At 71.0% G+C, this 56852-nt stretch carries 49 protein-coding genes, 1 tRNA gene and 1 pseudogene (1 of these 51 running past the window's edge); 28 read left to right on the top strand and 23 right to left on the bottom strand.

Annotated features, from left to right (window positions below; genetic code table 11):
* Positions 1-195: 195 nt before the first annotated feature.
* Positions 196-921: a hypothetical protein gene (locus tag ACWDX7_RS16140; RefSeq protein ID WP_451488768.1), complete on the top strand. Its 726-nt coding sequence runs from the start codon at positions 196-198 to the stop codon at positions 919-921.
* Between the two features lie 41 nt (positions 922-962).
* Here ACWDX7_RS16140 and ACWDX7_RS16145 read toward each other — a convergent pair whose 3' ends face one another.
* The 3 genes from ACWDX7_RS16145 to ACWDX7_RS16155 form a co-directional block, all read right to left on the bottom strand.
* Positions 963-1778: a hypothetical protein gene (locus ACWDX7_RS16145; RefSeq protein WP_451488767.1), complete on the bottom strand. Its 816-nt coding sequence runs from the start codon at positions 1776-1778 to the stop codon at positions 963-965.
* 149 nt (positions 1779-1927) lie between these two features.
* Entirely contained in the window at positions 1928-3214 is a 1287-nt protein-coding gene (locus ACWDX7_RS16150) for a metallophosphoesterase (RefSeq protein WP_451488766.1), read from the bottom strand.
* A gap of 230 nt (positions 3215-3444) precedes the next feature.
* Positions 3445-4560 (bottom strand): LacI family DNA-binding transcriptional regulator, encoded by a 1116-nt coding sequence (locus ACWDX7_RS16155; RefSeq protein ID WP_451488765.1) that lies wholly within the window; start codon positions 4558-4560, stop codon positions 3445-3447.
* Between the two features lie 362 nt (positions 4561-4922).
* Between ACWDX7_RS16155 and hisC the strand changes: the two genes are divergently transcribed.
* The gene (gene hisC / locus ACWDX7_RS16160; protein WP_451488764.1) at positions 4923-6005 is read left to right on the top strand and encodes a histidinol-phosphate transaminase; all 1083 of its coding nucleotides are present in this window, start codon (positions 4923-4925) and stop codon (positions 6003-6005) included.
* Between the two features lie 29 nt (positions 6006-6034).
* Here hisC and ACWDX7_RS16165 read toward each other — a convergent pair whose 3' ends face one another.
* Positions 6035-6403 carry a cyclophilin-like fold protein gene (locus ACWDX7_RS16165; RefSeq protein WP_451488763.1) on the bottom strand — a complete coding sequence of 123 codons (369 nt, stop codon included), beginning with the start codon at positions 6401-6403 and terminating at the stop codon, positions 6035-6037.
* A 190-nt stretch (positions 6404-6593) separates the two neighbouring features.
* On the opposite strand from ACWDX7_RS16165, the gene ACWDX7_RS16170 reads away from it, so the two are divergent.
* From ACWDX7_RS16170 to ACWDX7_RS16185, 4 genes are all read left to right on the top strand, one after another.
* Complete coding sequence (locus tag ACWDX7_RS16170) at positions 6594-8099, top strand: cytochrome ubiquinol oxidase subunit I (protein ID WP_451488762.1); 1506 nt, start codon at positions 6594-6596, stop codon at positions 8097-8099.
* Positions 8100-8117: 18 nt separating this feature from the next.
* On the top strand, positions 8118-9119 hold the full coding sequence (gene cydB / locus ACWDX7_RS16175; RefSeq protein WP_451488761.1) for a cytochrome d ubiquinol oxidase subunit II: 1002 nt from the start codon (positions 8118-8120) through the stop codon (positions 9117-9119).
* A gap of 71 nt (positions 9120-9190) precedes the next feature.
* Positions 9191-12751: a thiol reductant ABC exporter subunit CydD gene (cydD, locus tag ACWDX7_RS16180; protein WP_451488760.1), complete on the top strand. Its 3561-nt coding sequence runs from the start codon at positions 9191-9193 to the stop codon at positions 12749-12751.
* Positions 12752-12775: 24 nt separating this feature from the next.
* Positions 12776-14521 (top strand): GAF domain-containing sensor histidine kinase, encoded by a 1746-nt coding sequence (locus ACWDX7_RS16185; RefSeq protein WP_451488759.1) that lies wholly within the window; start codon positions 12776-12778, stop codon positions 14519-14521.
* Positions 14522-14535: 14 nt separating this feature from the next.
* On the opposite strand, the gene ACWDX7_RS16190 is transcribed toward ACWDX7_RS16185, so the two are convergent.
* The gene (locus tag ACWDX7_RS16190) at positions 14536-15423 is read right to left on the bottom strand and encodes a Cof-type HAD-IIB family hydrolase (RefSeq protein WP_451488758.1); all 888 of its coding nucleotides are present in this window, start codon (positions 15421-15423) and stop codon (positions 14536-14538) included.
* 193 nt (positions 15424-15616) lie between these two features.
* Here ACWDX7_RS16190 and ACWDX7_RS16195 point away from each other — a divergent pair, with 193 nt between their 5' ends.
* A complete protein-coding gene (locus tag ACWDX7_RS16195) occupies positions 15617-16525 on the top strand; it encodes an LLM class flavin-dependent oxidoreductase (protein ID WP_451488757.1) in 909 nt (302 codons plus the stop codon).
* A 167-nt stretch (positions 16526-16692) separates the two neighbouring features.
* Here the strand turns inward: ACWDX7_RS16195 and ACWDX7_RS16200 are convergent, their stop codons facing one another.
* The gene (locus tag ACWDX7_RS16200) at positions 16693-17232 is read right to left on the bottom strand and encodes an RNA 2'-phosphotransferase (protein ID WP_451488756.1); all 540 of its coding nucleotides are present in this window, start codon (positions 17230-17232) and stop codon (positions 16693-16695) included.
* A 132-nt stretch (positions 17233-17364) separates the two neighbouring features.
* On the opposite strand from ACWDX7_RS16200, the gene ACWDX7_RS16205 reads away from it, so the two are divergent.
* On the top strand, positions 17365-18144 hold the full coding sequence (locus ACWDX7_RS16205) for an aquaporin (protein WP_451488755.1): 780 nt from the start codon (positions 17365-17367) through the stop codon (positions 18142-18144).
* Between the two features lie 147 nt (positions 18145-18291).
* Here ACWDX7_RS16205 and ACWDX7_RS16210 read toward each other — a convergent pair whose 3' ends face one another.
* Genes ACWDX7_RS16210 through ACWDX7_RS16220 form a run of 3 tightly spaced genes read right to left on the bottom strand, consistent with a single transcriptional unit; the run spans position 18292 to position 21984 of the window.
* Complete coding sequence (locus ACWDX7_RS16210) at positions 18292-19209, bottom strand: MerR family transcriptional regulator (RefSeq protein WP_451488754.1); 918 nt, start codon at positions 19207-19209, stop codon at positions 18292-18294.
* 55 nt (positions 19210-19264) lie between these two features.
* On the bottom strand, positions 19265-21118 hold the full coding sequence (locus ACWDX7_RS16215; protein ID WP_451488753.1) for an SDR family oxidoreductase: 1854 nt from the start codon (positions 21116-21118) through the stop codon (positions 19265-19267).
* Entirely contained in the window at positions 21115-21984 is an 870-nt protein-coding gene (locus ACWDX7_RS16220; protein WP_451488752.1) for a M24 family metallopeptidase, read from the bottom strand. The genes ACWDX7_RS16215 and ACWDX7_RS16220 overlap by 4 nt, the downstream gene beginning before the upstream one ends.
* Before the next feature lie 237 nt (positions 21985-22221).
* On the opposite strand from ACWDX7_RS16220, the gene ACWDX7_RS16225 reads away from it, so the two are divergent.
* The 4 genes from ACWDX7_RS16225 to ACWDX7_RS16240 are packed head-to-tail and all read left to right on the top strand — an operon-like array spanning position 22222 to position 25722.
* Positions 22222-23202 (top strand): ABC transporter ATP-binding protein, encoded by a 981-nt coding sequence (locus tag ACWDX7_RS16225; protein ID WP_451488751.1) that lies wholly within the window; start codon positions 22222-22224, stop codon positions 23200-23202.
* On the top strand, positions 23192-24079 hold the full coding sequence (locus ACWDX7_RS16230) for an ABC transporter permease (RefSeq protein WP_451488750.1): 888 nt from the start codon (positions 23192-23194) through the stop codon (positions 24077-24079). Before ACWDX7_RS16225 ends, ACWDX7_RS16230 begins: the two co-directional genes overlap by 11 nt.
* Positions 24076-24987, top strand: coding sequence for an ABC transporter ATP-binding protein (locus tag ACWDX7_RS16235; protein ID WP_355408850.1), 912 nt, complete (start codon positions 24076-24078; stop codon positions 24985-24987). Before ACWDX7_RS16230 ends, ACWDX7_RS16235 begins: the two co-directional genes overlap by 4 nt.
* A gap of 15 nt (positions 24988-25002) precedes the next feature.
* On the top strand, positions 25003-25722 hold the full coding sequence (locus ACWDX7_RS16240) for an ABC transporter permease (RefSeq protein WP_451488749.1): 720 nt from the start codon (positions 25003-25005) through the stop codon (positions 25720-25722).
* A gap of 332 nt (positions 25723-26054) precedes the next feature.
* On the opposite strand, the gene ACWDX7_RS16245 is transcribed toward ACWDX7_RS16240, so the two are convergent.
* The 9 genes from ACWDX7_RS16245 to ACWDX7_RS16285 form a co-directional block, all read right to left on the bottom strand.
* The gene (locus ACWDX7_RS16245; RefSeq protein WP_451488748.1) at positions 26055-26867 is read right to left on the bottom strand and encodes an HAD family hydrolase; all 813 of its coding nucleotides are present in this window, start codon (positions 26865-26867) and stop codon (positions 26055-26057) included.
* The gene (serS, locus tag ACWDX7_RS16250; protein ID WP_451488747.1) at positions 26864-28141 is read right to left on the bottom strand and encodes a serine--tRNA ligase; all 1278 of its coding nucleotides are present in this window, start codon (positions 28139-28141) and stop codon (positions 26864-26866) included. Before serS ends, ACWDX7_RS16245 begins: the two co-directional genes overlap by 4 nt.
* Before the next feature lie 536 nt (positions 28142-28677).
* Positions 28678-29613 carry a prephenate dehydratase gene (gene pheA, locus ACWDX7_RS16255; RefSeq protein ID WP_451488746.1) on the bottom strand — a complete coding sequence of 312 codons (936 nt, stop codon included), beginning with the start codon at positions 29611-29613 and terminating at the stop codon, positions 28678-28680.
* 42 nt (positions 29614-29655) lie between these two features.
* The gene (efeB, locus tag ACWDX7_RS16260; RefSeq protein ID WP_451488745.1) at positions 29656-31017 is read right to left on the bottom strand and encodes an iron uptake transporter deferrochelatase/peroxidase subunit; all 1362 of its coding nucleotides are present in this window, start codon (positions 31015-31017) and stop codon (positions 29656-29658) included.
* The gene (locus tag ACWDX7_RS16265; RefSeq protein WP_451488744.1) at positions 30942-33125 is read right to left on the bottom strand and encodes a copper resistance protein CopC; all 2184 of its coding nucleotides are present in this window, start codon (positions 33123-33125) and stop codon (positions 30942-30944) included. The genes efeB and ACWDX7_RS16265 overlap by 76 nt, the downstream gene beginning before the upstream one ends.
* 22 nt (positions 33126-33147) lie before the next feature.
* Complete coding sequence (locus tag ACWDX7_RS16270; protein WP_451488743.1) at positions 33148-33642, bottom strand: copper chaperone PCu(A)C; 495 nt, start codon at positions 33640-33642, stop codon at positions 33148-33150.
* Positions 33639-34292 (bottom strand): SCO family protein, encoded by a 654-nt coding sequence (locus tag ACWDX7_RS16275; protein WP_451488742.1) that lies wholly within the window; start codon positions 34290-34292, stop codon positions 33639-33641. The genes ACWDX7_RS16270 and ACWDX7_RS16275 overlap by 4 nt, the downstream gene beginning before the upstream one ends.
* Positions 34293-34397: 105 nt before the next feature.
* A complete protein-coding gene (locus tag ACWDX7_RS16280; protein WP_451488741.1) occupies positions 34398-35117 on the bottom strand; it encodes a YcnI family copper-binding membrane protein in 720 nt (239 codons plus the stop codon).
* Between the two features lie 105 nt (positions 35118-35222).
* Positions 35223-36038, bottom strand: a complete 816-nt coding sequence (locus tag ACWDX7_RS16285) for a hypothetical protein (RefSeq protein WP_451488740.1) — start codon at positions 36036-36038, stop codon at positions 35223-35225.
* A 272-nt stretch (positions 36039-36310) separates the two neighbouring features.
* Here ACWDX7_RS16285 and ACWDX7_RS16290 point away from each other — a divergent pair, with 272 nt between their 5' ends.
* On the top strand, positions 36311-36754 hold the full coding sequence (locus tag ACWDX7_RS16290) for an ATP-binding protein (RefSeq protein ID WP_451488739.1): 444 nt from the start codon (positions 36311-36313) through the stop codon (positions 36752-36754).
* A gap of 215 nt (positions 36755-36969) precedes the next feature.
* Here ACWDX7_RS16290 and ACWDX7_RS16295 read toward each other — a convergent pair whose 3' ends face one another.
* Both ACWDX7_RS16295 and ACWDX7_RS16300 read right to left on the bottom strand, forming a co-directional pair.
* A complete protein-coding gene (locus ACWDX7_RS16295; RefSeq protein WP_451488738.1) occupies positions 36970-38445 on the bottom strand; it encodes an aminopeptidase P family protein in 1476 nt (491 codons plus the stop codon).
* Positions 38446-38624: 179 nt separating this feature from the next.
* Positions 38625-40151, bottom strand: a complete 1527-nt coding sequence (locus tag ACWDX7_RS16300) for a PP2C family protein-serine/threonine phosphatase (protein WP_451488900.1) — start codon at positions 40149-40151, stop codon at positions 38625-38627.
* Between the two features lie 483 nt (positions 40152-40634).
* Here ACWDX7_RS16300 and ACWDX7_RS16305 point away from each other — a divergent pair, with 483 nt between their 5' ends.
* Together ACWDX7_RS16305 and ACWDX7_RS16310 are read left to right on the top strand one after the other, a co-directional pair.
* Positions 40635-41339 carry a bifunctional DNA primase/polymerase gene (locus ACWDX7_RS16305; RefSeq protein WP_451488737.1) on the top strand — a complete coding sequence of 235 codons (705 nt, stop codon included), beginning with the start codon at positions 40635-40637 and terminating at the stop codon, positions 41337-41339.
* Between the two features lie 118 nt (positions 41340-41457).
* On the top strand, positions 41458-42054 hold the full coding sequence (locus tag ACWDX7_RS16310; protein ID WP_451488736.1) for a hypothetical protein: 597 nt from the start codon (positions 41458-41460) through the stop codon (positions 42052-42054).
* A gap of 178 nt (positions 42055-42232) precedes the next feature.
* Here ACWDX7_RS16310 and ACWDX7_RS16315 read toward each other — a convergent pair whose 3' ends face one another.
* From ACWDX7_RS16315 to ACWDX7_RS16325, 3 genes and pseudogenes are all read right to left on the bottom strand, one after another.
* Positions 42233-43207 carry a DUF5926 family protein gene (locus ACWDX7_RS16315; RefSeq protein ID WP_451488735.1) on the bottom strand — a complete coding sequence of 325 codons (975 nt, stop codon included), beginning with the start codon at positions 43205-43207 and terminating at the stop codon, positions 42233-42235.
* Between the two features lie 198 nt (positions 43208-43405).
* Positions 43406-44013, bottom strand: a pseudogene (locus ACWDX7_RS16320) (ATP-binding protein).
* An 84-nt stretch (positions 44014-44097) separates the two neighbouring features.
* Positions 44098-44955, bottom strand: coding sequence for a glycerophosphodiester phosphodiesterase (locus tag ACWDX7_RS16325; RefSeq protein WP_451488734.1), 858 nt, complete (start codon positions 44953-44955; stop codon positions 44098-44100).
* Positions 44956-45125: 170 nt separating this feature from the next.
* Between ACWDX7_RS16325 and ACWDX7_RS16330 the strand changes: the two genes are divergently transcribed.
* The 13 genes from ACWDX7_RS16330 to ACWDX7_RS16390 all read left to right on the top strand — a co-directional run.
* Positions 45126-46658: a S1C family serine protease gene (locus ACWDX7_RS16330; protein WP_451488733.1), complete on the top strand. Its 1533-nt coding sequence runs from the start codon at positions 45126-45128 to the stop codon at positions 46656-46658.
* 90 nt (positions 46659-46748) lie between these two features.
* Positions 46749-47654 (top strand): LysR family transcriptional regulator, encoded by a 906-nt coding sequence (locus ACWDX7_RS16335; protein ID WP_451488732.1) that lies wholly within the window; start codon positions 46749-46751, stop codon positions 47652-47654.
* A gap of 98 nt (positions 47655-47752) precedes the next feature.
* Entirely contained in the window at positions 47753-48307 is a 555-nt protein-coding gene (locus ACWDX7_RS16340; RefSeq protein WP_451488731.1) for a cysteine dioxygenase, read from the top strand.
* On the top strand, positions 48307-49359 hold the full coding sequence (locus tag ACWDX7_RS16345; RefSeq protein WP_451488730.1) for a YeiH family protein: 1053 nt from the start codon (positions 48307-48309) through the stop codon (positions 49357-49359). The genes ACWDX7_RS16340 and ACWDX7_RS16345 overlap by 1 nt, the downstream gene beginning before the upstream one ends.
* A 188-nt stretch (positions 49360-49547) precedes the next feature.
* Positions 49548-50495 (top strand): trypsin-like serine peptidase, encoded by a 948-nt coding sequence (locus tag ACWDX7_RS16350; RefSeq protein WP_451488729.1) that lies wholly within the window; start codon positions 49548-49550, stop codon positions 50493-50495.
* A gap of 63 nt (positions 50496-50558) precedes the next feature.
* A tRNA-Ser gene (locus ACWDX7_RS16355) sits at positions 50559-50645 on the top strand.
* Between the two features lie 282 nt (positions 50646-50927).
* Positions 50928-51275, top strand: a complete 348-nt coding sequence (locus tag ACWDX7_RS16360) for a DUF6344 domain-containing protein (protein ID WP_451488728.1) — start codon at positions 50928-50930, stop codon at positions 51273-51275.
* A gap of 433 nt (positions 51276-51708) precedes the next feature.
* Positions 51709-52860 (top strand): acyl-CoA dehydrogenase family protein, encoded by a 1152-nt coding sequence (locus ACWDX7_RS16365; RefSeq protein WP_451488727.1) that lies wholly within the window; start codon positions 51709-51711, stop codon positions 52858-52860.
* A complete protein-coding gene (locus ACWDX7_RS16370) occupies positions 52857-53999 on the top strand; it encodes a bifunctional MaoC family dehydratase N-terminal/OB-fold nucleic acid binding domain-containing protein (RefSeq protein WP_451488726.1) in 1143 nt (380 codons plus the stop codon). The genes ACWDX7_RS16365 and ACWDX7_RS16370 overlap by 4 nt, the downstream gene beginning before the upstream one ends.
* Positions 53999-55042, top strand: coding sequence for an acyl-CoA dehydrogenase family protein (locus ACWDX7_RS16375; protein WP_451488725.1), 1044 nt, complete (start codon positions 53999-54001; stop codon positions 55040-55042). Before ACWDX7_RS16370 ends, ACWDX7_RS16375 begins: the two co-directional genes overlap by 1 nt.
* Before the next feature lie 18 nt (positions 55043-55060).
* Complete coding sequence (locus ACWDX7_RS16380) at positions 55061-55456, top strand: MaoC family dehydratase (protein ID WP_451488899.1); 396 nt, start codon at positions 55061-55063, stop codon at positions 55454-55456.
* On the top strand, positions 55453-56619 hold the full coding sequence (locus ACWDX7_RS16385) for a lipid-transfer protein (protein ID WP_451488724.1): 1167 nt from the start codon (positions 55453-55455) through the stop codon (positions 56617-56619). Before ACWDX7_RS16380 ends, ACWDX7_RS16385 begins: the two co-directional genes overlap by 4 nt.
* Positions 56620-56821: 202 nt before the next feature.
* Positions 56822-56852 carry the beginning of a SigE family RNA polymerase sigma factor gene (locus ACWDX7_RS16390; protein ID WP_451488723.1) on the top strand. The gene runs 503 nt beyond the window's last position, so 31 of the gene's 534 nt are visible here — the first part of the coding sequence; the start codon lies at positions 56822-56824; its stop codon lies off the right edge, out of view.

Genomic DNA, 56852 nt, shown 5'->3' on the forward strand with positions numbered 1-56852 from the left:
GGCCGAAGTGCTCGCGGTCGGGGAAGACCTCGTCCTGCATGGGCAGGAAGCCGCCTGCGCTGCGCCGTTCCGCTGACAGACCGGCGAGCCCGAGCCGCATACGCGTCCGGGCTCCTGAGGATGACTTCCGGAACCCGGTCCCATGTCCGGGCTCCGGCAAATCATTCGATCCCCGGTGTGTGCGAGGAGCAGTAGATGAGTTCTGAGAACAGGGCCCGATCGATCGCGGGGCCGCTGCCCAGACGGGCAGGCTGGCTGACCGGAGGCACCCTTGCCTCGATGGCGCTGGTACTGGCGGGTATCGCGGCCCCGACGGCCGCGGCCGCCACCGCGCCGGACACGTCAGCGGCTGTCGCGCCGAGCGCCGGGGACAACTGCCGGGGGCAGCAGCCCAAGAAGGCAAAGGGCAAGAGCCAGGCAGCGCAGCAGGGTCACGGCGACAAGTGCAAGGCCGGGCCCCGTGGGCCGCGTGGTCCGCGTGGTCCGCAGGGTCCGGCTGGTCCGTGCAGTGACGTCGACGCCTACAACCCCAGCGCCTCCCAGGAGGTCAAGGCGGTACTCGACCGCGGCACCGCGTTCGCGGGCATCCGGGGCCTCACGCCCACGCCGTCCGACTACATCTGGTACGACCTGACGGACAACACCGGTCCCAACCCGAGTGAGGACCCGACGTATCCCGCGGGTGCCTGCGCCATCTCGATCGCGGCCCAGGGGAACAACGTCACGATCGAGGTCCTGACGACCGGGGGCGAGCTCTACGAGACCAACTGCGACCCGCAGAACGTCATGGGGGTCGACACCCTCGTCTGCACCGAGATCTGGACCCTGGTCGACCCGGGACCGAACGGGTCCGCCCTGCGCGGCAAGTCCGTTCCGTCCCAGGCCGGGGCACTGAACCACCGCCCCAAGGACATGAAGTAGTCGCGCGGTAGCTCACTGCGGCCCGGGCCGCCGGCCGGATCTCAATCCAGCCGGTGTTCCGGGCCGCCGAAGTCCGGGCTCGTGAAGTCCGGAGGGGTGTACCCGGACCGGGGACCTTGAGAGGCCGTCCCCGGGCTGGTGAAATCGGGTGCCGTGTAGCCAAGGAGAGGTATCCGGCCGGCGCTCCGATGCGGGAGGTGGCGCCCGGGGCCCGTGCTCGGATCGACCAGCGCATCCCGGAAGAACGGCACGATGCCGCGCTCCAGCAGCGCATGGCGCCACGCCTCCCTGGCCCGTGCGACCTCGTCCGGTATCGCCTCGGTCTCGTCGGCCACCACTTCGGTCGCGCTGTTGCGGACAGCCGTGACCCACAGCCCGATCACCGCGATGAGCAGGGCGGCCACCGTGAGAGCGCCGAAGAGCCAGCCCGCCGTCACCATGCTCTGGGCGTAGTCCGGTTCGGGCTCCACCATCTTCAGCAGGTATCCCACGAGCAGGAAGATCAGCATGGCGGTGCCCGCCAGCACCGGTGCGAGGACCGCCACCACAGCGCCGACGCCCGCGCCGTCCTCGCCCCCCTGCCCGCCGTCGTCCCGGCTCGCCGTCCCGGGCATCGACAGGACCTCGCCGCGCCGTTCCCCGCGGACTTTCACGTAGTGGCCGTACTCGGCAGCGGCAGCGGCCGTCAGCAGCGCGCTGGCCGCCATGGCCATGGTGCGCAGCTGTTCGGCATTTAGCCGTTCACCGAGGGCAGCGAGCTCCGGCCGTTCGTGCGCGGTGCGCAACGCCTCGTCGAGAAGTCGGTCGAATTCCGGCCGGTCTTCGGTCAGCAGGTGCGGAGCGCTGGTCATGTGCATCCCCCGATGCTCCGTAGAAGCCGGTATGCCCGCGTAGATACGGGGCGCCGACACAAACGGAGGAGAGCCTGCTACGGATAGAGCGATGGTAGAGGGCCCACACCACAAGGTGACAGGGGGTTTGAGGAATTACCCCTCTGCGAGAACCCTCAGTCTTCCAACGGAAGTTGTACGACCAGCAGCTTGCCGGCCATCGTCACTCCGCCGTCCATCGCGATAGCCAGCCCGTCCGCGTACACGTGCGGGCCGTCGACGGCCTCCGGTCCGCGCGCCTCGTCACCGTCCTCGGTGCCCACTTCTCCGAGCAGGTACGGGATCGGGCTGTGCCCGTGCACGACGCGGCTACCGCCGTAGGTGCCCAGCAGTTCGCGTACCGCCTGCGGCCCGGTCTCCTCGTCGCGGAAGGCGAACCGCTTGGTGAACTTGCGGAAGAGGTCCCAGGTGATGTCGGCGTCGTTGCGGTTGAGCAGCTCGTGGATGGTGTCGTTGACATCCTCGATGGAGTCGCCGTAGTCCAGATAGGCCGTGGTGTCGGAGTGCAGCAGCAGGTGGTCTTCCTCCAGGACGGCCGCGTCCAGCCGCGACATCCACTGAAGGTGTACGTCCTGCAAGCGGTCCATGTCGGTGCGCTGGCCGCCGTTGAGCAGCCAGGCGGCCTGGAAGGTGGCCGTGCCCGCGCCCGAGACCACGGGAGTGTCGCCGAATCGCTTGGCGCCGATGAGCAGCAGCTCGTGGTTGCCCATGAGGGCCTTGCAGTAGCCGCCGGCCGCGGCGGCCTCGGCGGACAGCCGCATGACGAGGTCGATGACGCCGATGCCGTCGGGGCCGCGATCGGTGAAGTCGCCGAGGAACCAGAGCCGGGCGTTGCCGGCGGACCAGCGGCGATCGGCGTCGATCAGACCTTGGGCGTGGAGTTCGGTGACGAGCTCGTCGAGGTAGCCGTGGACGTCACCGACGACGTAGAGGGGGCCGGGACCGGCGGCCGTGGTCTCCTGGGGCACGTAGTGGACCTGCACGGTGTCACCCGGGCCGCCGGCGGCGCCGGGTGCGCCGCGGCCGATGACGGGCAGGTCGCGGTAGGTCGGGGTGTAGCCCTCGGGTTCATCCGGGTCGGGTGCCTGGCTCACGGCGCGCACGGGCTCCGGTTCCCGGATCACGGCGGGCACCGGCTCGGCGAGAGGGTGCGCCGTCGCCCGCGGCTCCGGCCGCGCGACGGTCTCCGGACCCGGCTCCACGGCCGTCGCCGGCGTGTATCCGGGCCGTGGAGGCGCCGGCCGTGCCGTGTCCTCGTAGTACGCCGGGTACCCGCCGTAGACGGGACTTTCGCCGGGATGCCCGGTGGATACGGCGTGCGGGGCGGGTTCGGTGACCGGAACCCGGAAGTCCCGCAGCGTCTCCGTCCGCATCGCGGGTCCCTGACCTGCCCCCTGAGTCATCGACCCCTCCACCACCGTCGCGCTGCCGTACACCTGCGGACCCTCCGACCTCCTGGGCGGAGGGTCCGTGATGTCGTGCGCCCATCATAGGAATGCGGCTCGCGCTCTGTGACGCACCAGGGGTGGTGAATCCTGTCCGGAGCCGTTCCTTCCTGCCACTTTCTCCCGATATCGGTGCTGCTGAAATCTTCGGAGGAACCGTCGGCCCGTCCGTTGGGGTGCCGAGGAGGTCAGTCCTGCGCCGGCGAGCGCGGTGCGCTGACGGTCGTACGGGGCTGCCTGCGCTGCGAGGAGGTGCGGATGATGAGTTCGGTCGGGACGACCTGTTCGACGGGGCGTCCGGTGTCCACTCCCTCGATGGCGTCGATGAGCAACTGCACGACGGCGGTGCCGATACGGCGCGGTTTGAGGGAGAGAGTGGTGATGGGCGGTTCGGTGGTGGCGTACACGGTGGACTCGCTGCAGCACACCAGCAGCAGGTCTTCGGGGACCCGCAGACCGTAGCGCCGTGCGGCGGCGAGCAGGTCGGTGCCGTTGGGGTCGAACAGTCCGTAGACGGCGTCGGGCCGGTCGGGCCGGGCGAGGAGCCGGTCGGCGGCGACGGCGCCGGCGCACGGGTCGTGGGCGGGGTAGGACTCGTAGACGGGGTCCTGGCCGACACGCTCGCACCAGCTGAGGTAGGCGGTGGTGGAGAGCCGGGTGTAGGTGTCGGTCGTGGTGCCGGTCAGCAACCCGATCCGGCGGGCGCCGGCGGCGGCGAGGTGGTCGAGCAGGTTCAGTACGGCGGCCTCGTGGTCGTTGTCGACCCAGGCGGTCACGGGGAGGGTGCCGGCGGGGCGGCCGTCGGAGACCACGGGCAGGCCCTGGCGGACCAGTTCGCTCACCACGGGGTCGTGGTCGGAGGGGTCGATGACGACGGTGCCGTCGAGGGCCACGTTGGACCAGACGTCGTGTCGGGAGGTGGCGGGGAGGATGACCAGGGCGTAGCCGCGGGCTAGCGCGGCGGAGGTGGCGGCCCTGGCCATCTCGGCGAAGTAGGCGAATTCGGTGAAGGTGAAAGGTTCATCCCCGTACGTGGTCACGGTCAGGCCGATGAGGCCGGACTTGCCGGTACGGAGGGTGCGGGCGGCGGCGGACGGGCGGTATCCCAGTCGATCGGCGACCTCGCGAACGTGGCGGCGGGTGGCGTCGGGCAGCCGTCCCTTGCCATTGAGGGCGTCGGAGACGGTCGTGATGGAGACGCCCGCTGCGGCGGCTACGTCCCTGATGCCGGCCCGGCTCTGTCGGCCGGTGGCCCGCCGGGTGGTCTCGGTCCGGCTCACCTGATGCTTCCCTGCTGCTGTCATGGCGAGCCGATAGTAGGGCTCGGGTGGGTGGCTGCTCCGGGTGCATATGCACGCGTTGACAGGCACGATTCTGCACGGTTCGCCACCCCCAATGACCTTGGAACCAAAGGTATCTGGCCGATAAGAGCGGTCGGTGCGCTTGTCGTCGGGTCCGGGCATGCCAAAACGGTGTGGTCTCGAACCGATCTCAACTCACCTGCACGAGGGACGCGCGCCACGGCGCAGGCCACCGGCGCGCGCATATATGCGCGCGCTCCCCCGCATTCCTGGCGCCCCCCATTCTCCGGAGGACGGAATCCTCATAAGGTGAGCAGTATTGAGTCGACGGCGACGTCGTACGGGACGGTCGAGGAGGACCTGCGGTGAGCGAGAAGAGCCCGAGGCTGCGTGCCGAGCTGGATGGCATTCCGACGTACAAGCCCGGCAAGCCCGCGGCTGCCGGCGGCCCCGTCGCCTACAAGCTGTCCTCGAACGAGAACCCGTATCCGCCCCTGCCCGGGGTGATGGAGAGCGTGGTCGCGGCGGCCGGGCAGTTCAACCGCTACCCCGACATGGCCTGCACGGGCCTGGTGAACGAGATCGCCGAGCGGTTCGGGGTGCCCGTCGAGCACGTCGCCACCGGCACCGGCTCCGTGGGCGTGGCCCAGTCGCTGGTCCAGTCGACGGCCGGCCCGGGAGACGAGGTCATCTACGCCTGGCGGTCCTTCGAGGCGTACCCGATCATCACGCAGATCTCGGGAGCGACGTCCGTACAGGTCCCGCTGACCGCCGGCGATGTCCACGACCTGGACGCGATGGCCGACGCGATCACCGACCGGACCCGGCTGATCTTCGTCTGCAATCCGAACAACCCCACCGGTACCGCCGTGCACCGCGCAGAGCTGGAGCGGTTCCTGGACCGGGTGCCCGCGGACGTCCTGGTGGTCCTGGACGAGGCCTACCGCGAATTCGTGCGCGACACGGCCGTCCCGGACGGCATGGAGCTCTACCGCGACCGCCCGAACGTGGCCGTGCTGCGTACGTTCTCCAAGGCGTACGGGCTCGCCGGCCTGCGGGTCGGCTTCGCGGTGGCGCACGAGCCGGTGGCCGCGGCGCTGCGCAAGACGGCGGTCCCCTTCGGCGTCAGTCAGCTCGCCCAGGACGCGGCGGTCGCCTCCATGCGGGCCGAGGACGAGCTGATGGGCCGGGTCGGGGCGCTGGTGTGTGAGCGGGCGCGGGTGTACAAGACGCTGGTCGCGCAGGGCTGGACCGTCGTCCCGCCGACGGAGGCGAACTTCGTGTGGATGCGGCTGGGGGAGCGGACCGCCGAATTCGCGGCGGCCTGCGAAAAGGCCGGTGTGGTGGTCCGGCCCTTCGCGGGCGAGGGCCTGCGGGTCACGATCGGTGAGACCGAGGCGAACGACCTCTTCCTGCACACGGCGGAGGCCTTCTTCAAGGAGCTGTAGAAGCTCCCGGTAGGTCGGGCCCGGTTCGGTTACGCCAGTTCCACGCGGATCGGGTCGCCGTCGCGGACGGTGGACAGCAGCCGGGCGTCGCCGTCGAAGGAGCCGAGCACATTGCAGGGGCTGGCGAGGCGGCTCTCGGTGCCGCGCGAGATGGGGGTCGGGCCGTAGGGCAGCGCGAGCGCGTCGCCCTCGGTCCAGAAGGCGACCGTGCCGGGTGCGACGACCTGCTGGGCGTCGTGTTCCAGTGCCACGGAGAGGCCGGTATCGAAGTAGACCTCCTCGCCCCAGGTGTTCGCGGAGGCGGAGATCGGAAGGGCCTCGGCCAGCGCCTTGCTGGTCGGGGTCTCGTCGAGGGTCGCGGTGAGCTGGCCCGCAGGCCATGAGATTCGTATGCGCATGAGCCGCATTCAACAATCTGTTGAATGTGTTGACTAGAGGGGGCCCCGGTCGAAAGATCCTCAAGGTGATAGGACATAATGCTTGTGAATGTGAACGCGTTCACAAGCGTGTCCTACTTCCTCCTGGATTGCGTGGGACACAACAGGCAAGTTGCCGCAGTGACCACGGCGACCCGAAGGAGACGACGACGTGGACGTAGCGATGGCGCCAGAAACGCTGGCGCGATGGCAGTTCGGCATCACCACCGTCTATCACTTCCTCTTCGTCCCGCTGACGATCTCCCTCGCCGCCCTCACGGCCGGCCTGCAGACCGCATGGGTGCGCACCGAGAAGGAGAAGTACCTCAGGGCCACGAAGTTCTGGGGAAAGCTTTTCTTGATCAATATCGCGATGGGTGTCGTCACCGGCATCGTCCAGGAGTTCCAGTTCGGCATGAACTGGTCCGACTACTCGCGATTCGTCGGTGACGTCTTCGGAGCCCCGCTGGCCTTCGAGGCGCTGATCGCCTTCTTCTTCGAGTCGACCTTCATCGGGCTGTGGATCTTCGGCTGGGACAAGCTGCCGAAGAAGATCCACCTGGGCTGCATCTGGATGGTGTCGATCGGTACCGTCCTGTCCGCCTACTTCATCCTGGCGGCCAATTCCTGGATGCAGCATCCGGTGGGGTACCGCATCAACGAGGAGCGCGGCCGGGCCGAGCTCACCGACTTCTGGCTCGTACTGACCCAGAACACCGCGCTCACCCAGTTCTTCCACACCATCACGGCGGCCTTCCTGGTCGGGGGCGCCTTCATGGCGGGTATCGCCGCCTTCCACCTGGCGCGCAAGAAGCACGTCCCCGTGATGAGGACGTCGCTGCGGCTCGGCCTGATCACGCTGATCATCGCCGGAATGGGTACGGCCGTCAGCGGTGACCTGCTGGGCAAGGTGATGTACGAGCAGCAGCCCATGAAGATGGCCGCCGCCGAAGCGCTGTGGGACGGCGAGGCACCGGCACCCTTCTCCGTCTTCGCCTACGGCGATGTCGACAAGGGCCACAACAAGGTCGCCGTAGAGATCCCCGGAGTGCTGTCCTTCCTGGCCAACGGCGACTTCACCTCGTTCGTCCCTGGTATCAACGACGTCAACAAGGCCCAGCAGGAGAAGTTCGGCCCCGGCGACTACCGGCCCAACATCGCGGTCGCCTACTGGGGCTTCCGCTGGATGATCGGCTTCGGCATGGCTTCCGTCGGTATCGGAGTGCTGGGGCTCTGGCTGACCCGCAAGGGGTTCATGCTGCCGTCGGGGCTGCGCACCGGTGAGGACGAGGTCCCGCGGCTGGTCCTCTTCCGGAAGGCACTGAGCCCGAGGTTCGCCAACTGGTACTGGATCGTCACGCTCTGGACCATGGGCTTCCCGCTGATCGCCAGCTCCTGGGGCTGGATCTTCACCGAGATGGGCCGCCAGCCCTGGGTGGTCTACGGAGTCCTGCGCACCAGGGATGCCGTTTCGCCCCACGTCTCCCAGGCCGAGGTCCTCACTTCCATGATCGGCTTCACGCTGCTCTACGCGGTGCTGGCCGTCATCGAGGTCAAGCTCCTCGTCAAGTACGTCAAGGCCGGCCCGCCCGAGCTCACGGAGGCCGACCTGAACCCGCCCACCAGGATTGGCGGAGACGACAAGAACCCCGACCGGCCGATGGCCTTCTCGTACTGAGGCTGAGGAGACCACACCATGCAACTCCACGACGTCTGGTTCGTGCTCATCGCCGTTCTGTGGATCGGCTACTTCTTCCTTGAGGGCTTCGACTTCGGAGTCGGCGTACTGACCAAGGTGCTCGCCCGCGACCGCAAGGAGCGACGGGTCCTGATCAACACGATCGGGCCGGTCTGGGACGGCAACGAGGTCTGGCTGCTCTCCGCGGGCGGCGCGACCTTCGCCGCCTTCCCGGAGTGGTACGCCACTCTCTTCTCCGGCTTCTACCTGCCGCTGCTGCTCATCCTGGTCTGCTTGATCATCCGAGGTGTCGCCTTCGAATACCGGCACAAGCGCCCCGAGGACCGCTGGCAGACCAACTGGGAACACGCGATCTTCTGGACCTCGCTGATACCCGCCTTCCTGTGGGGTGTGGCCTTCGCCAACATCGTGCGCGGCGTCAAGATCGACCAGGACATGGAGTACGTCGGTACCCTCTTCGACCTCCTCAACGTGTACTCGGTCCTGGGCGGCCTGGTCACCCTCACCCTGTTCACCTTCCACGGCGCCGTCTTCACCTCGCTGAAGACGGTCGGCGACATCCGGGACCGCTCGCGGAAGCTCGCGATGCGGCTGGGAGCGGTCACCGCCGTACTGGCCGTGGTCTTCCTGATGTGGACGCAGCTCTCGCGCGGCGACGGCACGAGCCTGATCGCGATGGCCGTCGCGGTGGCGGCGCTGGTCGGAGCCCTCGGATGCAACCGGGCAGGCCGTGAAGGCTGGGCGTTCGCGCTCTCCGGGATCACCATCGCGGCGGCCGTCGCGATGCTCTTCCTGACGCTCTTCCCGAACGTGATGCCCTCCTCCCTGAACGACGCCTGGAACCTCACGGTCACCAACGCCTCGTCCAGCGCGTACACCCTGAAGATCATGACCTGGTGCGCGGCGGTGGCCACGCCGCTCGTCCTGCTCTACCAGGGCTGGACGTACTGGGTGTTCCGCAAGCGAATCGGGACCCAGCACATCGTGGATGTGCACTGAGGCCCTCTGATGCCCGATGAAGCGCCGGCGCACGACGTACCGGCTCGACCCTGCCCTAGGGGATGTTTCACGTGAAACCGATCGACCCGCGCCTGCTTCGGTATGCCCGTTCCACCCGCCTCTTCCTGGGGGCGGTCGTGGCCCTGGGTCTTGCCGGGGCGGGGCTGGTCGTCGGCCAGGCGGTGCTGATCGCCGAGATCGTGGTGGGTGCCTTCGAAAAGGGCCTGGACGGTGAAGCGCTCCGGACGCCCCTGCTGCTCCTCGCGGTGGTGGCGCTGGGGCGGGGCCTCATCGCATGGCTGACGGAGCTCGCCGCGCACCGGGCCGGCGCCGCGGTCAAGTCACAGCTGCGGAGTCGGCTGCTGGAGCGTGCCGCCGAGCTGGGGCCCGGCTGGCTCAACGGACAGCGGACCGGTTCGCTGGTGGCGCTGGCCACCCGGGGGGTGGACGCCCTCGATGACTACTTCTCCCGCTACCTGCCCCAGCTGGGGCTCGCGGTGGTCGTGCCGGTGGTGGTCCTCGCCCGCATCGTCACCGAGGACTGGGTCTCGGCGGCCATCATCGCGGTCACCCTTCCCCTGATCCCCCTGTTCATGGTCCTCATCGGCATGGCCACCCAGTCGCGGATGGACCGTCAGTGGCGGCTCCTGTCGCGGTTGTCGGGGCACTTCCTGGACGTGGTGGCCGGGCTTTCGACACTCAAGATTTTCGGCCGGGCCAAGGCGCAGGCCGAGTCGATCCGCAAGATCACTGACGACTACCGGCGTGCCACGATGCGGACCCTGCGCATCGCCTTCCTCTCGTCCTTCGCGCTGGAGCTGCTGGCGACCCTCTCGGTGGCGCTGGTGGCCGTGACCATCGGCATGCGCCTGGTCCATGGCGAGCTCGACCTGTACACCGGCCTGGTCATCCTGATCCTGGCGCCCGAGGCGTACTTGCCGTTGCGGCAGGTCGGAGCGCAGTACCACGCGGCCGCGGAGGGTTTGGCCGCCGCGGAAGAGATCTTCGAGGTCCTGGAGACACCGGTCGAGGGTCTGACGGGCGCAGCCGCGCTGCCGAGCGGGACTCCGCTGCGGATCGAGATGGACGGGGTCGCCGTCCGGTATGAAGGGCGGGACCAGAGTTCACCGGGACCGGTCTCCCTGACCGTCGAGCCGGGCGAGTGCGTCGCCCTCACCGGCCCGAGCGGAGCGGGCAAATCCACGCTGCTCCAGGTGCTGCTGGGATTTGTTACCCCGACCGCGGGTCGGGTGCGGGTCGGGGGTGTGGACCTGGCCGAGCTGTCACCGGCGCAGTGGCGCCAGCGGATCGCCTGGGTGCCGCAGCGGCCGCACCTGTTCGCGGGGACGATCGCCGAGAACGTGCGGTTGGCGAAGGCGACGGCATCCGACGCCGATGTGGTGACGGCCCTGAAGGACGCCGGAGCGTGGGAGTTCGTCGCGGCGCTGCCGCGCGCAGTGGACACCCTGCTGGGCGAGGGCGGTGTGGGGCTGTCCGCAGGGCAGCGGCAGCGGCTGGCGCTGGCGCGGGCGTTCCTGGCGGATCGGCCGGTGCTGCTGCTGGACGAGCCGACGGCAGCGCTGGACGGCGAGACCGAGGCCGGGATCGTCGACGCGGTGCGGCGGCTCGCCGTAGGGCGCACCGTGCTCCTGGTGGTGCACCGGCCGGCGCTGCTCGCCCTCGCCGACCGGGTGGTCCCGATAGCCGCCGGGCGCCCTGCCCCGCACCGTGCCGGGAGTGCCCCACGCCCTGCTCCCGCTGAGGGAACGGGGGCTGCGGCGCAGGCTCCCAGCGGGTCCGCTGCGGAGCCCGGGGAGTGGATTCTTGGTACCGCTCCGGAAAGGGCAGGGGCGCGTGGAGGGAGGGACTCGGGCGGGGCCGATCCACTGCGCCGGGTTCGGGCGGTGGCCAAGGCGTGGCAAGGGCGGTTCAGGTTCGGTCTGCTGCTCGGCGCCCTGGCCGTCGGGTGCGGCGTCGGGCTGATGGCCGTGTCCGGATGGCTCATCTCACGGGCCTCCCAACAACCGCCGGTGCTCTATCTGATGGTGGCCGTGACCGCCACCCGCGCCTTCGGAATGGGGCGTGCGGTCTTCCGGTACGCCGAGAGGCTCGTATCGCACGACGCCGTCCTGCGGATCCTCGCCGACCTGCGGGTATCGGTGTACCGGCAACTGGAGCGCATCGCGCCGGCCGGGCTGCGCGAACACCGCCGCGGGGACCTGCTGGCGCGGCTCGTGGCCGACGCGGACACCCTGCAGGACTACTGGCTGCGCTGGCTGCTTCCGGTCGGCACCGCCGTGCTCGTCGGCACCGGCTCGGTCGCCTTCACCACCTGGCTGCTGCCTGAGGCCGGAGCCGCACTCGCCGTCGGGCTGCTCGCGGCCGGCCTCGGTGTGCCGCTGGTCAGCGGGGCCTGCGCCCGCCGCGCGGAGCAACGGCTCGCGCCTGCCCGCGGCGAGCTTGCCACCCGGGTCGCCGATCTGCTGACCGGCACCGCCGAGCTGACCGTCGCGGGTGCGCTGGAGGGCAGGAAGGGGCGCGCCCTGGCCAGCGACGGAGTGCTGACGCGGATCGCCGCCCGGGGAGCGGCCGCCACCGGACTGGGCAGCGGCCTGTCCGCCCTCATCTGCGGACTCACGGTCGTGGCCGCCGCGACAGCCGCCGCGAGCGCGGTTTACGAGGGACGGCTGTCCGGGGTGGCCATGGCGGTCGCCGTACTGACACCGCTGGCCGCCTTCGAGGCGGTCAACGGTCTTCCGCTCGCCGTCCAGTACCGTCAGCGGGTGCGCCGCAGCGCCGAGCGGATCTACGAGGTCATCGACACGCCGGTGCCGGTCGCCGAGCCCGAGCGGGCGGAGCAGATCCCCGCCTCCCCCTTCCCGCTGAGGCTGGCGGGACTCGCCGCCCGTCACCCCGGCCAGGAGCGGGACGCGCTGCGCGGGCTGGAGCTGACCCTGGAAGCCGGCCGGCGCATCGCCGTCGTCGGTCCCTCGGGTTCGGGCAAGACCACGCTCGCTCAGCTCCTGCTGCGATTCCTGGACCCGCACGAGGGCACCTACACCCTGGGCGGGACCGACGTGCGCACGCTGGACGGCGATGACGTCCGCGCCTTCGTAGGCCTGTGCGCCCAAGACGCCCACATCTTCGACAGCTCGGTACGGGAGAACCTGCGGCTGGCCCGCACCGGGGCGAGCGAGGCGCAACTGCGGGACGCACTGGACGCGGCCGGGCTGCTGGAGTGGGCCGACGTCCTTCCGGAGGGCCTGGACACCCTCGTCGGCGAGCATGGTGAGCGGATATCCGGAGGCCAGCGCCAGCGCCTGGCACTCGCCCGGGCGCTGCTCGCTGACTTCCCCGTCCTGGTCCTGGACGAGCCGGCCGAGCACCTGGACCTGGCCACCGCGGATGCCCTCACGGCAGACCTGCTGGCCGCGACCGAAGGCCGCACCACCGTGCTGATCACACACCGGCTGGCCGGGCTGGAGGCGGTTGACGAGGTGCTCGTACTGGACCGTGGCGAGGTCGTCCAGCGCGGTGCGTACGCGGAGCTGGCCGCCGCGGAGGGGCCGCTGCGGCGGATGCTGGAGCGGGAGAGGGAGGCCGACATGGCGTTGGCCGACTTTCCCCGCTAAAGGGGACTAACTACTCTCAAGGGCATGTCAGTGCAGCCGTCGCAAGGGTCGCAGGAATCGTCGGATGGCCCACCGGCATCGCGGGATCCGCTGGAGGCCGCCACCCGGGCTGCCAGGGGTCTGCAGGGACTGTCCACCGAGCTGACGGCCCGGGTGCCGCAACTGCTGGAAGCCATGAGATCCGTCGGCAGCGGGCTGGAGCTGCACTCCACCCTGGACCGCATCTGCGAGACCGCGGCCGAGCTCGCGGATGCCCGCTACGCGGCCATCGGCGTCGTCGACACGGAGGGCCGCGGACTTTCGGACTTCGTCACCTTCGGCGTCAACTCCGAGATGGCCCGGCTGATCGGGCACCGGCCGGACGGGAAGCGGGGCCTGCTCGGCGCCTTGATCCGCCATCCCGACACCGTCCACCTCGCCGATCTGACGAAAGATCCGCGCTCGGCCGGTTTCCCGGCGCACCACCCGCCCATGAAGACCTTCCTCGGCGTCCCCATCCGCGTCCAGGGCGAGATCTTCGGCAATCTGTACCTCGCCGAGAAGAACGGCGGCGGCGAGTTCAACGACTACGACGTCCACATGGTCCGCCTGCTGGCCACCGAGGCGGGCATCGCCATCGGCAACGCCCGGCTCTACGAGGCCGCCACCCAGCGCGAACGCTGGATCGACGGCTCGGTGGCCGTCACCACCGCCCTGCTGTCCGGCGGGGACGCGGAAGACGCCCTCACGGTGGTGGCCGAGCAAGCCCGCCACCTGGCCGACTCCTCCGCGGGGATCGTGATGCTGCCGACCGAGGAGGGCGGGCTGGAGATCGTCGCCGTCTCCGCAGAGAACCCGGCCACTTCGCTGGGCGAGGTGATCCCGGCCGACAGCCCCGTGGTGGACCACCTGCTGCGGGGGGAGCCGGTCTTCGTGGATGACGCCGCGTCCGATCCACGCATGATCAGCCCTCTGACCAGACCATACGGACCGTGCATGATGCTTCCGCTGCACAGCGGCGGGCGGGTACTGGGAGCACTGGTCACACCCCGGGCGCGCGGCAAGCGGCCCTTCAGCGAAGCCGAGCGCACGCTGGCGACGCAGTTCGCCTCCCAGGCCGCGCTCGCCCTGATGATGGCCGAGGCCCAGCGCGACCGGGAACGGCTCGCCGTGTTCGAGGACCGCGACCGGATCGCCCGGGACCTGCATGACCTCGTCATCCAGCGGCTGTTCGCCACCGGCATGATGCTGGAAGGCGCCCAGCGCCGGTCCGTCGTTCCGGAGGTCCGCGACGGGGTCGGCAAGGCCGTGGACGAGCTGGACGTGACGATCCAGGAGATCCGGACCGCGATCTTCGCCCTTCAGCAGGGCCCGGCAGAGGCTCCGTCGGGTCTGCGAACCCGGGTACTACGAGAGATCAACATGGCCGCCGTGCCCCTGGGGTTCAAGCCCGCGCACCGCTTCCTCGGCCCGGTCGACACGGTCGTCGGTGAGGTGGTGGGGAAGAACCTCATCGCCGCGCTGCGCGAGGCTCTGTCGAATGCCTTCCGGCACGCGGAGGCGTCGCGGATCGAAGTCGTGGTGGATTCCACCGGCACACTGGCCGACGGCCGGCCCGGCGTACGGCTGGAGGTCGCCGACGACGGCGTCGGCATCCCCGAGGGCGGACGACGCAGCGGGCTGCGGAACCTGCGCCGGCGGGCCGAGTCGCTGGGCGGCACAAGCTGGTACGGCCCGGGCATCGGCGAGGACGGCGGTGGGACCACCCTGGTGTGGGAGGCCCCGCTCTAGAGGCCTCTAGAGGCCTACGCCTGCTGTTGGGCGATGTGCTCGGCCAGGATGCGCTCGATGATCGCCGCGACCCCGTCCTCGTTGTTGGCGGTCGTACGGCCGGAGGCCGCCGCGATCACGTCCGGGTGGGCATTGCCCATCGCGTACGAGGTGCCCGCCCAGCGGAGCATCTCCACGTCGTTGGGCATGTCTCCGAAGGCGACGACCTCGGCGGGGGAGATGCCGCGTTCGGCGCAGCACAGGGCCAGCGTGCTCGCCTTCGAGACTCCGGGGCCGCTGATCTCCAGCAAGGAGGTCGGGCTGGAGCGCGTAATGGACGCATAGTCGCCCGCGACCTCGCGGGCCAGCGTCAAGAACTCGTCCGGGGCGATTTCGGCGTGGTGGGCGAGCAGTTTGAGCACGGGTGCGACGCTGTGGTCCGTGTTCTCGTAGAGCAGCTTCTCGGCGGTGGCCACGGTGGCGCCCGAGTCCTGGAAGAACGGCGGGTAGGTCGGCTCGTAGTTGATGCCGGTGGTCAGCTCGACCGCGAAGGAGGTACCCGGCGCGGCGGCTCGCAGAGTGTCCACGACGGCGAGTGCGGCAGCCCGTGGAAGTTCCCTGACCTGGACGAACTCCCGCCCGGCATGGAGGTCGACGACCGCCGCGCCATTCGCGCAGATCGCCAGGCCGTGACGGTGGACGTGTTCGCTGACCACGTCCATCCAACGGGCCGGGCGGCCGGTGACGAAGAAGACCTCGATCCCGGCCTCCTCGGCGGCGGCGAGTGCGGCGATCGTGCGGAGCGAGACGGATTTGTCGTCGCGCAGCAAGGTGCCGTCGAGGTCGGTGGCGATGAGCCGGGGAGTGGGTGTTGGCCCGTCCGGGCGCTGGGGAGCCGAGGTCACGGCTCCATCTTCGCCCATGGGTCATGGACGGATGGACCACGGGCCGGGCGGCCCGGGAGCGGTGGCGATGTTTCACGTGAAACATCCACCAGCGGCCGCTTCGTGGCCACCGTGATCTTGACCTCCCCCGCGGTCGACGTTTCACGTGAAACATCGGGCTCTTTGGGGTGTGTGCGGCGGCCCATCCGCGCGCCGCCGTAGGCTCAAGCCCATGAGCCTTCGTCTGAGCACGGTGATCCTCCCGGTACGTCGGTGGCACGAAGGAGGCCGCGATCAGTGGCTGCGTGCCGAGCGGCTCGGGTTCCACGCCGCCTATACCTATGACCACCTGTCCTGGCGGACGTTCCGTGACGGACCGTGGTTCGGCGCGGTGCCCACCTTGACGGCAGCGGCGGCCGCCACCGAGCGGCTGCGCCTCGGAACCCTCGTCACCTCGCCGAACTTCCGCCACCCGGTGACCCTCGCCAAGGACCTCATCAGCCTGGACGACATCTCCGGCGGGCGCATCACCCTCGGCATCGGGTCGGGCGGCAACGGCTTCGACGCGACCGCTCTGGGTCAGGAACCCTGGAGTCCTCGTGAGCGCGCCGACCGCTTCGCCGAGTTCGTGCCGCTGCTGGACCGGCTGCTGACCGAGGGAGCGGTGAGCCAGGACGGCGTCTTCTATGCTGCCGAGGAGGCCCGCAACATCCCCGGCTGCGTACAGCGGCCACGACTGCCCTTCGCGGTCGCGGCGACCGGGCCGCGCGGTCTGAAGCTCGCCGCCCGGCACGGCCAGGCGTGGGTGACCGCTGGCGAGCCGAAGATCTTTGAGGACGGCACCCCCCAGCAGTCGTTGGACGCCCTGCGCGGGCAGCTCAGCGGCCTGGAGAAGGCCTGCGCGGAGATCGGCCGGGAGTCCGCACCCATGGAGAAGGTCCTGCTGACCGGCTTCACTCCCGAGCGCAACACCCTGCTGGAGTCCGTGGACGCCTTCGTCGACTTCGCCGGCCGCCACCGGGAGCTGGGCTTCACGGAGTTGGTGATCCACGCGCCGATCCAGGACTCGGACTGGGCAGCCGATGAGACGGTCTTCGAGAAGATCGCCACCGAGGCATTGGCCCAGCTCGACGCCGCCTGATCCCCCGCTGTCCCCTTCGGACCAGCGCATCGGCGGTGGCGCCGGTCAGCCCCTCGTCCACGACCGTGGAGATCCGCCGGACCAGCGGGCTGTCGGAGCTCAGGAACATGCGGGCGGCGAGCGGCCCGGGGTGATGGCTCGGGTCGGCCGGGCCCGTTCCGGCATGGCTACGGGAAACGCAAGAACCGCGGCGGTACGGAGTCCGCCAGCCAGACCCCGTTGGCGCTGACCCAGAAGACGTGCCCTGCCGCACGCATCGCCCCGGCGTCCACCGCGAGTACGACGGGACGCCCGCGCCGCGCACTGACCCGGGTGGCGGTCTCCCGGTCGGGCGACAGGTGCACGTGGTGGCGGGCCCTCGGGCGCAGACCCTCGGAGCGGATCGCCTCCAGAGCGCGGGCAACGGTGCCGTGGTAGAGGTACGCGGGCGGCTCGGCCTGCGGAAGGTCCAGGTCCACCGCGACGGTATGCCCCTGGCTGGCCCGGATCCTGGTGCCCTCGACGGCGAACCGCTGCTTGTCGTTGGCGGCGACGACGTGGTCGAGCTCGGCGCGGCCGAAGGGGAAGCCATGGGCGGCGGCCGCGCGCAGCAGGTCGTCGATCTCCACCCAGCCCTGAGCATCGAGCCTCAGTCCGATCCTCTCGGGCTGGTGCCGCAGGTGTTTCGAGACGTATTTGGAGACCTTCACGGCGCGTCTTTCGTCCATGCCCCCAGCGTGCCCGGCCGAGCGGCCTCCCGGCACGGAACTTCGGCCGCGGTCGAGGCGTGGACCCCCCTATCACGTTTCCAAGATACGGAATACATTTTCCGCTGTCGCTTCTGTTCAGGGGGAGGAACCATGACAGCCCATACTTCTTCTCTGCCACGCCGCGCGGCCGCCGAGTTCATCGGTACCGCCGGTCTCCTCATCGTCGTGATCGGCTCCGGTATCCAGGCCGCCGCACTCAGCCGCGACACCGGTGTCGCTCTGATCGCCAACTCGGCCGCCAGCGCCATCGGGCTGGTTCTGATCATCATCCTGTTCGGGCCGCTGTCCGGTGCCCACCTCAACCCTGTGGTGACCCTGACCTCCTGGTGGGCTCGGCGCGCCAGCGGCGAGGGGCCACGCCTCCGGGAGGTCGGCCTCTACACCGCTGCCCAGCTGGCCGGGGCGATCGCGGGCGCCCTCGTCGCCGAGGCGATGTTCGGCCGCACGCCGGGAACCTTCGCCACCCAGGTCCGCGACGGAGGACACCTGCTCATCGGTGAGGTGGTGGCCACCGCCGGGCTCGTGTTCGTCATCCAGGGGCTCGAACGCATCGGCCGCCCGAAGCTCATCCCGGCCGCGGTCGCCGCGTACATCGCAGCCGCGATCTGGTTCACCTCGTCCGGTTCCTTCGCCAATCCGGCCGGCACCGTCGCACGTAGCTTCAGCAACTCCTTCACCGGAATCGCCCCGCAGTCGCTGCCCGGCTTCGTGGCCGCCCAACTGGTCGGCGGGTTCCTGGGTCTGGCCCTCGCCGCCCTCTTGTACGGGCGTACCCGCGCCGTGCGCACCGCGCCCGTGGAGGTCGTGTCCGAGGCCGGACCGGTGGCCGAAAGCACCCCCATCAAGGAGGCGTACGAGACCATCGGCTGAGACGATGCCTGCGTTGCCCACAGGGGTGGGGGAGTTGTCCACAGCCGTTTGGGCGTGTTTTGACGGCAAACGCGCGTTCCGGCCTGTGGACTACCGCCCGATCGCCACCGAAGGAATCCACCCGAGGAGTTCGCCGCCGCCCCGGGCCTACCGGTCGTCGCTCCGGCGTGCCAGCTCGTTCATCCTCCGGGCCTGGAGCTCCCGCTCCGTCGCGGCCCGGATGAACTCCGCCACGTGTTCCGCGCCCACCAGGTCGCGCACCGCCCGCACGGTCGCGGGCGGCAGTGCCACCGGCGCCGGCCCCGACGGCTGCGGCGGACCAGCCGCCCCCAAATGCCGCTGGAGATGCCGGGTCGCGTACAGCCGCATCGCCCGGGCCAGCTCCGCGTCCACCGTTTGCTGAGCCAGTGGCCGCAGCCGCCGCACCATCGTCGCCGCCTCGGCCGCGTCCGCGTCCGTGGGCGGCACGTGCCCCAGGTACCGCGCGAAGACATGCTCGGTGGTGAACTCCAGGAACCGGGAGGCGATGTGCTCGACCTGCCCCCGCAGTTCGCGCAGATGCCCGGCGATCGCCGAAAGCGGCACCCCGGCCGCATGGAGCTCGGCCGCCACGGCCAGCTCCTGCGGCGAGGGCACCAGGAACTCGTCCGGGTGCCCCGGGATCCGTTCCAGCACTCCGAGCTCGCAGGCCTCGTCCACCGCGTCGTCGTCGGGCCGGGCTCCGAACCGTTCGTCCAGCTCCGCCCGGCTGATCCGGGCCGCCTCCTCATCGGTCCACGGCCCGTGCACCTCGGCGACCAGTCCGAGGACGCCACCCAGCCCGCGCCCCGCGTCCCACGCCTCCAGCAGTTCCTTGATGGAGGCCAGGGTGTAACCGCGGTCCAGCAGGTCCGCGATCTGGCGCAGCCGCGCCAGGTGCGTGTCCCGGTAGACGTTGGAGCGGCCCCGGCGCTCCGGCTTCGGCAGCAGGCCGCGGTCCTGGTACGCCCGGATCGTGCGCACCGTCGCTCCGCTCTGGTGCGCCAGATCCTCGATCCGGTACTCGGCTACCGCCTGATCGGACAATCCCGGCTCCCTACGACATCGCGGCCCGGCCGACCGCGCCCGTCAGCGCCCCGGCTCACAGCCGGGGCTCCAGTTTCGCGAGCGCCCGCAGGGTGCGCGGGGCGAAGCGGGACATCCACAGGGCGCCCTTGGACTCGGGCGTCACCGGTACCACGGCCTCGTTGCGCACCACGGCCCGCAGGATGGCATCGGCGACCTTCTCCGGCGGGAAGTTGCGCAGCCCGTACAGGCGGGAGGAGCTTGCCTGGCGGCGCTTCTCCTCGGCCGCGTCCACTCCGGCGAAGCGGGAGGTGGCGGTGATGTTGGTGTTGACGATGCCGGGGCAGATCGCGGAGACGCCGATCGACTTGGACGCCAGTTCCGCGCGCAGGCACTGCGACAGCATCAGCACCGCGGCCTTCGAGGTGCTGTAGGCGGGCAGGGTCTTGGAGGGAAGATAGGCCGCGGCGGAGGCGGTGTTGACGATGTGCCCGCCCTGCCCGCGCTCGGCCATCTGCTGTCCGAAGACCCGGCAGCCGTGGATGACCCCCCACAGATTGACGTCGAGAACCTTCTTCCAATCGTCGGCGGTGGTGTCGAGGAAGGCCCCGGACAGGCCGATCCCGGCGTTGTTGACCAGGACGTCCACGATTCCGTACTCGGCGGCGACCTTGGCCGCGAGCTTCTCCATCGCCTGCTCGTCGCTGACGTCGACGTATTCGCCCCAGGCGTCGGCCGCGCCGATGAGGCGGGCCATGTCGGCCGTGCGCGCCGCGCCCTCGGCGTCCCGGTCCACGGCCACCACCCGGGCTCCGGCCTCGGCGAACGCGAAGGCGGTGGCGCGGCCGATGCCGCTGGCGGCGCCGGTTACCAGTACCAGCTGGCCGCCGAACCGGTCGGCGTACTTGCCCGGCGCCTTCCGCTCCGGTGCCCGCGCGGCCGGTTCCTCCCGGGCGACGACGAACTCGGTGATCCAAGTGGCCAGCTGGTCCGGCCGTGTCCGCGGCACCCAGTGCTTGGCCGGCAGGGTGCGCCGCAGCAGGTCCGGGGCCCAGAGCTCCAGGTCGTCGTAGAGCCGCTCGGAGAGGAAGGCGTCGCCGGTCGGGGTGATCAGCTGCACCGGTACGTGCGCGTAGGCGTCGGCGCGCGGCCGGCGCAGGCGGGGCCGTACGTTGTCGCGGTAGAGCCACGCACCATGGGCGGCGTCCGACGGAAGCGACGCCGTCGGGTAGGAGCCGGCCGGGACGTTTTCGAGGCGCTGGAGGATGCGGGGCCACCGCTTGCCGAGCGGGCCGCGCCAGGCGAGCTCCGGCAGCACGGGCGTGTGCAGCATGTAGACGTACCAGGACTTGACCCCCTGGCTCAGCAGCTGCGCGGCCCGCCGCGGAGTGGGCCGCGCCATCCGCTTCTTGAGCCAGTGCCCGAAGTGGTCGAGCGAGGGCCCCGACACCGAGGTGAAGGAGGCGATCCTGCCCTCCGTACGCGCGACGGTCGCGAACTCCCAGCCCTGTACGGAACCCCAGTCGTGGCCCACCAGGTGCACCGGCCGGTCGGGGCTGACCGCTTGCGCCACCGCCAGGAAGTCGTCCGTCAGCTTCTCCAGGGTGAAGCCGCCGCGCAGCGGTCGCGGCGCCGTGGAGCGCCCGTGGCCGCGTACGTCGTAGAGCACCACGTGGAAGCGCTCGGCCAGCCGCTCCGCGACCTGTGACCAGACCTCCTTGCTGTCGGGATAGCCGTGCACGAGCAGCACGGTCGGCCGGTCCGCGTCGCCGAGTTCCACGATGCACAGCTCCACCCCGCCGGTGCTCACCCGGCGTTCTCGCGCCCCTGCCAGTCCCGCCGCCCGGGCTCCGGCCCCGGCCCCGGTATCCGCCCCGGTCCCGGCTCCGGCCTCCGCACCTGCTCCGCTCATGCCGCTCACGCCGCTCATGCCGACTTCTCCTCAGCCCAGCGCCGCACGTGCGGCAGATCGTCATCCAGCCAGAAGGCGCTCTCCACCGGATCCCGCGAGTCGGTGACGACCAGGATCTCCTCGAACTTCGCGCCGGTGCCCCGGAACCCGAGATGCGGCTCCACCGCCCACAGGCCGGGCTGGGGCGGGTGGTCGGAGAAGCGGTACGGGCTCCACAGCGGCGACCAGCCCTCACGGTGGCCGTGCAGGGCGTCACCGGCGAGTCCCTTCAGGGACTGGACGCCGAATCCGAAGGCCGTGGGCGACCAGCGCCGCTCCTTGACCCGGTCTATCTTGTGCGCGATCACGCCGAACGGGTAGGCGCGGTGCCGGTTGGCGTACCCCTGGCGGTTCATCAGCCGCTCGACGTTCTCGTAGATCTCGCGCAGCGGGCGGCGCTCCCGCACCTGGTCCAGGATCAGCTCCCGGTGCGCCCGCAGATCCGACATGAGCCGGTCCTGTACGGGGTTGAGCCCGAGGCTGCCGGAGTAGCCGATGTCCGCCGCGTAACCCTTGTAGACCGGTGCCATGTCGAGGATGAACGGCATCCCCGGCTCCAGCCGCCGGTTGGTCGGAAAGAACTGCAGCGGGACCTTGAAGTTCACGAAGGCCGTGCGGTCCCCGAACCAGGCGAAGGGGAGGTGGAACCAGTCCCTCACGCCGCGCTCCCGCAGCCACTGGCGCTGCATGCGCGCGGCCTCGCGCTCGGTCACGCCCGGCCGCAGTTGCGCGGCGACGGCCTCCGCGCACGCGTACGAGAGGCGCTGCACCTCCCTGGACCCGCCCAGCTCGTCGGAGGATGGTCCAGATCGTCGCGCGGTGCGTTGCTCGGTGTCCCCAGCCATGCCAGCCGCCCCCAAACCTCGTCCGGGGTGTCCCCGGTCTTGTGTGCCCGTAGCGCCCATACGTTGACACTGATGAATGTGACAATGACCGGAGATCACGTCAAGGCCCCTGCACGGACCTGTGGATAAAGCCGCCCGCCGTCAGCCTCCAGTACGGGTATGTACGCCGGAAGGCGGAGACCGGATCGAGCTCAAGGTCTGACGTCTGGAGAGAGCCGCGCCGATAACGTCGGAGCCGTGACTGTCATCGCGACCGAAAGCCTGAGCAAGCGGTACCCCCGAGTGACCGCCCTCGACCGGCTCTCCCTGGACATCGGGCCCGGTGTGACCGGCCTCGTGGGTGCCAATGGAGCCGGCAAGTCCACGCTGATCAAGATCCTGCTGGGACTGTCCCCCGCCACCGAGGGCAGCGCCGCCGTGCTCGGCCTCGACGTCGCCACGCATGGCAGCGCCATCCGTGAACGCGTCGGCTACATGCCCGAGCACGACTGCCTGCCACCCGACGTCTCGGCCACCGAGTTCGTCGTCCACATGGCCCGCATGTCCGGGCTCCCGCCGACCGCCGCCCGCGAGCGCACCGCGGACACCCTGCGCCACGTAGGGCTGTATGAGGAGCGCTACCGGCCGATCGGCGGTTACTCCACCGGCATGAAGCAGCGCGTCAAGCTCGCCCAGGCGCTGGTCCACGACCCGCAGCTGGTCCTGCTCGACGAGCCCACCAACGGACTCGACCCGGTCGGCCGGGACGAGATGCTGGGCCTGATCCGCCGGGTCCACACGGACTTCGGCATCTCGGTCCTGGTCACCTCCCACCTGCTCGGCGAGCTGGAGCGGACGTGCGACCACGTCGTGGTGGTCGACGGAGGCAAGCTGCTGCGCTCCAGTTCCACCAGCGACTTCACCCAGACGACGACGACCCTCGCGGTCGAGGTCACCGATTCCGACGCCCACCCGGACGGCACCGCGGCCCTGCGCAAGGCGCTCACGGAGGCGGGCCTGACCCTGCACCTCGGCGAGGAGCAGGGCCTGCCCGGAGCCGGCCACATCCTGCTCGTCGAGGCCACCGGCGACCAGACCTACGACATCGTCCGCGACACCGTCGCCGACCTGGGCATCGGCCTGGTCCGCATGGAACAGCGCCGCCACCACATCGCGGAGGTCTTCCGCGACCACGACCAGACCACCCAGCAGAAGGGAGCCGGTTCCGATGGCGCCTGACACCTCGACCCAGATCCACAACATCGGCTACCGGTCCTACGACGGAGCCCGGCTCGGCCGCGCCTACGCCCGCAAGTCGCTGTTCTCGCAGTCGCTGCGCGGCGCCTACGGACTCGGCCGGTCCGCCAAGTCCAAGGTGCTCCCGATGATCCTCTTCGCGGTGATGTGCGTCCCCGCCCTGATCATCGTCGCGGTCGCCATCGCCGTCCCGGGCTCCACCGACCTGCCGATCAAGTACACGACGTACGCCCTGACCACCCAGGTGGTCATCGGCCTCTACCTCGCCTCCCAGGCGCCGCAGTCCGTCTCCCGCGATCTGCGCTTCAAGACCGTCCCGCTCTACTTCTCGCGTCCCATCGAACGCGTCGACTACGTGCTGGCGAAGTACGCGGCCATGGCCTCGGCCATGTTCATCCTCACCGCCACCCCGCTGCTCATCATGTGGATCGGTGCGCTGCTGGCCAAGTTCGACTTCGGCGACCAGACCAAGGGATTCGGACAGGGACTGGTGTCGGTACTCCTGCTGTCATTGCTCTTCTCCGGCCTCGGCCTGGTCATGGCCGCCCTCACCCCGCGCCGCGGATTCGGCGTCGCCGCCGTCATCGCGCTGCTGCTCATCCCGTACGGCGCCGTCTCCACCGTGCAGGCCGTCGCCCACACGACCGGAAACGCCGGCGCCATCGACTGGCTGGGCCTCTTCTCCCCCATCACCCTGATCGACGGCGTGCAGACCGCCTTCCTCGGCGCGACCTCCGCCTTCCCGGGCGGCACAGGTCCCACGGCCGGTGTGGGCGCCGTCTACCTGCTCGTCGTCCTAGGCCTCATCGCCGGCTCCTACGCCGCCCTGATGGCCCGCTACCGGAAGGCCGGGCTGTGACCATCATCGACATCGACCACACCTCCCGCTGGTTCGGGAACGTCGTCGCCGTCAACGACGTGACCATGCGCATCGGGCCCGGCGTCACCGGACTGCTGGGCCCCAACGGCGCCGGCAAATCCACGCTCATCAACATGATGGGCGGCTTCCTCGCTCCCTCCACGGGCACCGTCACCCTCGACGGCGCGCCGATCTGGCGCAACGAGCAGGTCTACAAGCAGGTCGGCGTGGTCCCCGAGCGCGAGGCCATGTACGACTTCCTCACCGGCCGGGAGTTCGTCGTCGCCAACGCCGAACTGCACGGCCTCGATGACGCGACCGCCCAACGGGCGCTGGCGACCGTGGAGATGGAGTACGCCCAGGACCGGAAGATCTCCACCTACTCCAAGGGGATGCGCCAGCGCGTGAAGATGGCGTCCGCCCTCGTCCACGACCCTTCCGTGCTGCTCCTCGACGAGCCTTTCAACGGCATGGACCCGCGCCAGCGCATGCAGCTGATGGACCTGCTGCGGCGCATGGGCGACGAGGGACGCACCGTGCTGTTCTCCTCCCACATCCTGGAGGAGGTCGAGCAGCTCGCCTCGCACATCGAGGTGGTCGTCGCGGGCCGGCACGCCGCCTCCGGCGACTTCCGCAAGATCCGCCGCCTGATGACGGACCGCCCGCACCGCTACCTCGTCCGTTCCTCCGACGACCGGGTTCTCGCCGCGGCCCTGATCGCCGACCCCTCCACCGCCGGTATCGAGGTCGACCTCAAGGAGGGCGCGCTGCGCATCCAGGCCGTCGACTTCGGCCGCTTCACCGAGCTGCTGCCGCGTGTGGCCCGGGAGCACGGCGTCAGACTGCTGACGGTCTCCCCCTCCGACGAGTCCCTTGAGTCGGTCTTCTCCTACCTCGTCGCGGCCTGAAAGGAGCTGGCACCCATGTACAACCCCACCGTTGCCCGGCTCACCTACCGGGCCCTGCTCGGCCGGCGCCGCGCGCTGATCCTCTTCGCGCTGCCCGCCCTGCTGATCGTCATCGCCCTCGCCGTCCGCGCTTTCGCCGGTGTGGACGACAAGGTCACCGCCGACCTCCTCGGAGGCTTCGCCCTCGCCACGATGGTCCCGCTGATCGGCGTCATCGCCGGCACCGGAGCCATCGGACCCGAGATCGACGACGGCTCGATCGTCTACCTGCTCGCCAAGCCGGTGAAGCGCCCCACGATCATCATGACCAAGCTGATCGTCGCGATCGCCGTCACCATGGCCTTCTCCGCGATCCCCACCCTGATCGCCGGCTTCATCCTCAACGGCAACGGCCAGCAGATCGCCGTCGCCTACACCGTCGCCGCGCTGGTGGCGTCGATCGCCTACAGCGCGCTGTTCCTGCTGCTGGGCACCGTCAGCCGGCACGCCGTCGTCTTCGGCCTGGTCTACGCCCTGATCTGGGAGTCGCTCTTCGGCAGCCTGGTCTCCGGCGCAAAGACCCTCAGCGTTCAGCAGTGGGCCCTGTCGCTCGCCGAGAAGGTCGCCGGTGACGGGTACGTCGACGCCACCGTCGGTCTGCCCACCGCCGCGGTCCTGCTCGCCGCGGTCACCGTGGGGGCCACCGTCTACGCGGGGCAGAGGCTGCGCCGCCTCACCCTGGCCGGCGAGGAGTAGGCCGAAGTCAGCACCACCGCCCCACGGTCCCCGCACCGTACGAGCACAGGGCCCCGCCCGGCCCACACGCCGGGCGGGGCCTTGCGGTTCCGCTCGGCTGGCGGGGCGAAATTCGGTGGTACGGGACTTCCGCGCGGGGCAGAGTGAGCGGTGCGGGGAGCAACAAAGGTCCGGGGCGGCCACTTCGAGCGCGCCGTCGGCGCGGGCCGCCCCGGACCTCTCCTACGTCCTGTGCGCTGCGGGTACGTCGGTGGGCTACGGGGTACGCCTGGGCGCTACCCGTACGTCGGTGCGTTACCCGTACGGTCGGTGCGGCGGCCTGGCCGCTTGCGCTACGCGGCGCCCAGCAGACGCTCCAGCACCACCGCGATGCCGTCCTCCTCGTGGGAGGTCGTCACCTCGTCTGCCACCGCCTTGAGCTCCGCATGGGCATTGGCCATCGCCACACCGTGCGCCGACCAGGCGAACATCGGGATGTCGTTGGGCATGTCACCGAAGGCGACCGTCTCCGCCGCCTTCACCCCCAGCCGGCGCGCGGCCAGCGAGAGCCCGGTGGCCTTGCTCAGCCCCAGCGGCAGGATCTCCACCACACCAGGACCGGCCATCACGATGTCGACCAGACTGCCGACGACCGCCCGGCCCGCCTTGACGAGCGCGTCGTCGTCGAGGTCCGGGTGCTGGATGTACAGCTTGTTCAACGGGGCCGTCCACACCTCGGTGGTGTCCTTCAGGCGGACGGCCGGCAGGCCTTCCTGCACCTGGTAGCCGGGGCCGATCAAGACCTCGCCGTCCACCCCGTCCCGGCTGGCCGCGAGGGCCAGCTGACCGATCTCGGCTTCCATCTTCGACAGCGCCAGACCGGCCAGCTGCCGGTCGAGCGTCACCGAGGTCAGCAGCCGGTGCGCGCCCGCGTCGTAGACCTGCGCGCCCTGCCCGCACACGGCGATGCCCTGGTAGCCGAGATCGTCCAGCACGTGCCGGGTCCAGGGCACGGCCCGGCCGGTGACGATGATGTGCGCCGCGCCCGCCGCGGTGGCCGCGACGAGCGCTTCACGGGTGCGTTCCGAGACGGTGCCGTCGCCACGCAGCAGCGTCCCGTCGAGATCGGTGGCGACGAGTTTGTACGGGAACGGAGCCGGGCTCACTTGGTGATCGGCTCCAGTACCTCGCGGCCGCCGAGGTACGGACGCAGTGCCTGCGGTACTCGCACCGAACCATCGGCCTGCTGGTGGTTCTCCAGGATCGCGACGATGGTGCGCGGTACGGCGCAGAGCGTGCCGTTCAGCGTCGACAGCGGCTGGGTCTTCTTGCCGTCGCGGTAGCGGATCGACAGCCGGCGGGCCTGGAAGCCGTCGCAGTTCGAGGCGGAGGTCAGCTCGCGGTACTTGCCCTGGGTGGGGATCCACGCCTCGCAGTCGAACTTGCGCGAGGCCGAGGCGCCCAGGTCACCGGTGGCGACATCGATCACCTGGAAGGGCAGCTCCAGGCTGGTCAGCCACTGCTTCTCCCAGTCCAGGAGCCGCTTGTGCTCGGCCTCGGCCTCCTCCGGTGCGACGTACGAGAACATCTCGACCTTGTCGAACTGGTGGACGCGGAAGATGCCGCGGGTGTCCTTGCCGTACGTACCGGCCTCGCGGCGGAAGCAGGGCGAGAAGCCGGCGTACCGCAGCGGGAGCTTGTCGGCGTCGATGATCTCGTCCATGTGGTACGCCGCGAGCGGGACCTCGGAGGTGCCGACCAGGTAGAAGTCGTCCTTCTCCAGGTGGTAGACGTTCTCCGCGGCCTGGCCGAGGAAGCCCGTGCCCTCCATCGCGCGCGGGCGGACCAGCGCCGGGGTCAGCATCGGGATGAAGCCGGCCTCGGTGGCCTGCGCGATCGCGGCGTTGACCAGGGCCAGCTCCAGCAGGGCGCCGACACCGGTCAGGTAGTAGAAGCGCGAGCCGGACACCTTGGCCCCGCGCTCGACGTCGATGGCGCCCAGCGATTCGCCGAGCTCCAGGTGGTCCTTGGGCTCGAAGCCCTCCGCGGCGAAGTCACGGATGGCGCCGTGCGTCTCCAGGACGGTGAAGTCCTCCTCGCCGCCGACCGGGACGTCCTCGTGGACGATGTTGCTGAGCTGCAGCAGCAGCTGCTTCGCGGCCTCGTCGGCCTCGTTCTGCTCGGCCTCGGCGGCCTTGACGTCCTGCTTGAGCTGCTCTGCCTTCTTCAGCAGCTCGGCCCGCTCCTCCGGGGAGGCTTTCGGGATGAGCTTGCCGAGCGACTTCTGCTCATTGCGCAGTTCGTCGAAGCGCATGCCGGAAGACCTGCGGCGCTCGTCGGCGGAGAGGAGCGCGTCGACGAGTCCGACGTCCTCTCCACGGGCGCGCTGCGAGGCGCGGACACGGTCAGGGTCTTCACGGAGCAGCCGAAGGTCAATCACCCCTCCAGGCTACCGGGCCGGGTTGAGGGGATCACACCGATATCACGCTGCGTGTCACTATGTCCCTATTGCGGTGAATGGATAAGCGGGGAGGCGGGTCGGGGGTTCCTTCGGAGATGTGGGCGGCAATAGCCCGCCCATTCCCCGAAAGGGGTCCCGGCCATGACGCGGAGTCGTCTCCGAGCAAGAGTCTCTGAGCAGGGCCGGAGGCTTCTTTGTCCACAGGAAACCCTGGGGCGGGGCACCTTATCCACAGGCTGTGGGCTGGATCTGTGGACACGGAAATAGATCATTCGCGACCGGTTGGCCGTCTGAGGGAGACAGGGTTCAAACCGCCCTCACGCACTCATTCGGGTGGGAATGGCCCGCCCCGAAGAGTTGATCCGCGATGCGCGGGTGACGCCGTTCACCTTCCGCTCTCCAGGGCGAAACCCGAGCCCAGGCCGATTTGTCGACCTTGTCGCGCTGCCCTGTCGACTTGTCCCCAGGTCTGCCCACTGCCCTGTGGATAACTTTGTGGACAGTGGAGGCAAGCCCTACGCCCGGCCGTCGAGGCAGCGCGTCAGCCAGTCGGAGGCAGCTGTGAAGTCACCGTCGGAGGTCCCCGGCCGGGGGGCGCGGATATCACGCTGAGCCACCCCGGCGCGCGGATAGGACCCGAGGAAGCGGACGCGCGGGCAGGTCCGCTTGAGGCCCATGAGCGCCTCGCTGACCCGCCGGTCGGAGATGTGGCCCTCGGCGTCGACGGCGAAGCAGTAGTTGCCGATGCCCTCGCCGGTCGGACGGGACTGGATCAGCATCAGGTTGACCCCCCGCACGGCGAACTCCTGAAGGAGTTCCAGCAGTGCACCGGGGTGGTCGTCACCGAGCCACAGCACCACGGAGGTCTTGTCGGCGCCGGTCGGAGCCGAGGGGCGGGCGGGGCGGCCGACGAGGACGAACCGGGTCTCCGCGTTCTCCGCGTCGTGGATCTCGGTGACCAGCGGTACGAGCCCGTAGGTGGCCGCCGCGAACTCACCCGCGAACGCCGCGTCGAAGCGGCCCTCCTGGACCAGCCGGGCGCCGTCGGCGTTGGACGCGGCCGACTCCCATACGGCGTCGGGGAGGTTCGCCCGGAGCCAATTGCGCACCTGGGGCTGGGCCACCGGGTGCCCGGTGACGGTCTTGACGTCCGACAGGGCGGTCCCCGGCCGCACGAGCAGAGCGAAGGCGATGGGCAGCAGGACCTCGCGATATATCATCAGCGGTTCGCCGGAGGCCAGCTCGTCCAGGGTGGAGGTGACTCCTCCCTCCACAGAGTTCTCGATCGGCACCAGCGCGGCAGCGGCCTCGCCGTTGCGCACGGCGTCCAGCGCGGCCGGGACCGACACCATCGGGACGAGCTCCCGGGTCGCGGCTTCCGGCAGTGTGCGGAGGGCGGCTTCGGTGAAGGTGCCCTCGGGACCGAGATAGGTGTAGCGAGTGGCCGACATGTGAGCAGCCTAATGCCGGGGCGCCGCGCTCCGCGGGCCGGTTCATCCTTCGAGCAGCCGCTGCCCGACGTACTCTCCGGCACGGGGGCCGGGCGGCACCGCGTACAGGCCGCTGGACTCGTGCCGGATGAATGCGGACAAGGCATCGCCCCGGTCGAGCTTGCGCTGTACGGGGACGAACCCCCGCAGCGGGTCCGCCTGCCAGCAGATGAAGAGGAGACCCGCGTCGGGGGCGCCGTCGGCGTCGATCCCGTCGTGGAAGGAGAAGGGGCGCCGCAGCATGGCGGCCCCGCCGTTCTGCTCGGGCGCGGAGATCCGCGCGTGGGCGTTGGACGGGATGACGGGCTTGCCGTCGGCGCCGACCTTGTCGAGCTCCATCTCCGTCGTCTCGCCGCCGCCGGTCAGCGGGGCCCCGGTCGCCTTCGTACGGCCGATCACCTGCTCCTGCTGGGCCAGGGACTGCTTGTCCCAGTCGTCGAGGAGCATGCGGATGCGCCGGACGACGGCGTACGAGCCCCCCGCCATCCATGAGTGCCCGGCCGGCCCGGGTCCGCCATCGGGCACGAAGATCCGCTGGTCGAAGTCGGGTTCCGCGGGCTTCGGGTTGCCCGTTCCGTCGACCTGCCCCATGAGGTTGCGGGCCGTCATCGGGGTGCCGGTGGCGCCGGGGGACCGGTTGAAACCGTTCATCTGCCAGCGGACGCGGGCTGCGTCCCCGGCATCCTTCTGCAGGGCCCGCAGGGCGTGGAAGGCGACGAGTCCGTCGTCGGCGCCGATCTGGACCCACAGGTCGCCGTTGCTGCGACGGTCGTCTATCCGGTCGGCGGAGAAGACGGGCAACGGGTCGAGGGCGGCCGGGCGACGGGCAGTCAGGCCGGTGCGGTCGAAGAAGGAATGTCCGAAGCCGAAGGTAACGGTGAGGGAGGACGGGCCGGCGTCGAGGGCGATGCCGGTGTCGGCCACCGGGGCGGTCTCGCCCGCCATGAGCCGCCGGGCGGTCTCGGACCAGCGCCGCAGCAGCGCGGCGGCCTCCGTACGGCCCGCGCCTGGGGCGAGGTCGAAGGCGATGAGGTGCCCCTTGGCCTGCAAGGGGGTGGTGATGCCGGCCTGGTGGTCACCGTGGAAGGCGACCTTGGTGGCGCCGAGGGAGGACAGGCTTCCGGGGGCGCCCGCGGCGGCTGCGCCGTTGACAGAGTCGGCGAGCGCGGAGTGCGCGAGGGCGCCACCGGTGGCGCCGAGTGCGAGGCCCGCGGCGCCTGCGGCGCCGACGGTGCCCAGCAGGCGGCGCCGGGAGATCTCGATGTCGGGGTTGCTCTCGGTCACGCTGTTCAGCCGATCTTCACGGTCTTGTGGACGGTCGTCTGGTCGATGTCGGAGGTACGGACGGTCACGTCGATGCGCCATTCACCGGCGAGCGGGACCTGCACGCCCAATGCCGTCCAGTGTCCGGGCGCGATGCGGTCCGGGACGAGCGGCAGGGGTCCGATGTCCTTGGCGGGGAGGGTGAAGGAGACCTTGATCTCGGGAAGGTCAAGGGGCTTCCCGTCGGGTCCGTCCGCCCACAGGTGCAGGGTGTTGGCACCCACCCGGCCGGGGTCCAGCTCCAGCCGGACGGTCCCCTTGCCGGCCCGGCCGCCCGTGTCGAACGGCAGGGTGATCTTGACGGCGCGGTCGGGGACAGCCGTGGCGGTGGAGCCGCGGCCCGTTTCCTGCTCCACGGCGCGACCGGGCTCGGTACTGGTGAGCACGGTCGTGACGGCGAGCAGCACCACGGCGACCCCCGCCTCGGCGAGGACGGAACGGCGCAGACCCGCCCGGTCCGGGTCCGCGTCGCGGGCCTGCTTTCGCCGGGCGACCTCGCGGGCGGCGTCCTGCCGGGCGAGCTGAGCGGCACGCTTGGCGTCCGCGGGCACCGTGGCGGTGACGGAGGCGGTCGACGTTTCACGTGAAACATCGGTCGACGTTTCGCGTGAAACATCGGTCGACGTTTCACGTGAAACATCGACCGGTGCGTCCGCCTTCGCGGTCCGTCCGACGGCGGGGTCGGCGAGCCGGGCCGTCCATTTCCGGGACATGTAGGCGACGGCGACGAGGACGCCGACGAGCCCGACCTTGAGCAGCAGAAGCCGTCCGTAGTCGGTGCCGGTGAGGGCGGACCAGCTGCCGACCTGCCGCCAGGACTGGTAGGCACCGGTGACGGCGAGCACGAGCACGCTGACGAACGCGACGCGGGAGAACCGCTGGACGGCTTCCCGTTCGATGCCGGGCACCTTGTGCAGGGCGACCAGCAGCGCAGTGAGGCCGCCGAGCCAGGTGGCGACGGCCAGCAGGTGCAGGATGTCGGCCGGCATGGCGATGCCCGGCTGGAGACCGGTGGACGCGTGCTCCGAAAGCGCCCACGTGGCGGCGATACCGCCCGAGACGACGGCGCCGCCGATGGCCAGGCCGAAGGTGAGGTCGCTGGTGTCCTCGGAGTCCTCGGAGTTCTTGGTGTCCTCGGTGTCCGCAAGCTCGTCGCCGCCGCGGGCGGCGGCCGGTGCGTCCGGACCGTTCTCCGCGCCGTCTGCCAGGCCTGCCTGCCGTGCCTGCCCTGAGCCCTCCACGTCCGCCAGGGCGCGCGCGTCCCCCGCAGCCCCTGCGGCCACTGCCTTCCCCGCTGCCGACCGGTCCGGCTGCTGTCGCCGCGCGAAGGCGCCGAACAGGACCGCGAGGAAGAGCGCCGCCGCGCCCAGCAGGAGCAGCCGGGAGACGAGGGAGGCGCCGGTCTTGGTCTCCAAGGCGGCTTTCAGCCCGCCGAGGTCGAAGGCGTCGGCGAAGCTCCCCGACCCGGTGTACGGGGTACGGAGCACCAGCATCGCCAGCGTGGCGGCGGTGAGGGCGACCCAGGCGCGCAGTACGAGCTTCTGGAGCGGCCGCTCGGCCGCGCCCCGCCGCCAGCACAGCAGGATGAAGGCGGCGCCGCCGACGAGGACGGCGAAGCCCGCGTAGGCGACGTACCGGGCCATCCCGTACGCGATACCCACGGGCCCGCCTCCCGCCTGCGCGGAGGGGAGGGTGACGCTGGTGGCCGACGGCGCACCGATGGAGAAGGTGAAGGCACCGGAGATCGGGTGGCTGTCGGCGGAGACGGCCTGCCACGCGACGGTGTAGGTGCCGTTCGGCAGGCCGGCGTGCAGAGCGGTGCCGTAGCGGATGGTGCCGCCGCCGCACATGTCGCGCAGCTCGCCGGTGTCGACGCGCTTGCCCTGAGGGTCCAGGACGCGGATGGAGTCCTCGCCCATGGCGACCTGCTCCGAGAAGGAGAGTGTCACCTGGGCGGGTGCCGTGGCGACCACCGCCCCGTCCTTGGGGTCGCTCGCGGTGAGTGCGGCGTGTGCCGCGGCCGGGGAGACCGCGGTGAACAGCGTCGCCAGCAGGGTCGCGAGTACCAGCGCGAGGCGCGGCAGAAGTGCCGCGGCGCGGGCGCGGGCCGCGGATGGGTCCGCGGATGGGGCGGGGGCGGTGGCCGTCATGGCGTGTCAGTCCCTCGGTCCGTCAGTGGGCGTTGCCGTCGGTAGGAGCGGGAGCCTGCGCGGTGTACGTCCGTTCCTTCACGTCGAGCTCGACCTTCAGCGGCTCCGCCTTCTCGAAGCGCAGCTCGACGGTGACCTTGTCGCCGACCTTCGGCGTGCTCTTCAGCCCCATGAACATGACGTGGTCGCCGCCGCGCTCCAGACGCAGTTCACCGTTGGCGGGCACCTCCATGGAAGTGACCTGCCGCATCTTCTGGTTCTTGGTCTCGTGGATCTGCAGATCCTCGGAGAGCGGGGAGGCCGCGCCGGTGAGCTTGTCGGCGGTCTTCGACTCATTCTTGATGACCATGAAGGCGCCGGCCATCTTGTCGTTGACGGGCTCGGGCATGAAGGCGCCGCTGACCGACAGCTTCGGCTTGGCCGCATTCTCCTTGGCATCTGAGGAGCAGCCGGATATGGCGATCGCTGCCGTCAGGGAGAGGGCGGCGGCGAGGGTGCGGGTGGTGCGGGCGGTCACGGGTTTTCTCCCTTGATGATCTTCGGCAGGTCCTTGGTGTAGTCGTCGACGGTGGTGCCTTCGCCGTAGAGGACGTAGCCCTCGTCGGTCTTGGGCGAGAACGCGATGACCTGGGCGCCGTGCATGGAGACGACGCTGCCGTCGGCTTCCTTCGTGGGCGCCTCGATACCGATGCCGAGCGAGCGCGCGGCGGCCTGGATGGTGGCGAAATTGCCGGTGAGTCCGGTGAAGGCCGGGTCCTGGGACCTGAGCCAGGCACCGAGGGACTCGGGTGTGTCCCGTTCGGGATCGGTGGTGACGAAGACGACCTGGAGGTCTTCCTGGTCGGCCTGGGGCAGTGCCTTCTTCGCGACGGCGATGTTGCTCATCGTCAGCGGGCACACGTCAGGGCAGTTGGTGTAGCCGAAGTAGATGAGAGTCGGCTTGCCCTTGGTCTGCTCGCGCAGGCTCCACGGCTTGCCGGTGGTGTCCGTGAGGACGAGCTCGGGCTTGTCGAACGGGCGGTCCAGGACGGTCGCCGCCCTGGTCTTGCTCTGGCCGCCGGAGATCTGGGTGACCGAACCGGTATCGGCCCGCTCGGTACCGCAAGCGGTGAGGGTGAGTGCGGCCGCCGCGACGAGGGCGGCGACCGTCACACGAATGGTGCGCATGGAGGGATGTCCCTGGGATCGGGGATGGTACGGATGTTCTGGGACCGGGCGAAGGCGCCGGTCGACGGGCGAAGGGCAGCCGCCGACCGGCGCGGGAGGGGCAGGTCAGGCGGAGCGGCGACGGGAGGCGACACCGAAGGCCACACCACCGAGTCCGACGACGATACCGGCGATGCCGAGGGCACGCGCCGTCCAGTCGGAGCCGTGCCGGGCCGCCGCCTCGTCGTGGTCTCCCGCCTCTTCCTTGCCGGCGTCCTGCTCCCCCGCCTTACCGGCATCGCCGTGGTGGTCGTCGCCCTTGGCGGCGGTCAGCTTCAAGACGGGCGCCGGGTTCTGCGGTTCGGCGGCGCCCTCCTTGGCTTCCTCGATCCAGCGGACGACCTCGCCGTTGTCGTAGGTCTGGATGGACTTGAAGACCATCTGCTCGGCCTTCTCGGGCAGCTTGCCCACGGAGAGGGGGAACTGCTGGAACTTGCCCGGCTCGATCTTGCCGCCGCTCCAGGTGACCTTGGTGACGGCCTCGTTGATCTGCTTGCCGTGCACGGTGAGCGGCTTGTCGAGCGGGCCCTTCTCGACCTTCACGGTCCAGCCGGGCACGTCCTGCGGCATGACGGACGTGAGGGGCTGGTCGGTCGGGAAGCTGACCTCCAGCTGGGTGGTCGACGCGTTGTCGCGCTCGTTGGGGACCTTGAAATTGATCGTCGCGTAGCCGCCCTTGACGGCTTCGCCGGGCTGCACGCTCACGTGGCCGAAGGCGGTGCCGGACAGGACGAGGACGGAACCGGCGGCGATCGCGGCGGCGAAGGAGACGCGAGAGGTCTTCATGGCGGAACACTCCACTGAAGCAGGGTGACGGTGGCCCGCGCACGGATGCGCGCGGAGTTCGCGGCACCGGTGCTCCCGTGTGTGTCCGGGGCGGAGGGTGCCGCGTCAGGCAGCGAGGGCGAGCGCCATGGGCGGCCCGCGCCTGATCACCGTGTGCTGGAGTGCTTCCCGTCCCGTGGGGGCGGCCGCAGCGGCCGCGGTCCGCCGCGTGCGTGCGGGACGGGCGGGCGTGCCCGGAAGCCCGGCGCAGAGGGCGCGTACGAAAGCCAGCGCGGTGCGCAGCGCGCGTACCGGGGCGGCTTCGGCGGAGGTCAGGGACAGTCCGAGGAGCCGGAACAGCGCCGCGTCGCCACGTCCCAGCAGCCAGCCGGCGGCCAGGGCGGCGAGCAGGTGACCGAGCAGCATGCCCGGACTGAACAGGCCGGTGGACGGCTCAGAGGTGGCGGCCTGAGCCATGTGGGCGTGCACGCTGTGCGTCTGCGCGGCGGCCTGCGCGGCCAGGGCGGCCGGGTCGAGACCGGCGGTCTCCAGGATCTGCCGGGCGTCGGCCGGGCTGAGCGGTACGGAGTTGCCCCCGCACACCAGCCGGGCGGCGAGCGCGGCCAGCGAGGTGTCGGCGGCGTCGGCTGACGCCGCGGCGGCCGCGGCGTCGTGCTGGCCGAGGCCGAACAGTGTGTGCAGCGCGAGCTGCCCGGCGGCGAGCCCCGCGGCGATGCCGGGCAGCGTACGCGGGCGTCCCGCGAGCGGGGCCGCGACGGCGAACACGGCAAGGAAGCCGACGCCGAGGGACCACCAGGGCACGGTGGCGCAGGACGCCAGGGCGTGCCCGGCCCCGGACAGCACGACGCAGACCGCGGTGAACACCGCGGCCCGTATCAGCCGGAGTGAGGTTCCGGCGCGCGTCGAGTGGGGGGCAGTCATGGCCCGGCCATCATCGCACTGGGCATGGACCGTCCATACGGCAGGTCCGGAAGGTCCCTTGAGTCACCTTTCCGCAAGCCCGCGCCCGCCGCGGCGCTGGATCAGGCTGCGGCGACGGCACCCGTTGCGCCGCGGCGGCCGCGAGCGCGGACGGCGGAGGCTTCCGCATACACCGGCTCCCGGGAGAGCCGCATCGGCCGAACGGGGGCAATGAGGACACAGACGGCCGCGGGGGCGCTTACGGTCCGCCGAGCGCGGCAATAGGTAACCGTATGAGCATCTGGTGGTCTCTCCACTTGAGGCGCGAAGCCGCGAGCGTGCCGCTCGCCAGGCGACTGCTGCTGGGGACCATGGAGACCGCGGGGGTGGACCCGGACATCTCCTTCGATCTCTCCGTGGCACTGAGCGAGGCCTGTGCGAACGCGGTGGAGCACGGCGGGCTCGGCGCCGCCCCGGACGAGACCGAGGCGTACCGCGTCACGGCCTACCTCGACGGGGACTGTTGCCGCATCGAGGTGACCGACTCGGGTCCCGGGTTCCCTCCCGCGACGGTCGACCGCCGCAGACCCTGCCTGGCCGAACACGGCCGGGGCCTGCACCTGATCGCGGAACTCGCCGACCACGCCCGCTTCCGCAACCGGCCGGGCCGGGGAGCCGTGGTGAGCTTCGACAAGATGCTCAAGCGGCGCGATGACGCGCTGGTGAGCGTGCCGTAGAAGCCCCGGCCGGTGCACCCCGCCCCGGGCGGGCGGTCACGCGGGGATCAGCCCCCGGAGCCGCCGGTACTCGCGTGCCTCAGCGTCCGTGGCGTATCCGCCCGTGCTGACGCCGGTGGGCGGGATGCCGCACGGCCGTCCCGCGCCCGATCCCGCCCACCAGCCGGCCCCCGGGCCGGCCCACCGGTCGGCCCACCCGAAGAGCGACGCGGGCGTCAGCCCTTGAGGCGCGCCATCCAGGCTTCGACCTCGACGGAGGTGCGGGGCAGCGCGGCGGACAGGTTCCGGTTGCCGTCCTCGGTGACGAGGATGTCGTCCTCGATCCGGACGCCGATGCCGCGGTACTCCTGCGGCACCGTCAGGTCATCGGCCTGGAAGTAGAGACCGGGCTCGACGGTGAGGCACATGCCCGGCTCCAGGGTCCCGGCGACGTACGCCTCGGTGCGCGCGGCGGCGCAGTCGTGGACGTCCATGCCGAGCATGTGGCCGGTGCCGTGCAGGGTCCAGCGACGCTGCAGGCCGAGCTCCAGGACGCGCTCGACCGGCCCCTCCAGCAGACCCCACTCGACGAGCTTCTCGGCGAGCACGTGCTGGGAGGCGTCGTGGAAGTCGCGGAACTTCGCGCCCGGCTTCACCGCGGCGATGCCGGCCTCCTGGGCCTCGTAGACCGCGTCGTAGATCTTGCGCTGAATGCCGGTGTACGTACCGCTGATGGGCAGGGTCCGCGTGACGTCCGCCGTGTAGAGGGAGTGGGTCTCCACGCCGGCGTCCAGCAGCAGCAGGTCCCCGGAGCGCACGTCACCGTCGTTGCGGACCCAGTGCAGGGTGCACGCGTGCGGGCCGGCGGCGCAGATGGAGCCGTAGCCGACGTCGTTGCCCTCGACGCGGGCGCGCAGGAAGAAGGTGCCCTCGATGTAGCGCTCCGAGGTGGCCTCGGCCTTGTCGAGGACCTTCACGACGTCCTCGAAACCGCGGACGGTGGAGTCGACGGCCTTCTGCAGCTCGCCGATCTCGAAGTCGTCCTTCACGACGCGGGCCTCGGAGAGGTAGACGCGCAGCTCCTCGTCGCGCTCGGCGGTGACCTTGTCGGTCAGCGCCTTCTCGATGAGGGCGTCGTGACCGCGGACGACGCGGACGGGACCGGTGGCCTCGGTGAGGGCCTCGGCGAGCTCGCGCACGTCCTTGGCGGGGATGCCCAGCAGCTGCTCGGCCTCGGTGAGGGAGTGGCGGCGGCCGACCCACAGCTCGCCCTGGCCGGAGAGCCAGAACTCGCCGTTCTCACGGTTCGAGCGCGGCAGCAGGTAGAGGGTGGCCGTGTGCCCGGTCTCCCCGACGGTGTCCGCCGGCTCCAGGACCAGGACGCCGTTCTCGGTCTGGTCACCGGTGAGGTACGCGTACTCGGTCGAGGCGCGGAAGGGGTACTCGGTGTCGTTCGAGCGGGTCTTCAGACGGCCCGCGGGGATGACGAGGCGCTCACCGGGGAAGCGGGCGGACAGCGCGGCGCGGCGGGCGGCGGTGTGCCCGGCCTGGGGGACGGGCTCCAGCCCGTGCAGCTCGGTGTCGGCCCAGCCGGTGCGCATGCTCTCGGCGAGTTCGTCGCTGACGCCCGGGTACAGCCCGTTCTTGCGCTGCTTGTGCGTCTTCTGGGGCTGCTCTTCTTCCGGGGTCTCCGGGGTGAGCTCGTCAGCCACGTCTTCTCCTCAGCTTCGACAGGCATGGACCGGGTACGGACCTCATCCATCGTATGTGTGAGCACAAACCGACAGAAGTGGCCGTAGACCAGACCAGCCGCCAGGCCCGGGGCCCTGGCAGCGCCCGCGCCGCCGCCCGGGCGCGCACAGCTGCCGCCCCCGGGGCGCCAGCCGCGCGCTCAGTCGAACCGGGCGGCGAGCAGGACGACGTCCTCGGGGGTGTCGGCCGGCTCTCCCTCGGGCAGCACGGTCCGCAGGATGTGGTCGCAGAGGGCCGCCGGATCGTCGCGGGCGCTGCGGGGCGCGCCCGCGGCCGCCGCGTGCAGCCGGGCGTAGGCGCGGTCCATCGCGTCGCCGGTACGCCGCAGCAGTCCGTCCGTGTAGAGCAGCACCGTTTCTCCCGGGGCGGGCTCGATCTCCACGCTCGGCGCCTCCCAGCAGGACAGCATGCCCAGGGGCGCGGAGAGCGAGGTCTCCACGTACTCGGTGCGCCGCTCGCCGATGAGCAGGGGCGGGGTGTGACCGGCGCCGGCGAAGGTGATCTTGCGCTGGCCGGGTTCGCAGTAGGCGAAGAGTGCCGTGGCCGAGCGTGCGGGCTCGGTCAGGCGCAGCAGCAGCTCCAGGTCGGACAGGACGGCGACGGGGTCCTCACCCTCCATGACGGCGTAGGCGCGCAGGGAGGCCCGCAGCCGGCCCATGGCGGCGACCGCGCTCGGGCCGGACCCCGCCACCGAGCCGACGGCCAGCCCGAGGGCGCCTTCGGGCAGCGGCAGGGCGTCGTACCAGTCGCCGCCTCCGCGCGGACCCGTGTGGTGGCGGGCGGCGAGCTCGACGCCGGGGACCCGGGGCAGGCGGCTGGGCAGCAGCTCCTCGGCGACGGTGGCCAGACGTGCCCGCGAGCGCTCCACATCCAGCATCCGGGCCAGGTGTTCGGCGGCATGCCGGACGTAGAGCCCGGCGAGGTCGCGCTGGCGCTCGCCCGGTTCGGCCTGCTCGTCGTAGAGCCAGACGGCCGCGCCCAGCCGGCCGGTGGCCTCGGCCGTCAGCGGCAGCGCGTAGCTGGCGGCGTAGCCCAGGCGGGCGGCCACCTCACGGTGGCGGGGGTCGGCGGCGGCCAGGCCTCCGCCGCCGACGGGCTCGCCCGGCTCGGGCAGCACCTCCGAGCCTCCGTGCGCGTCGGGGAGGCCGTCGAGGATGCGGCCGTACGAGGTCGCGCTGCGCGGCACGGTCTCGATGTGCCCGAGGTCGGCGCGGCCGAGGCCGAGGCCGATCGTGGCGGTGGGGCCGAGCCCGTCGGAGGGTTCCAGGACGATCAGGCCGCGGCGGGCACCGACGAGTGCGGCTCCGGCGCGCAGGAACTCGTGGAGGGAGGAGTCGAGATCACCGGTGCGGGTCAGCCGCTCGGTGAGCTCGTGGAGGGTGGTGAGGTCCGAGACCATGCCCGCGAGCCGGTCTTGGATGAGGCTGCTCGGGCCGGGTGACGGGGCCGGTGGAGGGGCGGTCCGTACGGGTGCGGGCGCCGCAGTTTGCGGTGACGCGGGGACTTCTGGATCGATTCCAGCCACTTTCGGCAGATGCGAGGCGCTCATGGCGTCCGCCTTTCCACCTGGTGCGATTCGCCATATAGCATCGCAAACCCCCAGATCGTGCTGCGCCGCCATCAAGGAATCCACATCTACACGCACACGTGGATGCGTGTCCAGCATCGCCCAGGTGGGAATCCTGGTGTCCGTGGGGCGGAAACTCACTGTCGAGCCAAGGCTAGAACTTGGCTGGAAAAAGCCAGAAGCGGGAGGTTTTTGCGGTCGACTGGACGGGCGTCCACAGCGGTCCGGGTAGGTAATCCGCAGCACCCGGGGTCAGTTGGCGCCGTCGGCGCCCTCCGGGGACCTGCGGGAACCGCCTCGCGGCGACCGTCGTCCTTAGCGGCGGCAGCCGGTGCCACGGCCGGTGCGGTCGCGTTCCGCCCCCGCCCGGCGTTCGATGGACCCGTAAGACGTGCCAAGACCCGCACCGAAGATCCGCACGGAACCCGCACGGCAGACCCGCAGGAACCGGGTGGACCCGCGCCAGGCGGACAGCGTGGCAGCGTGGCAGCAGAAGTGACGCTCGAACGTGTACATGCAGTCAGATATCGATGACACGGTGTGATGTGGCCCTCGGCGTTCAACGGAAGGGAACGAGCGCTCATGCGCGAGATCCTCGGAAGGCGTCTCCAGCGGCTCCGTAATCGCTTGCGGTCCCTGCGTCCCGCCCGGGCGCGCAGCGGCACGCAGGCTCTCCTCGATGCCGCGCTCACCTGCGCGACCGTGTGGCGGTGGCCCGTACTGCCCGGCGTCGGCCGCAGCGGAGCGGACGGCTCCCGGTGCGCCTGCCCCGGCTCCGACTGCGCCGTCCCGGGCGCGCATCCCTTCGATCCGGGGCTGCTCGCGGCCACCACCGACCCCCGGATGGTGTCCTGGTGGTGGACCAACCGGCCTACCGCTCCCGTCCTGATGGCCACCGGCGGAACCGCGCCGTGTGCGGTGAGCCTGCCCGCCGCCGCGGCCGCGCGGGCCGTCGTACGACTGGACGCCCAGGGCATGCGGCTCGGGCCGATCGTGGCCACGCCCACCCGCTGGTCGCTGCTGGTGGCGCCGTACTCGCTGGAGCGGCTGGGCGAACTGCTCTACGCGAAGGATCACGTGCCGTCCTCGCTGCGCTTCCACGGCGAGGGCGGCTACCTGCTGCTGCCGCCCTCCCCTGCCTCCAGCGGTGGCCAGGTGCGCTGGGAGCGGCAGCCCGTGGGCACCGGTAACGGGAGCATCTGGCTGCCGGACGTCGAGGCGGTCGTGGACGCACTGGTCGAGGCGAGCAGCGGGGCGCCCGGCGGCGGCAGCCGGCTCGCGTACTGACCCGCGGGTGACCCGCGGGCACCGGGGATCACTCGTACGGGTGCCAGCGGGGCGAGTTTCCAAGGGAATTGGGCGCGGGGATCTCCGCGGCCCATTCCCGCCTCGCTATCTTCGGCGAATGAATCTCCGCCTGATCGGTATCGGCGCCGGTGTGCTGATCATCTTGTTGCTCCCGCTCGCGGGGGCGATCGCCGGACCGGATTTCGCCGGTCAGGATGACGGAAAAGGCGGCGGCCTGTTTTCGACGCTCGGGCTTTCGGACCCTTCGCGCACATCGCAGGGGCCGGCCGGATCGTCCGGGTCTCCCCGGTCGTCTCCGCATGCGGCACCGGACGGCCCGGCGCGGCCCGGCCCGTCCGCGCAGCCCCGTACGGATGCTCAGTGCGGTCCCGAGCTGTCCTCGCCGCACGGTGTGGAGGCGCAGACCTGCGTCCTGGTGGGCGAGGGCCGTACGTGGGGCCGCAGTTACTACCGCAACACCAGTGGCCGCGCGCTGGACGCCGTGCTGACGGTGATGGGGCCGGCCGGGCGCACCGTGCAGATCCGGTGCGCGGTCGACGCCGGAGACGAACCGGGGCTGTGTGAGACACCGCGAGAGAACTCGGCGGGGGCGCCGGACAGCTACTCGGCTGTAGCGGAATTTGCAGTTCCGGGTGATGAGGGGCAGCTGTTGTTGCGGTCCGGGAGCAACGCACCGGCACCGGAAGACGGTTGAGCCGCGAGAAATGGAAGGGCCCGGTCGCTGGCGACGGGGGATGCACCAGCGACCGGGCTACAAGAACGGTAACAAGAGATCGCCTGTTCGCAAATTCGATCTCTGATATTCAGACATCGATTTGCAGACGATTAGCGGGAGTTGTGACACCTGTCACCGGGCCCGCGGGGGCCACGGGTCAGCTGAGGGTCACCTGTCGGTTGGTGAGCCCGCCGCGTGCCCGGCGCTCCTCCGCGGTCAGCGGGGCGTCCGAGGCCAGAGCAGCCGAAAGCCGCTCCGCGAACTGGGCCGCGGGCTTCTCCACATCGTCGGCCGTGACCCCGGTGGGCAGGTCCCAGACGGGCACCATCAGGCCGTGCGCCCGGAAGGAACCGACCAGTCGGGTGCCCTCGCCGAGCGAGGAGGTTCCGGCCGCGTGCAGTCGCGCGAGGGCGTCGAGCAGCTTCTCCTCGGGGTGCGGCATGACCCAGCGCAGGTGGTTCTTCTCCGGCGTCTCGCACCAGTAGGCCGCGTCCACTCCGGCCAGCTTGACCGTCGGAATGGCCGCCGCGTTGGCACGCTCCAGTGAGGCGGCGATCTCCGGCGAGGCGTTCTGGGCGCTCTCCGTATCCGGAATCCAGAATTCGAAGCCGCTGTGCACAACCGGCTCGAAAACGCCGTCGGTGTCCAGGAGATCCTGAAGTCGCGGTCCTTCGGCGGGAACGCGCCGAGCCGGCACCGGAGTTCCCGGGTCCGTTACGAGTGCCCGCTCCAGGGTGTCGGCCATGTCGCGGCTGAGGTCGCCCGTGGACGATTCGTTCTGCAGACCGAGGAGGACGGACCCGTCCTCGCGGCGCAGGGCCGGCCAGGCCATGGGCAGTACGGTCACCAGCGTGACGGACGGAACGCCCTCGGGCAGTCCGCCCTTGAGCGGCAGCGCGGCGGTGGCCGCGGGCACCAGTTCGCGCAGCGCCACCCAGTCGCACTCACCCGGCAGTCCCTCGAAGGGGCGCTGGACGTGTTCGGTGACGGCGTGCGCGGCCGCTGCGCCGTGGCACGCCTTGTAGCGGCGCCCGGATCCGCACGGGCAGGGCTCGCGCGCGCCCACCACCGGGATCTCACCGTTGGGGAGCTGCGGCTTTGCAGTCTTCGCTGCGGGGCGCTTCTTGGCCATCGTGGGTGTTCTCCCGGTTGCGGCGGTACGGCGTCGTCTCTGGTCGCGAGCCTAGCCGTTCGTACCGTCGAAACCGGTGGGGTGCGGCCGGGAGCCCGGTCGGCGTGCGCTCCCGGCGGCCGCTGTACAGATGACCGGTACTGCTGTCGGGCGACCGGTACGGATGACCGGTACTGCTGTCGGGGATCCCGTCGAGGGTCAGGGATCCAGGTCGTCGAAGACCCTGCTGAAGTCGATCGCCGGGGGCGCAACGCGCGTAGCGAAATCTTCGTGCCGGGTCCCACAGGCAACGATCACCCACACGGTGACCTCACCCGCCGCTCCGTCCCGGACACCCCAGTCCTGAGCCAGGGCGCTGATGATGTTCAGCCCTCGGCCGCCCCGTGCGGTCACCGAGGGCGTGGCTGGAACAGGGCGGGTCGGACCGCCCCCGTCCGTGACCTCGACCGTCAGCCGTCCCGCCTTGTCGACGCGCCACGCGGCGCGCACCTCTCCGTCCCCGTCTCCGGCTTCCCGCGTGCTCAGGGGCCTGCCATGTCGGCAGGCATTGCTGAGTAGTTCGGAAAGGATCAGTACGGCATCGTCCACGACCGATTCGGACACTCCGCTGATACGCAATTCCTTACGCATGCGGTGCCTCGCCTCGCCCACGCCAGCAGGACCATGGCGAACGTCCATGCACGACGACGTGGGCACTTCCTGTGCCACCATCAACGCCACCCCCGGAACCTCCTTAGCCCCACGCATGGTCTGGATGCCCCGGTGGCCTGGACCGGAAACCGCCGATGGAGAGGCCGCTGACGCATTCAGGCGATCGAATGCGGAGCGGATGCGCCGGAGCACACGCCGTCACAGGCGGGTCTGCGGTGGCAGGTGTGCAAATGGGGACGTCAGCGCCCCAGCTGGGACAGAACCTGTCGAGGTCTGTTCGTGATGATTGCCTCTACACCCAGATCAGCGCACAGCTGAACGTCATCCGGCTCGTTTACGGTCCATACGTGTACGGAACGCCCGGCGGCCTGAAGCTTGCGGATGAAGCCGGGGTGGTTGCGCACGATCCGGATCCCCGGGCCCGCGATCTTCACTCCGGCCGGCAGCCGCCCGTCCCGCATCCGCGGCGAGATGAACTGCATGAGGTACACGGTGGGGATCGTCGGTGCGGCCGCGCGGACCCGGTGCAGGGAGCGCGCGGAGAAGCTCATGACGCGCACCGGGTGGGGGCCGTCGGCGGGCGGAGCGTCGAGGCCGAAGCGCTTGAGGAGGAAGAGGAGGCGCTCTTCCACCTGTCCGGCCCAGCGGGTCGGATGCTTCGTCTCGATCGCGAGCTGGACCGGCCGCCCGGCGTCGGAGACCAGCTCCAGCAGGCGTTCCAGGGTGAGGACGGACGTGCGCTCGGGGTCCGCCTCCCAGTCGGGGGCCTCGTCGCGGTCCCTCCAGGCGCCGAAGTTCAGGGCGGCGAGGTCGGCCAGCTCCAGGGCGGAGACGGCGCCGCGGCCGTTGGAAGTGCGGTTCACCCGGCGGTCGTGGACGAGGACCAGATGGCCGTCGGCGGTGAGCCGGACATCGCATTCGAGGGCGTCTGCGCCGTCCTCGATGGCCTTGCGGTAGGCGGCCAGGGTGTGCTCGGGGGCATCCTCCGAGGCGCCGCGGTGGGCGACGACCTGGATGTGGCGCGGCGTTGCGTGGGTCACCGGGTCATGGTGCCACCGAGGGGGGTCGCGGCGTCGAGCCGGGCACTGCGGCCCCATCCGAAATGTCGGATATAAAGAGTGGGGCAGGATGCACAGGTCCGGCTTACAGTGCTCTGACGGGTGATGGGAAAGGCTTGACCCAGGAACTTGTGCGGCACGTCGAACGTTGAGTCGAACCGATATCGCCAGATATTTCTGATGCCCGTGTGTGACGAGGAGAGAGCGCTGTGAGCACCGAGAACGAGGGCACCGCGGCCCCCACACCCCCCGCGGCCCCGTCCGCATCCCCTGCTCAGGCCTCCGCGACTGCTCAGGCCTCCGCGACGCAGCCCCCGGTACCGGCCTCGCCGCCGGCCGACGCACCGCCGGCCGCCGCCCAGCCGGCCGCCGCACCGCAGGCTGCCTCCGCACCTGTCGGCCCGGCTGAGCCGGTGACCCAGCAGCTTCCGCCCACCCAGCCTCCCGTGGCCCCGGCCTACGCCCAGACTCCCGCGCCGCACGGCCACCAGCCTCCGGCCGCGCACGGAGCAGGCGGCTGGCCGCCCCCGCCGCCCACCGTGCCCGCGTACGGTGCGGGCGGCGGCCACGGCGGCGGTGCCTGGGGCGTTCCCCCGCACCCCCCGACCAACCCGGCGCCCAAGCCGAAGGGCAGGGGCGGCCTGATCGCGAGCGTGCTCGCTGCGGCCCTCATCGCGGGTGGCGTCGGCGGCGGCGTCGGCTACTGGGCCGCGGACCGCACCGACAACGGCAGCAGCTCCACCACGGTCAGCGCCGCCACCCCCGCCAAGGACCTCAAGCGCGAGCCGGGCTCCATCGCGGCCCTGGCGGCGGGCGCACTGCCCAGCGTGGTCACCATCGAGGCCTCGGCCGGTGACGGTGAAGGCGGCACCGGAACCGGCTTCGTCTACGACCAGCAGGGCCACATCCTCACCAACAACCATGTGGTCGCCTCCGCCGCGAACGGCGGCAAGCTCTCCGCGACCTTCTCCGACGGCAAGAAGTACGAAGCCGAGGTCGTGGGCCGGGCCCAGGGGTACGACGTCGCCGTCCTCAAACTGAAGAACCCGCCGAGCGGCCTCAAGCCGCTGCCGCTGGGCGACTCCGAAAAGGTCGCGGTCGGCGACTCGACCATCGCCATCGGCGCCCCCTTCGGCCTGGCCAATACGGTCACCACCGGCATCGTCAGCGCCAAGAACCGCCCGGTGGCCTCCGGTGACGGCTCCGGCGGCAAGAACTCGTACATGAGCGCCCTCCAGACGGACGCCTCCATCAACCCGGGCAACTCCGGCGGCCCGCTCCTCGACGGGCGCGGCGCCGTCATCGGCATCAACTCCGCCATCCAGTCCGCAGGCAACGGCGGCTTCGGCGGCGGTCAGGCCGGTTCGATCGGCCTCGGCTTCGCCATCCCGATCAACCAGGCGAAGAACGTGGCCGAATCGCTGATCAAGACCGGCAAGCCGGTCTACCCGGTGATCTCGGTCTCCGTGGACCTCCAGTCCAAGGTCGAGGGCGCCAAGATCTCCGAGCAGGGCGCTCCGGCCAACGAGCTGGTCGACCCGAACGGTCCGGCCGGCAAGGCGGGCCTCAAGCCGGGCGACATCATCACCGAGTTCGGTGGTAAGCCGGTCGACAGCGGTCCGACGCTGATCAGCCTGATCTGGACGTACAAGCCCGGTGACACGGTGAAGCTCACCTACCTGCGCGACGGGAAGCCGACGACGGTCGACATCACGCTCGGCTCGCGGGTCGGCGACAAGTAGGGCGCCCAGCAAGGGCGGTGGCTTGATGGGGAGGGGCCGTAGGCGGGATTGCGCCTACGGCCCCTCCCAACCTCCGCTTATGCTTCCCCCGTGTTCGATTCCCGGCACATACGGACGTTTCACGCAGTGGTCGCCTCCGGGTCCTACTCGGCGGCCGCTCGCGTCCTCGGGTACACCCAGCCCGCCATCACCCAGCAGATGAAGGCGCTCGAACGCGCCGTCGGAACGCCCCTCTTCACCCGGGTCGGCCGGAAGATGCGGCTGACCGAGGCCGGGGAATCCCTCTCCCGGCATGCCGAGACCATCCTCGGCAGCCTCTCCGCAGCCGAGGCCCAGTTGAAGACGTACGCGCGCCTTCGCACCGGCCGGGTGCGGCTGTGCGGCTTTCCCAGTGCCAATGTCACCCTCGTCCCCGAGGCCCTGAGCGGCCTCGCCAAGGACCATCCGGGCGTGCAGGTCGAACTGCTGGAGGGGGAGCCGCCGGACTCGCTGCGCCGCCTGGAGCGCGGGGAGTGCGACATCACGCTGGCCTTCACCTATCCCGGCCTGCACGAGGAGATCCCGGAGGAGGTGACCGAGGTCAGGCTGCTGGAGGACCAGCTGACGGTGCTGCTTCCGACCGGGCACCCGCTGGCCCGGCGCCGGGCCGTGCACCTGGCCGACCTCGCCGAGGAACGGTGGATCGCGGGGTGTCCACGCTGCCGGGCGAACCTGTTGCACGAGTGCGCGGAGCTGGGCTTCGTGCCGGACATCCGCTTCGCGACCGATGACAACCTGGTGGTGCAGAGCCTTGTCGCGCAGGGCCTGGGCGTGGCGATGATGCCCGCGCTGGTGCTGCCCTCGCTGTCGCTGAACCGGGTCTGCGGGCGGGCGCTCCAGCCCGCCGCCCGCCGCCATATCGCCGCCTACGTCTACCGCGACCACCTGCGGGTGCCGGCGACGGCCGTGGTGCTCGACGCGCTCAAGCAGGTGGCGGCGAACCGCGTCGGCTGCTGACCGAAGCGTCCCCTGCTGGCCGATCCATAAGCGCTGCTTGGGATTTCGGGTCACAACTGTCGTTGGACGTGATGGAACGGCGGCAGCACGCTGCTCATATGACCACCACCACGCCGGCCCGCACCACCACGAGGATGGCCGCCCTCGTCCGTGATATCCGTACCGTCGTGGACCGGGGGCTGGCTCCGGACGTGACCGCCTACCTCGTGGGCGAGCGTTTGGCCCCGCACCTCGGGACGCCCGACCTGCTCACGCCCGAGCAGCGCGAGGGTCACCCCGACCGGTACCGGCAGCACATCCTGCACGCCGAGCCGGACGGCAGCTTCTCGGTGGTGGCCCTGGTGTGGCTGCCCGGACAGGAGACCGCCATCCACGACCACGTCTCATGGTGCGTGGCCGGTGTGCACGAGGGTGAGGAGAGCGAGCTCCGCTACCGGCTGGCCCCGGCGACGGCCACGGCGGGCGCCCGCCTGGTGGCGACCGAGGAAGTCGTCAACGGCCCCGGCGACGTCTGCGGATTCGCCCCACCCGGCGACATACACAAGGTCCGCAACTCCTGTCCCACGACCGCGATATCCCTCCACGTCTACGGCGCCGACGTCGCCCGCCTGGGCAGCAGCGTCCGCCGGGTCTACACGCTCCCCGCCCACTGATGGCCCTGCTGAACCGCCCCGTCGTGCGGGCGGCGCGGACCGATCGTGTTTCACGTGAAACATCGACCCCTTGGCCGGGTCTGGGGTTCGCCGTCACCGGGGCCCTCGCGGCATGGTGCGTGCACCGCCTCGTGCCGGCCGTACCCCTGCTCACCGCGTCCGTGGTGCTCGGCATCGCGGTGGCGCACCTCCCGGGCCTGCGGACCTTCGTACGGGGAACCGCGCGCCCGGGACTCTCCCTGGCCGGGCGGCGGCTCATGCGCATCGGCATCGTCCTCCTGGGGCTCGGCCTCGGGCTGGACCAGGTGCTGCGGCTGGGCTGGGCGACGGTGGCCATGGTGATCGGCGTCGTCGCGGCCACCTTCATCGGCACCCTCTGGCTGGGCCGGCGCCTCGGACTCCCGGGTCAGCAGCCGCTGTTGATCGCCACCGGATACTCGATCTGCGGAGCCTCGGCGATCGGCGCGGTGAGTGAGGTCTCGGGCGCCGACGAGGAGGACGTGGCCGCTTCGGTGGCGCTGGTGACCCTGTGCGGAACCCTGGCCATAGCGGTACTCCCCCTGCTCCAGAGCCCGCTCGGGCTCTCCGACCCGGCTTTCGGCCGGTGGGTGGGCGCGGGCGTCCACGACGTCGGCCAGGTCGTGGCGACCGCGCAGACCGCCGGCCCGGGCGCGCTGGGTGAAGCGGTGCTCGTCAAGCTGATGCGGGTGGCGCTGCTGGCCCCCCTGGTGGCGGCCGTGGCCTTCTCCGTACGGGCCCGCCGGCGCGGGGTGCGCATGGCCTCGGGACGCCGACCGGCCCCCGTGCCCCTCTTCGTGGCCGGGTTCCTCGCCGCGGCCGCGCTGCGCGCCACCGGAGTACTGCCCGACGGAGCGCTGGAGTGGGCGCACACCGTTCAGGAGGCACTGCTGGCGGCGGCCCTGTTCGGCCTCGGGAGCGCGGTGCACCTGCCGACGCTGGCCCGGACCGGCGGCCGGGCCGCGCTGCTCGGCCTCGGGGCTTGGGTGGTGGTCGCCGGGGCCGCGTACGGGGGCGTGATGCTCACCGTATGACCGGCGGGCGGCCGGGAGTCGGCCAATTACTGGCCGGAACCGACCGAACGTTCCGACTGCCTCCTGACATCGACGCGCCGTCGTGCCACTCTGCTCCGCACCTCGCACAGCCGATCCGCACTGACAGTTCTTCACCCCCCCCTGCTCGGGCCCCACCCACGGACCGGGCACGGCAGAAGGAGTCCTGCGTGAATCGTCATCGCACGGCCGTATCCGTCCTCTTGAGCGCGGGCGCCCTGATCGCGGGCGCTCTGACGGCGGCCACCCCCTCGGTCGCCGCGGACACCCCCGCTTCGTTCCGCCAGCAGCACACCGAGGGCTTCTGGACGGCGGAGCGGATGCGCGCCGCCGCCCCGCTCGACATCACAGCGGCGCCGGGAGCCGCCCGTACGCCGGTCGCCACCTCGGCCACCCCCACCCGCATCCCCGCGACGGCCGCCGCATCCCCCACGGCGTTTCCGCAGGCGGGCGGCGCCTGGACGGGTGGCGGCGCGGTGGTGAGGACCTCGGGCCGGGTCTTCTTCACCATGGGAGACCGGACCGCCTCCTGCTCCGGCGACTCGATCACCAGCGCCAACGGCAGCACCGTCATGACGGCCGGGCACTGCGTGAAGTACCAGGGGGCCTGGCACACCAACTGGGTCTTCGTCCCGGCGTACGACAACGGCGCCGCGCCCTACGGCCAGTGGTCGGCCACCAAGACCTTCGCCACCGACCAGTGGGCCGCGAGCGAGGACATGAACATGGACGTCGGCCTCGCCGTCGTCGCCCCCCTGAACGGCCGGACCCTCAGCCAGGCCGTCGGAGCCCAGGGCGTCCTCTTCAACGGGGGCTACAACAAGAAGATGTACTCCTTCGGCTTCCCCGCGGCCGCGCCGTACGACGGCTCGAAGCTCGTCTACTGCAGCGGCAACAGCGGCAAGGACTTCCTGCTGACCAAGGACCACAGCCTGGCCTGCAACATGACCGGCGGCTCCAGCGGCGGCCCCTGGTTCCAGGACTTCAACGAGACCACCGGCCTCGGCACCCAGGTCTCGGTGAACAGCTTCGGCTACACCTTCCTGCCGAACCGGATGTACGGCCCGTACTTCGGCAACGAGGCGAAGGCGGCCTACGACAGGGCCCAGAACGCCTGACCTCCCGCCCAGCCCCGCTCCCGCCCCCGCGGACCCCCACCGCCCGGTACTCTGTACCGGCCAGGTGGGTTGCCCGAGCGGCCTAAGGGAACGGTCTTGAAAACCGTCGTGGCAGCGATGTCACCGTGGGTTCAAATCCCACACCCACCGCACCCGTCGGCGACGCAGTCGGCCAGAAGGGGGTGTCCCGTCATAGGGACACCCCCTTCGTCGTGGACGGGTCATAAAAACGGGGCGGTGTTGCCGGGGTTCCCCCTGTTCCCAGGGCTACCCGGGTTCCGCCGCGGCTGAGGCGGGAGGGGCCTTTGGGCCCTTCGAGTGGTGTTTGTCGGAAGATCGGCGCGCGTGGTGAGGTCGGTGCGGTTGCGGCCACATCATGACGAATGTATGCAGATCCGCCCGTCGGAACATCGCGAAGTGAGGGACCCCGTCATGGCTCAGCGCAACCCTGTCACGTCGATCTGGACCGCCGTCCTCGCCGCTCTGGTGGCTCTCCTCTCCTCCCTCGGATTCGGCGGCAAGGCCGCTCCGACTGCCGCCTCCGCCCCGGCTCCCGCCGCCCCGGCCTCCGCGGCCGCCGGCGCACGCCGGGCGACGGTGAGGGCCCGACGGACCTGGCGGGCGATGATGCGGGGCGGCTCGCTGCCGCCGACCATCAAGCAGCGGATCCGGGCCGAGGCCCACGGCAAGACCCCCTCCGTCCGCCGCTCGACCACCGCCGTCGCCATGGGCGCCGGATCGGGGGCCGCGGACCGGGACGTGCTCGCGCTGGCCGTGTAGGTCCCGTACCGCAAAGTCGAGGCTGTCGAGCGTCAGACGCATCGCAAGGTCCGGTTTCGCAGGCGTACGCGCCGCCGCCGGTAGGAGAACGCGCCGAATTCGGCGCGGGAGGACGAGTAGGCGTAGGAGCATCGCAAGAGATCAGCGCAGGCGCTGGAGCCCGGTCGGTCGTGACCGTGGATCGCGCCGCGAGGTGCCCCCTGAGCGGGGCACGGATGGTTCCCCGGCAGGCGCCGGGGCATGCGATGGCGTGGAACTCGGTATCGCAGGGCCGTAGGCCCGGGAGTCGGTGAGACTCCCGGACGACGCGGCCCTTCTTGGTGTGTCCGGACACACCGCGGCCTCCCACCCCCGTGCCCGGCACCTTGACACCACTGGCGAATCTGACGGACAGTCAGGTCAACTCGTGATGTGATGCCGGGAGGCCAGCGCCGTGCACCTCGCCCCGACCGACGGTCAGTTGCGGCTGCGCGCCGAACTGCGGAAGTACTTCCGGGCCTTGCTGCCCGACGGAGCACCGGAAGACCCCGACCGACAGCGCGAGCTGCTGCGTCGCATCGGTGCCGACGGCCTGCTGGGCCTCGGCTGGCCCGTGGAATTCGGCGGTCAAGGCCGGGGGGCCGCCGAGCAGTTCGTGTTCTTCGACGAGGCCTACCGGGCCGGCGCCCCCATCTCCATGGTCACGCTGAACACCGTCGGTCCGACCTTGATGAAGTACGGGAGCCAGGAGCAGAAGGAATACTTCCTGCCCCGGATCCTCAGGGGAGAGATCGTCTTCGCCATCGGCTACTCCGAGCCCGAGGCCGGCACGGACCTCGCCTCGCTGCGCACCCGCGCCGTCCGCGGGGGCGATGAATGGCTGATCGACGGGCAGAAGGTCTTCACCTCCAACGCCCAGAACGCGGACTGGATCTGGCTCGCCTGCCGCACCGACCCGCAGGCCCCCAAGCACAAGGGCATCTCGATCATCCTGGTGCCCACGGACGCCGCCGGCTTCGCCTGGACCCCGATCGACACCGTCGGCGGACTCACGACCACGGCGACGTACTACGACTCAGTCCGGGTGCCGGCCGGCCATCTCGTCGGCCCGGAACACGCGGGCTGGGGCCTCATCACCAACCAGCTCAACCACGAACGGGTGGCCCTCGCCGCCATGGGCATGCAGGCCGAGGACTTCTACGCATCCGCCCTCACCCATGCCCGGACCCCCGACCCGGTCACCGGCGACCGCCCCGCCGACCGGCCCTGGGTGCGCTCGCGGCTCGCCGAGGCGCACGCGCGACTGGCCGCCGTACGCCTTCTCAACTGGCGCCTGGTCCAGGACGTGGGCGGAGGCGACCTGGCCCCCGGGGACGCGAGCGGGGTGAAGTTCCTCGGCACCGAGACCACCGTGGAGGTCTACCGGATGTGCCAGGAGGTGGTGGGCGAGGAGGCGCTCGTACGGGGCCCCGCGGCCTTCGCCGGTGGCGAGCTGGAGCGGATGAACCGGGCGGCCCAGATCAACACCTTCGGCGGCGGAGTCAGCGAGGTCCAGCGGGAGATCGTCGCGATGACGCGGCTGGGCATGAAGGGGAGGAAGCGATGACGGCCGACGGGAGCGACGGTCCCGAGGCGGCGTATGAGCCCGGTGGTGCCGCGCAGCCCAGTGGTGTCGGGGAGTCCCGTGGGGCTAGGGAAGCCGGTGGTACGAGGGAAGCGGCCCGCTTCCACCAGCTGCTGAAGGCCTTCGAGGGGCAGCCGGCCGTCACCGGCGGCCGCGGCAAGGACCCGGTCAACGAGCCGATGATCCGCCACTGGTGCGAGGCGATGGGCGACGCCAACCCCGCCTACACCGGGCCGGACGCCATCGCTCCGCCCACCATGCTCCAGGCGTGGACGATGGGCGGGCTCCGCGGCCATCCCGGCCGATCCGCCGCCTACGACGCGCTCTTCGCACTCCTCGACGGCGCGGGGCACACCTCGGTGGTGGCCACGGACTGCGAGCAGGAGTACCTCCGTCCACTGCGCCCCGGGGAGACCGTCACCTTCGACGCCGTCATCGAGTCCGTGTCGGCCCGCAAGACGACCAAGCTGGGCAGCGGCCACTTCGTGACCACCCGCATGGACGTCAGGGCGGACGGCGAACTCGCCGGTACACACCGTTTCCGGATCCTGAAGTACAAGCCCGCCGCACCCCAGGCCCAGCCCCAAACCCAGGCCCAGCCCCAAACCCAGCCCCAGCCCCAGCCCCAGCCCCAGACCGGGGCCCTGACCCATACCGCGCCCCAGCCCGAGACCAGCACGTCGGCGCGGCCCCCGGCGCAGCGCCCCCGCCCCGTGATCAACCGTGACAACCAGGGCTTCTGGGACGGAGTCCGCGACCACATGCTCCTCATCCAGCGCTGCACGGCCTGCGCCACCCTCCGCTTCCCGTGGCTCCCCGGGTGCAACGCCTGCGCCTCGCCAGACTGGGACACCGTCGAGGCGTCCGGCGCCGGCACGGTGTTCAGCTACGTCGTGATGCACCACCCCGCTTTCCCGGCCTTCGCCGCGCCCGCCGCCCCCGGTGACCCACCCGGCCCGTACGCGGTCGCCCTGGTCGAGTTGGCCGAGGGCGTGCGAATGATCAGCAACATCACCGGCGTCCCGTACGACAAGGTGCGCATCGGCCTTCCCGTCCGGCTGGAGTTCCTGCGCGCCGAAGACGGCCTCGAACTCCCCGTCTTCCGCGGGAGTGAGGGCTGATGGACTTCCACCCCACCGAGGAGCAGGCCGCCGCGGCCGGCCTCGCCGCCCGGATCTTCCGCGATCTCGCCACCCACGACCGCCTCGCCGCCGCGGGCACCGGCAGCGACGCCGAGCTGTGGAAGGCCCTCACCACGGCCGGCCTGACCACCGCGGTGGAGGACCTCGGCCTGCTCGGGCTGGTGCTGCTGCTGGAGGAACAGGGCCGTACCACCGCGCAAGTCCCCTACGCCGCCACCTGCGTCTACGGGATCCTCCCCCTCGTCGCGCACGGCAGCGCGGAGCAGCGCGCCCGCCTGCTGCCCGCCCTCGGCACGGGCGAGGCGGTGGCCACCGGAGCCTTCCCGGTCCGCGGCCGGATCACGTCCACGGGTTGCCGGCTCACCGGCACCGCGCCGGTCGTGCCCTGGCTGCGCGACGCCACCCATGTGCTGGTCCCGGACGCCGAGCGGACGTTGTGGCTCGTACGGGTCGACGCGCCCGGCGTGGAGACGTCGGCGGTGGAGACCACCGCCCCCTGGTCGGCGGGCCGGCTGACCTTGACCGGCGCGGAGGCGGAACGCATCGGCGCGAAGAGCGCGGCAGGCGCCGGGGACCCCTACGAGGACACGCTCGACGCCGCCCGCACGGCCTTCGCCGGGCTTCAGGCGGGCGTCTGCGCGGGCTCCCTCGCCCGCGCGGTCGCGCACACCTCCACCCGCGAGCAGTTCGGCCGTCCGCTCTCCACCAACCAGGCGGTCATGCTGCGCGCGGCGGACGCGTACATGGACACCGAGGCGATCAGGGTCACCGCGTACGAGGCGGCCTGGCGCATCGATCAGGGCCTCCCGGCGCGCCAGCAGGCGCTGACGGCGGCCTGGTGGGCCTCCGAGGCGGGCAAGCGCGTCGTCCACGCGGGCCAGCATCTGCACGGCGGCACGGGCGCCGACCTCGATCACCCCGTCCACCGCCACTTCTTGTGGGGGCGGCAGCTGGACGCGTACCTGGGCTGCGGCAGCGAGCTGCTGGCCGAACTGGGCGCCGTGCTGGCGCAGGAGGGCTGAGGCATGGGAGTCGTCACGATCAGAGTCGGCGAGGAGCTGCCACCGCTGAAGATCCCGGTCACCCGCACCCTCATCGTCGCGGGCGCGATCGCCTCCCGCGACTATCAGGACGTGCACCACGACGCCTCGCTCGCGCGCGAGAAGGGCTCCCCGGACATCTTCATGAACATCCTGACCACGAACGGCCTGGTCGGCAGGTACATCACCGACCACCTCGGACCCCGGGCCGTCCTGCGCAAGGTGGCCATCCGCCTCGGCGCCCCCAACTACCCGGGCGACACCATGACCTTGACCGGTACCGTCACCGCCCTCGACGGGGACACCGCGGAGATCCGCGTCATCGGCGCCAACGGCATCGGCCACCACGTCACCGGCACCGTCACGGTCGCTGTGGCTCCCGGGAGTGCGCCATGAGCGTCCGCGCCCGCGACCAGCTCGGCGGCCGCGCCGCCATCGCCGGCATCGGGGCGACGCAGTTCTCCAAGGACTCCGGCCGCAGCGAGCTCAAGCTCGCCGTCGAAGCCGTGCACGCCGCCCTCGACGACGCGGGGCTCGCCCCCGCCGACGTCGACGGCATGGTCACCTTCACGATGGACACCAGCCCCGAGATCACCGTGGCCCAGGCGGCGGGCATCGGCGAGCTGTCCTTCTTCTCCCGCGTCCACTACGGCGGCGGCGCGGCCTGCGCCACCGTCCAGCAGGCCGCGCTCGCCGTCGCCACCGGCGTCGCCGAGACCGTGGTCTGCTACCGCTCCTTCAACGAGCGCTCCGGGCGCCGTTTCGGCTCCGGCGTACAGCGGCGCGAGCCGTCGGCGGAGGGTGCGGCCCTCGGCTGGGCACTGCCCTGGGGCCTGTTGACGCCTGCCTCCTGGGTCGCGATGGCAGCCCAGCGCTACCTGCACGCCTACGGCCTCACCCCCGAGGCCTTCGGGCACGTCGCGGTCACCGACCGCCGGCACGCCGCGAACAACCCCGCCGCGTACTTCTACGGCAAGCCGATCACCCTCGCCGACCACGCCGCCTCCCGCTGGATCGTCGAACCGCTGCGGCTGCTGGATTGCTGCCAGGAGACGGACGGCGGCCAAGCCCTCGTCGTGACCAGTACCGAGCGGGCCCGCGGACTGCGGCACGCACCGGCAGTGATCACTGCTGCCGCACAGGGCGCCGGCCGCCGCCAGGAGGCCATGACCTCCTTCTACCGCGACGACCTCACCGGGCTGCCCGAGATGGACGTGGTCGCCCGCCAGCTGTGGCGGACCAGCGGGCTGCGGCCTTCGGACATCGACGTGGGCATCCTGTACGACCACTTCACCCCCTTCGTGCTGATGCAGCTGGAGGAGTTCGGTTTCTGCGGGCCCGGCGAGGCCGCCGATTTCGTGGCCGCCGACGCGCTGGCGCTCAATACCCACGGCGGCCAGCTGGGGGAGGCGTACCTGCACGGCATGAACGGCATCGCCGAGGCCGTCCGCCAGCTGCGCGGCACCTCGGTCAACCAGGTCGCGGGCGCCGCGCACGCCCTGGTCACGGCCGGTACCGGGGTACCGACCTCGGGACTGATCCTGGGCGCCGACGGCTGAGGCCCGGGCGGCGCCCAGGACGGATACGGGCGGCGCCCAGGACGGATCCGGGCGGCGCCGGGGTGCCCCCGCCCCCGTCCCCCGCGCTCGCGCCCTCCACCTTCAGGAGGTGGAGTTGTTCTCGCCTCTACAACCTGAGAGGGATCCGGCTTCGGCACTTACGGCCGATTCGTGGGCTGACCCCGCCTCCTAGCGTGGAGCCATGACCCCGCCTGTGTGCACGCTCGCCGCGA

It is taken from the genome of Streptomyces sp. NPDC003034 (genome assembly GCF_053591375.1).

Excerpts from the sequence above, each read along its gene's own strand:
- ACWDX7_RS16140 (WP_451488768.1), top strand. The coding sequence starts at position 196 with ATGAGTTCTGAGAACAGGGCCCGATCGATCGCGGGGCCGCTGCCCAGA.
- ACWDX7_RS16145 (WP_451488767.1), bottom strand. The coding sequence starts at position 1,778 with ATGCACATGACCAGCGCTCCGCACCTGCTGACCGAAGACCGGCCGGAA.
- ACWDX7_RS16150 (WP_451488766.1), bottom strand. The coding sequence starts at position 3,214 with ATGACTCAGGGGGCAGGTCAGGGACCCGCGATGCGGACGGAGACGCTG.
- ACWDX7_RS16155 (WP_451488765.1), bottom strand. The coding sequence starts at position 4,560 with ATGACAGCAGCAGGGAAGCATCAGGTGAGCCGGACCGAGACCACCCGG.
- ACWDX7_RS16165 (WP_451488763.1), bottom strand. The coding sequence starts at position 6,403 with ATGCGCATACGAATCTCATGGCCTGCGGGCCAGCTCACCGCGACCCTC.
- cydB (WP_451488761.1), top strand. The coding sequence starts at position 8,118 with ATGCAACTCCACGACGTCTGGTTCGTGCTCATCGCCGTTCTGTGGATC.
- ACWDX7_RS16185 (WP_451488759.1), top strand. The coding sequence starts at position 12,776 with ATGTCAGTGCAGCCGTCGCAAGGGTCGCAGGAATCGTCGGATGGCCCA.
- ACWDX7_RS16190 (WP_451488758.1), bottom strand. The coding sequence starts at position 15,423 with ATGGGCGAAGATGGAGCCGTGACCTCGGCTCCCCAGCGCCCGGACGGG.
- ACWDX7_RS16195 (WP_451488757.1), top strand. The coding sequence starts at position 15,617 with ATGAGCCTTCGTCTGAGCACGGTGATCCTCCCGGTACGTCGGTGGCAC.
- ACWDX7_RS16200 (WP_451488756.1), bottom strand. The coding sequence starts at position 17,232 with ATGGACGAAAGACGCGCCGTGAAGGTCTCCAAATACGTCTCGAAACAC.
- ACWDX7_RS16205 (WP_451488755.1), top strand. The coding sequence starts at position 17,365 with ATGACAGCCCATACTTCTTCTCTGCCACGCCGCGCGGCCGCCGAGTTC.
- ACWDX7_RS16215 (WP_451488753.1), bottom strand. The coding sequence starts at position 21,118 with ATGAGCGGCGTGAGCGGCATGAGCGGAGCAGGTGCGGAGGCCGGAGCC.
- ACWDX7_RS16220 (WP_451488752.1), bottom strand. The coding sequence starts at position 21,984 with ATGGCTGGGGACACCGAGCAACGCACCGCGCGACGATCTGGACCATCC.
- ACWDX7_RS16230 (WP_451488750.1), top strand. The coding sequence starts at position 23,192 with ATGGCGCCTGACACCTCGACCCAGATCCACAACATCGGCTACCGGTCC.
- ACWDX7_RS16240 (WP_451488749.1), top strand. The coding sequence starts at position 25,003 with ATGTACAACCCCACCGTTGCCCGGCTCACCTACCGGGCCCTGCTCGGC.
- pheA (WP_451488746.1), bottom strand. The coding sequence starts at position 29,613 with ATGTCGGCCACTCGCTACACCTATCTCGGTCCCGAGGGCACCTTCACC.
- efeB (WP_451488745.1), bottom strand. The coding sequence starts at position 31,017 with ATGGCGCATCGACGTGACCGTCCGTACCTCCGACATCGACCAGACGAC.
- ACWDX7_RS16265 (WP_451488744.1), bottom strand. The coding sequence starts at position 33,125 with ATGACGGCCACCGCCCCCGCCCCATCCGCGGACCCATCCGCGGCCCGC.
- ACWDX7_RS16275 (WP_451488742.1), bottom strand. The coding sequence starts at position 34,292 with ATGCGCACCATTCGTGTGACGGTCGCCGCCCTCGTCGCGGCGGCCGCA.
- ACWDX7_RS16280 (WP_451488741.1), bottom strand. The coding sequence starts at position 35,117 with ATGAAGACCTCTCGCGTCTCCTTCGCCGCCGCGATCGCCGCCGGTTCC.
- ACWDX7_RS16285 (WP_451488740.1), bottom strand. The coding sequence starts at position 36,038 with ATGACTGCCCCCCACTCGACGCGCGCCGGAACCTCACTCCGGCTGATA.
- ACWDX7_RS16290 (WP_451488739.1), top strand. The coding sequence starts at position 36,311 with ATGAGCATCTGGTGGTCTCTCCACTTGAGGCGCGAAGCCGCGAGCGTG.
- ACWDX7_RS16300 (WP_451488900.1), bottom strand. The coding sequence starts at position 40,151 with ATGCTGGACACGCATCCACGTGTGCGTGTAGATGTGGATTCCTTGATG.
- ACWDX7_RS16305 (WP_451488737.1), top strand. The coding sequence starts at position 40,635 with ATGCGCGAGATCCTCGGAAGGCGTCTCCAGCGGCTCCGTAATCGCTTG.
- ACWDX7_RS16310 (WP_451488736.1), top strand. The coding sequence starts at position 41,458 with ATGAATCTCCGCCTGATCGGTATCGGCGCCGGTGTGCTGATCATCTTG.
- ACWDX7_RS16315 (WP_451488735.1), bottom strand. The coding sequence starts at position 43,207 with ATGGCCAAGAAGCGCCCCGCAGCGAAGACTGCAAAGCCGCAGCTCCCC.
- ACWDX7_RS16325 (WP_451488734.1), bottom strand. The coding sequence starts at position 44,955 with ATGGGGCCGCAGTGCCCGGCTCGACGCCGCGACCCCCCTCGGTGGCAC.
- ACWDX7_RS16340 (WP_451488731.1), top strand. The coding sequence starts at position 47,753 with ATGACCACCACCACGCCGGCCCGCACCACCACGAGGATGGCCGCCCTC.
- ACWDX7_RS16345 (WP_451488730.1), top strand. The coding sequence starts at position 48,307 with ATGGCCCTGCTGAACCGCCCCGTCGTGCGGGCGGCGCGGACCGATCGT.
- ACWDX7_RS16360 (WP_451488728.1), top strand. The coding sequence starts at position 50,928 with ATGGCTCAGCGCAACCCTGTCACGTCGATCTGGACCGCCGTCCTCGCC.
- ACWDX7_RS16370 (WP_451488726.1), top strand. The coding sequence starts at position 52,857 with ATGACGGCCGACGGGAGCGACGGTCCCGAGGCGGCGTATGAGCCCGGT.
- ACWDX7_RS16375 (WP_451488725.1), top strand. The coding sequence starts at position 53,999 with ATGGACTTCCACCCCACCGAGGAGCAGGCCGCCGCGGCCGGCCTCGCC.
- ACWDX7_RS16385 (WP_451488724.1), top strand. The coding sequence starts at position 55,453 with ATGAGCGTCCGCGCCCGCGACCAGCTCGGCGGCCGCGCCGCCATCGCC.